Source organism: Streptomyces sp. Da 82-17 (assembly GCF_046098215.1).
In the GTDB taxonomy this organism is placed as follows: domain Bacteria; phylum Actinomycetota; class Actinomycetes; order Streptomycetales; family Streptomycetaceae; genus Streptomyces.
Genome location: NZ_JBJURH010000010.1, coordinates 62,191 through 113,768 on the forward strand (window position 1 = coordinate 62,191; position 51,578 = coordinate 113,768).

The 51,578-nt window shown below is 72.9% G+C and carries 41 protein-coding genes and 1 tRNA gene; 18 read left to right on the forward strand and 24 right to left on the reverse strand.

All coding sequences use genetic code 11. The features are described 5' to 3' along the window. A partial coding sequence (locus ACIDOF_RS19045) for an FHA domain-containing protein (protein ID WP_409007124.1) occupies window positions 1-1,097 on the forward strand: 1,097 nt, incomplete at its 5' end. Window positions 1,098-1,130: 33 nt separating this feature from the next. On the opposite strand, the gene ACIDOF_RS19050 is transcribed toward ACIDOF_RS19045, so the two are convergent. Further along, window positions 1,131-2,120 carry a methyltransferase domain-containing protein gene (locus ACIDOF_RS19050; protein ID WP_409007125.1) on the reverse strand — a complete coding sequence of 330 codons (990 nt, stop codon included), beginning with the start codon at window positions 2,118-2,120 and terminating at the stop codon, window positions 1,131-1,133. A gap of 109 nt (window positions 2,121-2,229) precedes the next feature. Here ACIDOF_RS19050 and ACIDOF_RS19055 point away from each other — a divergent pair, with 109 nt between their 5' ends. Then, window positions 2,230-2,634, forward strand: coding sequence for a globin (locus tag ACIDOF_RS19055; RefSeq protein ID WP_409007126.1), 405 nt, complete (start codon window positions 2,230-2,232; stop codon window positions 2,632-2,634). Window positions 2,635-2,753: 119 nt separating this feature from the next. Here the strand turns inward: ACIDOF_RS19055 and ACIDOF_RS19060 are convergent, their stop codons facing one another. The 8 genes from ACIDOF_RS19060 to ACIDOF_RS19095 form a co-directional block, all read right to left on the reverse strand. Next, entirely contained in the window at window positions 2,754-3,467 is a 714-nt protein-coding gene (locus tag ACIDOF_RS19060) for a hypothetical protein (RefSeq protein ID WP_409007127.1), read from the reverse strand. Continuing rightward, window positions 3,464-3,895: an acyl-CoA thioesterase gene (locus ACIDOF_RS19065; protein ID WP_409007128.1), complete on the reverse strand. Its 432-nt coding sequence runs from the start codon at window positions 3,893-3,895 to the stop codon at window positions 3,464-3,466. The genes ACIDOF_RS19060 and ACIDOF_RS19065 overlap by 4 nt, the downstream gene beginning before the upstream one ends. Before the next feature lie 10 nt (window positions 3,896-3,905). Then, window positions 3,906-5,570, reverse strand: coding sequence for an energy-dependent translational throttle protein EttA (gene ettA / locus ACIDOF_RS19070; protein WP_409007129.1), 1,665 nt, complete (start codon window positions 5,568-5,570; stop codon window positions 3,906-3,908). A 224-nt stretch (window positions 5,571-5,794) separates the two neighbouring features. Further along, entirely contained in the window at window positions 5,795-6,085 is a 291-nt protein-coding gene (locus ACIDOF_RS19075) for a hypothetical protein (protein WP_409007130.1), read from the reverse strand. Window positions 6,086-6,253: 168 nt separating this feature from the next. Beyond that, a complete protein-coding gene (locus tag ACIDOF_RS19080) occupies window positions 6,254-7,705 on the reverse strand; it encodes a Cys-Gln thioester bond-forming surface protein (RefSeq protein WP_409007131.1) in 1,452 nt (483 codons plus the stop codon). 177 nt (window positions 7,706-7,882) lie between these two features. Further along, on the reverse strand, window positions 7,883-8,410 hold the full coding sequence (locus tag ACIDOF_RS19085; RefSeq protein ID WP_409007132.1) for a single-stranded DNA-binding protein: 528 nt from the start codon (window positions 8,408-8,410) through the stop codon (window positions 7,883-7,885). A 169-nt stretch (window positions 8,411-8,579) separates the two neighbouring features. Next, entirely contained in the window at window positions 8,580-10,829 is a 2,250-nt protein-coding gene (locus ACIDOF_RS19090) for a GTPase (RefSeq protein WP_409007133.1), read from the reverse strand. 5 nt (window positions 10,830-10,834) lie between these two features. Beyond that, window positions 10,835-12,448 (reverse strand): dynamin family protein, encoded by a 1,614-nt coding sequence (locus tag ACIDOF_RS19095; RefSeq protein WP_409007134.1) that lies wholly within the window; start codon window positions 12,446-12,448, stop codon window positions 10,835-10,837. A 306-nt stretch (window positions 12,449-12,754) separates the two neighbouring features. On the opposite strand from ACIDOF_RS19095, the gene ACIDOF_RS19100 reads away from it, so the two are divergent. The 5 genes from ACIDOF_RS19100 to ACIDOF_RS19120 all read left to right on the forward strand — a co-directional run bounded on the left by ACIDOF_RS19100 (window position 12,755) and on the right by ACIDOF_RS19120 (window position 16,937). After that, a tRNA-Arg gene (locus ACIDOF_RS19100) sits at window positions 12,755-12,827 on the forward strand. Window positions 12,828-12,973: 146 nt separating this feature from the next. After that, window positions 12,974-14,755 (forward strand): protein kinase domain-containing protein, encoded by a 1,782-nt coding sequence (locus ACIDOF_RS19105; RefSeq protein WP_409007135.1) that lies wholly within the window; start codon window positions 12,974-12,976, stop codon window positions 14,753-14,755. A 126-nt stretch (window positions 14,756-14,881) separates the two neighbouring features. After that, complete coding sequence (locus ACIDOF_RS19110; RefSeq protein WP_409007136.1) at window positions 14,882-15,286, forward strand: VOC family protein; 405 nt, start codon at window positions 14,882-14,884, stop codon at window positions 15,284-15,286. A 214-nt stretch (window positions 15,287-15,500) separates the two neighbouring features. After that, a complete protein-coding gene (locus ACIDOF_RS19115; RefSeq protein WP_409007137.1) occupies window positions 15,501-16,034 on the forward strand; it encodes a hypothetical protein in 534 nt (177 codons plus the stop codon). 264 nt (window positions 16,035-16,298) lie between these two features. Next, the gene (locus ACIDOF_RS19120; RefSeq protein ID WP_409007138.1) at window positions 16,299-16,937 is read left to right on the forward strand and encodes a class F sortase; all 639 of its coding nucleotides are present in this window, start codon (window positions 16,299-16,301) and stop codon (window positions 16,935-16,937) included. Between the two features lie 3 nt (window positions 16,938-16,940). Here the strand turns inward: ACIDOF_RS19120 and ACIDOF_RS19125 are convergent, their stop codons facing one another. Beyond that, entirely contained in the window at window positions 16,941-18,734 is a 1,794-nt protein-coding gene (locus tag ACIDOF_RS19125; RefSeq protein ID WP_409007139.1) for a GMC oxidoreductase, read from the reverse strand. Continuing rightward, window positions 18,724-20,643: an AMP-dependent synthetase/ligase gene (locus ACIDOF_RS19130; protein WP_409007140.1), complete on the reverse strand. Its 1,920-nt coding sequence runs from the start codon at window positions 20,641-20,643 to the stop codon at window positions 18,724-18,726. Before ACIDOF_RS19130 ends, ACIDOF_RS19125 begins: the two co-directional genes overlap by 11 nt. 207 nt (window positions 20,644-20,850) lie before the next feature. On the opposite strand from ACIDOF_RS19130, the gene ACIDOF_RS19135 reads away from it, so the two are divergent. From ACIDOF_RS19135 to ACIDOF_RS19145, 3 genes are all read left to right on the forward strand, one after another. Next, window positions 20,851-21,318 carry an SCP2 sterol-binding domain-containing protein gene (locus ACIDOF_RS19135; protein ID WP_409007141.1) on the forward strand — a complete coding sequence of 156 codons (468 nt, stop codon included), beginning with the start codon at window positions 20,851-20,853 and terminating at the stop codon, window positions 21,316-21,318. A gap of 7 nt (window positions 21,319-21,325) precedes the next feature. Continuing rightward, a complete protein-coding gene (locus ACIDOF_RS19140) occupies window positions 21,326-22,543 on the forward strand; it encodes an acyl-CoA dehydrogenase family protein (RefSeq protein ID WP_409007142.1) in 1,218 nt (405 codons plus the stop codon). 152 nt (window positions 22,544-22,695) lie between these two features. Further along, window positions 22,696-24,378: a von Willebrand factor type A domain-containing protein gene (locus ACIDOF_RS19145; protein ID WP_409007143.1), complete on the forward strand. Its 1,683-nt coding sequence runs from the start codon at window positions 22,696-22,698 to the stop codon at window positions 24,376-24,378. 102 nt (window positions 24,379-24,480) lie between these two features. Here ACIDOF_RS19145 and ACIDOF_RS19150 read toward each other — a convergent pair whose 3' ends face one another. From ACIDOF_RS19150 to ACIDOF_RS19160, 3 genes are all read right to left on the reverse strand, one after another. Beyond that, window positions 24,481-26,175 carry a hypothetical protein gene (locus tag ACIDOF_RS19150; RefSeq protein ID WP_409007144.1) on the reverse strand — a complete coding sequence of 565 codons (1,695 nt, stop codon included), beginning with the start codon at window positions 26,173-26,175 and terminating at the stop codon, window positions 24,481-24,483. Between the two features lie 241 nt (window positions 26,176-26,416). Then, entirely contained in the window at window positions 26,417-27,337 is a 921-nt protein-coding gene (locus ACIDOF_RS19155; RefSeq protein ID WP_409007145.1) for an ABC transporter permease, read from the reverse strand. After that, the gene (locus ACIDOF_RS19160) at window positions 27,334-29,994 is read right to left on the reverse strand and encodes an alpha/beta fold hydrolase (RefSeq protein WP_409007146.1); all 2,661 of its coding nucleotides are present in this window, start codon (window positions 29,992-29,994) and stop codon (window positions 27,334-27,336) included. The genes ACIDOF_RS19155 and ACIDOF_RS19160 overlap by 4 nt, the downstream gene beginning before the upstream one ends. A 118-nt stretch (window positions 29,995-30,112) precedes the next feature. On the opposite strand from ACIDOF_RS19160, the gene ACIDOF_RS19165 reads away from it, so the two are divergent. Continuing rightward, window positions 30,113-30,547: a GNAT family N-acetyltransferase gene (locus ACIDOF_RS19165; RefSeq protein ID WP_409007147.1), complete on the forward strand. Its 435-nt coding sequence runs from the start codon at window positions 30,113-30,115 to the stop codon at window positions 30,545-30,547. A gap of 7 nt (window positions 30,548-30,554) precedes the next feature. Here ACIDOF_RS19165 and mmsA read toward each other — a convergent pair whose 3' ends face one another. From mmsA to iolC, 5 genes are all read right to left on the reverse strand, one after another. Then, window positions 30,555-32,057 (reverse strand): CoA-acylating methylmalonate-semialdehyde dehydrogenase, encoded by a 1,503-nt coding sequence (mmsA, locus tag ACIDOF_RS19170; RefSeq protein ID WP_409007148.1) that lies wholly within the window; start codon window positions 32,055-32,057, stop codon window positions 30,555-30,557. A 54-nt stretch (window positions 32,058-32,111) separates the two neighbouring features. Beyond that, entirely contained in the window at window positions 32,112-34,004 is a 1,893-nt protein-coding gene (gene iolD, locus ACIDOF_RS19175) for a 3D-(3,5/4)-trihydroxycyclohexane-1,2-dione acylhydrolase (decyclizing) (RefSeq protein WP_409007149.1), read from the reverse strand. Then, on the reverse strand, window positions 34,001-34,801 hold the full coding sequence (iolB, locus tag ACIDOF_RS19180; RefSeq protein ID WP_409007150.1) for a 5-deoxy-glucuronate isomerase: 801 nt from the start codon (window positions 34,799-34,801) through the stop codon (window positions 34,001-34,003). Before iolB ends, iolD begins: the two co-directional genes overlap by 4 nt. A gap of 73 nt (window positions 34,802-34,874) precedes the next feature. Next, window positions 34,875-35,780, reverse strand: a complete 906-nt coding sequence (locus tag ACIDOF_RS19185; RefSeq protein ID WP_409007151.1) for a deoxyribose-phosphate aldolase — start codon at window positions 35,778-35,780, stop codon at window positions 34,875-34,877. Beyond that, window positions 35,777-36,805 (reverse strand): 5-dehydro-2-deoxygluconokinase, encoded by a 1,029-nt coding sequence (gene iolC, locus ACIDOF_RS19190; RefSeq protein WP_409007152.1) that lies wholly within the window; start codon window positions 36,803-36,805, stop codon window positions 35,777-35,779. The genes ACIDOF_RS19185 and iolC overlap by 4 nt, the downstream gene beginning before the upstream one ends. A 132-nt stretch (window positions 36,806-36,937) precedes the next feature. On the opposite strand from iolC, the gene ACIDOF_RS19195 reads away from it, so the two are divergent. The 6 genes from ACIDOF_RS19195 to ACIDOF_RS19220 all read left to right on the forward strand — a co-directional run bounded on the left by ACIDOF_RS19195 (window position 36,938) and on the right by ACIDOF_RS19220 (window position 42,428). Further along, window positions 36,938-37,843 (forward strand): sugar phosphate isomerase/epimerase family protein, encoded by a 906-nt coding sequence (locus tag ACIDOF_RS19195; protein ID WP_409007153.1) that lies wholly within the window; start codon window positions 36,938-36,940, stop codon window positions 37,841-37,843. A gap of 435 nt (window positions 37,844-38,278) precedes the next feature. After that, window positions 38,279-38,476 (forward strand): helix-turn-helix transcriptional regulator, encoded by a 198-nt coding sequence (locus tag ACIDOF_RS19200; RefSeq protein WP_409007154.1) that lies wholly within the window; start codon window positions 38,279-38,281, stop codon window positions 38,474-38,476. 160 nt (window positions 38,477-38,636) lie between these two features. Continuing rightward, window positions 38,637-39,560 (forward strand): PrsW family intramembrane metalloprotease, encoded by a 924-nt coding sequence (locus ACIDOF_RS19205; RefSeq protein ID WP_409007155.1) that lies wholly within the window; start codon window positions 38,637-38,639, stop codon window positions 39,558-39,560. Between the two features lie 16 nt (window positions 39,561-39,576). Beyond that, on the forward strand, window positions 39,577-39,729 hold the full coding sequence (locus ACIDOF_RS19210) for a hypothetical protein (protein ID WP_409007156.1): 153 nt from the start codon (window positions 39,577-39,579) through the stop codon (window positions 39,727-39,729). A gap of 4 nt (window positions 39,730-39,733) precedes the next feature. Continuing rightward, window positions 39,734-40,045, forward strand: a complete 312-nt coding sequence (locus ACIDOF_RS19215) for a heavy-metal-associated domain-containing protein (RefSeq protein ID WP_409007157.1) — start codon at window positions 39,734-39,736, stop codon at window positions 40,043-40,045. Window positions 40,046-40,130: 85 nt separating this feature from the next. Then, window positions 40,131-42,428: a heavy metal translocating P-type ATPase gene (locus ACIDOF_RS19220; RefSeq protein ID WP_409007158.1), complete on the forward strand. Its 2,298-nt coding sequence runs from the start codon at window positions 40,131-40,133 to the stop codon at window positions 42,426-42,428. A gap of 597 nt (window positions 42,429-43,025) precedes the next feature. On the opposite strand, the gene ACIDOF_RS19225 is transcribed toward ACIDOF_RS19220, so the two are convergent. The 5 genes from ACIDOF_RS19225 to ACIDOF_RS19245 all read right to left on the reverse strand — a co-directional run bounded on the left by ACIDOF_RS19225 (window position 43,026) and on the right by ACIDOF_RS19245 (window position 49,993). Beyond that, window positions 43,026-44,315, reverse strand: coding sequence for a citrate synthase (locus ACIDOF_RS19225; protein WP_409007159.1), 1,290 nt, complete (start codon window positions 44,313-44,315; stop codon window positions 43,026-43,028). A gap of 220 nt (window positions 44,316-44,535) precedes the next feature. Then, a complete protein-coding gene (locus ACIDOF_RS19230; protein WP_409007160.1) occupies window positions 44,536-46,779 on the reverse strand; it encodes an ATP-dependent RecD-like DNA helicase in 2,244 nt (747 codons plus the stop codon). A gap of 66 nt (window positions 46,780-46,845) precedes the next feature. Further along, window positions 46,846-47,664 carry a sugar phosphate isomerase/epimerase family protein gene (locus ACIDOF_RS19235; RefSeq protein WP_409007289.1) on the reverse strand — a complete coding sequence of 273 codons (819 nt, stop codon included), beginning with the start codon at window positions 47,662-47,664 and terminating at the stop codon, window positions 46,846-46,848. Between the two features lie 8 nt (window positions 47,665-47,672). After that, window positions 47,673-48,845 carry a dihydrodipicolinate synthase family protein gene (locus ACIDOF_RS19240; protein ID WP_409007161.1) on the reverse strand — a complete coding sequence of 391 codons (1,173 nt, stop codon included), beginning with the start codon at window positions 48,843-48,845 and terminating at the stop codon, window positions 47,673-47,675. Next, window positions 48,842-49,993 (reverse strand): Gfo/Idh/MocA family protein, encoded by a 1,152-nt coding sequence (locus ACIDOF_RS19245; protein WP_409007162.1) that lies wholly within the window; start codon window positions 49,991-49,993, stop codon window positions 48,842-48,844. Before ACIDOF_RS19245 ends, ACIDOF_RS19240 begins: the two co-directional genes overlap by 4 nt. Window positions 49,994-50,310: 317 nt before the next feature. On the opposite strand from ACIDOF_RS19245, the gene ACIDOF_RS19250 reads away from it, so the two are divergent. Further along, window positions 50,311-51,351: a LacI family DNA-binding transcriptional regulator gene (locus ACIDOF_RS19250; protein WP_409007163.1), complete on the forward strand. Its 1,041-nt coding sequence runs from the start codon at window positions 50,311-50,313 to the stop codon at window positions 51,349-51,351. The last annotated feature ends 227 nt before the right edge of the window (window positions 51,352-51,578 follow it).

Genomic DNA, 51,578 nt, shown 5'->3' on the forward strand with positions numbered 1-51,578 from the left:
CGCAGGGTGGTCCGGGTGCGCCCGGATTCCCCGACGCCTCGGAGGGCGGCCCCGGCGCGCCCGGCGGTCCCGGCTCGCTCGGCGGCGGCCCGCAGCAGGGCCCGCCTCCCCCCGGTTTCCCGGACGCCTCGCAGGGCGGCCCGGGTGCGCCCGGTGGCCCCGGTGCTCCCGGCGGTCCCGGCTCGCTCGGGGGCGGCCCGCAGCAGGGCCCGCCCCCGCCCGGTTTCCCGGACGCGCCGCAGGGCGGTCCGCAGCAGGGCGGCTTCCAGGGTGGTCCGCAGTCGCCTGCCCCGCCCGGACCGTCCCTCGGCGGCAACGACGACTGGACGATCCCGCCGCCCGCCGGCCAGGCCCCGCCCTCCCCGCAGGAGTCCATGGCGCCCCCGGCGCCCGCCCCGGCTCCGCCGCAGCCCGGCTTCCCCGACCAGCAGGGCGGCCCGGGTGCACCCGGCGGTCCCGGCGGCATCGGCGCCCCGGGCGCTCCTGGTGGTCCCGGCGGTCCCGGCGTTCCGGGTCAGGGCTTCCCCGACGCGGGCCGGCCCGGCCAGCCCGGACCCGGTCAGCCCGGACCCGGCCAGGGCTTCCCGGAGCAGGGCATGCCCGGCCAGCCGGTTCCCGGTCAGCAGGGCCCCGGCCCGCAGGGTCAGCCCGGCGGTGGCTACGGCTACCCGCCGCAGGGCGGCCAGGGACCCGCGAACTGGACGGCGACCATCGGCCCGGACCGCGAGTACTTCATGGCGATGATGAACCGCAGCGGTCCCGAGGCCTCCAGCCTCAACCTGCCCGCGTACTCCCCGGAGCAGCAGCGCCAGCTCGTCGGCAACCAGATGACGATCGGCCGCCGCCGCCACTCCACCGGTGACACCCCGGACATCGACCTGTCCGTGCCGCCGGAGGACCCGGGTGTCTCGCACCAGCACGCGGTCCTGGTCCAGCAGCCCGACGGCAGCTGGGCGGTCGTCGACCAGAACTCCACCAACGGCACCACGGTCAACGGCGGCGAGGACCCGATCCAGCCGTTCGTCCCCGTCCCGCTCCAGGACGGCGACCGCGTGCACGTCGGAGCATGGACGACGATCACGATCCGCCGCGGCTGAGCCAAGGCACAAGCAGGAAGACGCTGTTCGGGGTCACGGCAGCGGCCACGCGTACGGGCCGGCTGGATCATCCAGCCACGCCCACACGTCGGCGCCGCTCACCGTGACCCCGAACCGTTCCCGCACCGGCTTCCCCTCGCGCTGCCAGAGCGCCAGCGCCTCGTGCGGGTCGAGCACGTCCTGAGTCAGCGTCAGCAGGAAGCGGAACAGCTCGCTCTGCAACGCCCGCCGCGGCAGCCCACCGGTCGCCGGCCCCCGCTCCTCCTCCCGTACGCCGCCCCGCAGCGGCACGAAGTACGCGGGCGTGTGCAGGAACCGCCCCTCCGCGTGCTCCTCGTCCCGTACGTCGAGCAGGATCAGCCCCGTCGCGAGCGGCGCCAGGACGCGCGCTCCCCGCCGGCACTGCGCGAGCCACTCCCGCGGCACCGTCTCCAGCGTGCAGGTCGCGACGATCCGGTCGTACGGCGCACGCTCCGCGCAGCCCCGCGCCCCGTCGCCCGTGACGACCGTCGGGAAGCGGCCCGCCACCGCGAGGTGCCGGCGCGCGGACTCGGTGATCTCCGGGTCCAGGTCGACCGTCGTGACCAGCTCGTCGCCCAGCCGGTGGGCGAGCAGCGCCGCGTTGTAGCCGGTCCCGGCGCCGATCTCCAGAACCTCGTCCCCGTCCCGTACGCGCAGCTCCGCCAGCATCATCGCCATCAGCGAGGGCTGACTGCTGGACGAGATCAACTCCCCGTCGCGCACCCGCGTGGCGAGCGGCTCGTCCGCGTACGCCCCGCGCAGCCAGCGCTCACGCCGCGCCGGATCGGGGTCCTCGCCCCACAGCCGCTCGTACCCGCGCTCCGTCTCGACGAAGTAGTACGGCACGAACAGATGTCGCGGCACCTCCAGGAACGCCTCCCGCCACTCCGGATCGGCCGCGAAGGCGCCGCTCTCCTCGATCTCCCGCACCAGCGCCACCCGCGCCGCGACCGCCCGCGCGGCGACGGGCACGGGGGGTTCCTGCGGCGGCTCGGCTCCCATACCCCCACTGTCCTGCGATCCGCCCCCGGACGCGAGGCCCCGGCGGTGGCTCGTCGGGGGAAGTCCTAGGCCCGGGGTCCTCGGTCTCCTCGTCTGAGACCATGGACGGGTGATGGAGATTCCGCGCGGCACGCTTCAGGAAGAGACGTTCTACGAGCAGGTCGGCGGCGAGGAGACCTTCCGGCGCCTGGTGCACCGCTTCTACCAGGGCGTCGCCGAAGACCCGCTGCTTCGGCCGATGTACCCGGAGGAGGACCTGGGCCCGGCGGAGGAGCGCCTCGCGCTCTTCCTGATGCAGTACTGGGGCGGGCCCCGTACGTACAGCGACAACCGCGGCCACCCCCGGCTGCGCATGCGGCACGCGCCGTTCACGGTCGACCAGGCCGCGCACGACGCGTGGCTGAAGCACATGCGCGTGGCCGTCGAGGAGCTCAACCTCTCCGAGGAACACGAGCACACGCTCTGGAACTACCTGACGTACGCGGCCGCCTCGATGGTCAACACGGCGAGCTGACCCCCGCCCTCCGCCGCCCCTCCCGGGCAGCGCACCGGCACACCGGCACACCGGCACACGAAAGGGCCCGCCCCGGCGAACGGGGCGGGCCCTTCGGTCGTGTCAGGCCGATGCGTGCCCTACGCGGGGCTGACGCTGAGCGACCCGACTCCCGCCTTGCGTACGGCGATCGAGCCGTACGGAGTGCGCAGCCGCAGCCACGCGCCCGACCCGAGCAACGCGAGCCCGCTCTGCGGACCGGCATGGCCCTGCGGACCGGCATGGCTCTGCGGGCCGGGCTCGGCGGCCGTGGGGCGGAGGAAGCCGAGCGCCTGCGCGGCGTGCGCGGCCCGCACCGGCAGCTCGGTGTCGCCGACCGGACGCGACCAGATCTCCCGGCCGATCCGGTCCAGCTCGGCCCGGGTGCGCTTCTCCGGGTCCAACTCCTCGGTACGCGCCCGGAATTCACCGACCGCGACGCCCACGGCCCGGCGCACCGCGTCGAGCCCGGGCAGCCCGGGAAGCTGCTGCCAGCCGCCGCGCGGGGGCAGCACCCCGGCCCACGGCGGCCCGGTGACGGCCGCTGGCACCGTCGCCGTACCCGCCGACTCGTCGATCCCCTCAAGCAGTTCACCTGCCGAGACGGTCACGTCGAGCTTCGCCGGCTCGGCGAGCCGGGCGGCGCGGATGGCGAGCACCTCGAAGGACGGCGGCCGCCCGAACACGGCGAGCGCCCCGCCCCCGGCCTGCAGCCGTACGGCCGCGGCCTTGTCGTAGTGGATGAGCCGGGCCAGGAAGGCGGCCAGGTCGGCCGCCTCCCCGGCGTCGGCGAAACGCAACGGCGCAGCCGTCATGCGGCAAGCGCCCCCGGACCCTCGTCGTCCATGTACTCGAGCAGGAAGGACTTCTCCTCCGCGCTGATCCGACGCGGCCGCTGCGCCTCCAGGTCGAACGGCACGACGACCGTGGACGCCCGGACGTAGACCTGGTCCGGGTCCTTGATCTCGTACGCGATCGTGAGCGAGGCCGCCCCGATCTTCGTCACCCACGACTCGATGGTCACCGGCTCGTGCCGGTGCACCAACGGCCGTACGTAGTCGATCTCGTGGCGGGCCACGACGGAGCCGCCGGAGAACGACGGCGAACCGTCGCCCGGCGCCAGTCGGAACATGAAGTCGATCCGCGCCTCTTCCAAATACCGCAGGAAGACGACGTTGTTGACGTGCCCGAAGGCGTCCATGTCCGACCAGCGCAGCGGGCAGGAGTAGATGTGCCTGGTCACGGAGTGAGCCTCAGCCTCGCGTCAGCTTCTTGTACGTGGCACGGTGCGGACGCGCCGCGTCCGGACCGAGCCGCTCGATCTTGTTCTTCTCGTACGACTCGAAGTTGCCCTCGAACCAGAACCACTTGGAGTCGCCCTCGTACGCCAGGATGTGCGTCGCCACTCGGTCCAGGAACCAGCGGTCGTGGGAGACGACCACGGCGCAGCCCGGGAAGTCGAGCAGCGCGTTCTCGAGGGAGGACAGGGTCTCGACGTCGAGGTCGTTGGTCGGCTCGTCGAGGAGCAGCAGGTTGCCGCCCTGCTTGAGGGTGAGCGCCAGGTTCAGACGGTTGCGCTCACCGCCGGAGAGCACACCGGCCGGCTTCTGCTGGTCCGGGCCCTTGAAGCCGAAGGCGCTCACATACGCGCGGGACGGCATCTCGACCTGGCCGACGTTGATGTAGTCCAGCTCGTCGGAGACGACGGCCCACAGCGTCTTCTTCGGGTCGATGTTCTCGCGCGACTGGTCGACGTACGAGATCTTGACCGTGTCGCCGACCTTGATCTGGCCCGAGTCCGGGGTCTCCAGGCCCTGGATCATCTTGAACAGCGTGGTCTTGCCGGCGCCGTTCGGGCCGATGACGCCGACGATGCCGTTGCGCGGCAGGGTGAAGCTCAGGTCGTCGATGAGGAGCTTCTCGCCGAAGCCCTTGGTGAGGTTGTTGACCTCGACGACGACGTTGCCCAGGCGCGGGCCCGGCGGGATCTGGATCTCCTCGAAGTCCAGCTTCCGCATCTTGTCGGCCTCGGCCGCCATCTCCTCGTAACGCGCAAGGCGCGCCTTGGACTTGGCCTGCCGCCCCTTGGCGTTGGACCGCACCCACTCGAGCTCTTCCTTGAGCCGCTTGGCGCGCTTGGCGTCCTTCTGGCCCTCGACCTTGAGACGGGTCTGCTTGGTCTCGAGGTACGTCGAGTAGTTGCCCTCGTAGCCGATGGCGCGGCCGCGGTCGAGCTCCAGGATCCAGCCCGCGACGTTGTCCAGGAAGTACCGGTCGTGGGTGATGGCGACGACGGTGCCGGCGTACTTGGCGAGGTGCGCCTCCAGCCACTGCACCGACTCGGCGTCCAGGTGGTTGGTGGGCTCGTCGAGCAGCAGCAGGTCGGGGGCCTCGAGCAGCAGCTTGCACAGGGCGACGCGGCGCTTCTCACCACCGGAGAGGTTGGTGACCGGCCAGTCGCCGGGCGGGCAGCCGAGGGCGTCCATGGCCTGCTCGAGCTGGGCGTCGAGGTCCCAGGCGTTGGCGTGGTCCAGCTCCTCCTGGAGCTTGCCCATCTCCTCCATCAGCTCGTCGGTGTAGTCGGTCGCCATCTGCTCGGCGATCTCGTTGAACCGGTCGAGCTTGCCCTTGGTCTCGGCGACGCCCTCCTGGACGTTCTCCAGGACCGTCTTCTCCTCGTTCAGCGGGGGCTCCTGCAGGAGGATGCCGACGCTGTAGCCGGGCGAGAGGAACGCGTCACCGTTGGACGGCTGCTCCAGACCGGCCATGATCTTCAGAACGGTCGACTTACCGGCGCCGTTCGGACCGACCACACCGATCTTCGCGCCGGGGAGGAAGCTCAGCGTGACGTCGTCAAGGATCACCTTGTCGCCGTGCGCCTTGCGCGTCTTGCGCATCGTGTAGATGTACTCAGCCAAGAGAAACCGTCCGGCAGAACTGGAAGTGGGCAGATACACCCCATCTTGCCGTACGGCCACCGCTAGAACGAAACCCGTTTGGCGGAGGGTCCCTGATCTGGCGGTTGCCGGGGGCCCGCAGAGCCGATCTGTCCCTGATTGTCGCTGTCGATCACCCGCGATTCGCCTCTCACGGCCCGGGCGCGGCCCAGCCCTCGCTGCTGGCGAGCCGTGCTCCGGCACCGCTACTCCGCGTCACTGCGCTCCAGCACCAGGCCGACGGACCCCTCGTCCAGTCCGTTGCTGTCTTCGAGGTGCAGATGGGCCCCATCGGGAACGCCGTCTCCGGCCAGCGCCAGCAGATGGCCGGCCAGCGTCCTGAGACCCGCCGCATTCGCCTCGACAACCACCTCGCCCCCGAGGTCTCGCACCTGGATCCGCGCGCCCTCGGCCCACGTGAAGACCAGCCCGGCACCATCCGCCGCAGCCGTGACGTGAGCGGCCCCCGTCGGGGAACCTCCAGATTCAGGATTCACGCCCACCATGATGGCCTCGACCGCCTGCAGCTCCGAAGAGCCCCGGGCTCGGAAACCGCCGCCGTGGCAGCCGTGGGGTGTCGGCCGGTCGATCGCTGGGCCGGAGACACAGATCGGCCCCGTGCTCGGGAGCGACGGGGCCGATGTGCTCGGAGAGTCACACAGGCACTACTCGCTCTCGCCCGCCTCGTCCTTCTTCTTTCGGAGCAGGAACACCGCCGCACCGCCGACCACGACCAGGGCGATGGCTATGCCCGCGATCATCGGGGTGGCGTTGGAGCTGCCGGTCTCGGCCAGGTCCGGGCCGTCGTTCGCCCCCGTGCCGCCCGCGGAGGCCGGGCTGGGCTGCGGGGCCGGGGAGGCGCTGTCGCCGCCCGAGCTGCCCGCGGTCTTGCAGTCGAGCACGCCCTTGAAGCGCTTCTCGTATCCGTTCGGCCCGGTGATCGTGAAGTCGTAGGCCTGGTCCTCCTGCAGCGGGATCGTGACCGTCTGGGCGTCACCGGCCGCGATGGTGTGCTTCGTGCCCATCAGCTCGAACGTGAACGGCTCGTCGCCCTTGTTCGCCGCCGTGATGTCCACGCCGCCCTTGGCGCAGTTCCGCTGTGCGGACAGGGCGGGTATCGCGCCCTTCTCCGCCCAGTGCGCCGTGGCCGTGGCCGACACGGTCGACTCGCTGGACCCGGCGAGGATCTGCGTCTGGCTCTTCGACTCGGACGCGAAGGCCCGGCCGACGGGCACGGTCGTCGAGGCCTGCAGGGTCAGCTCGGCGGTGCCGGCCTCGGCGTCCTCGGGCACGTCGAAGTACAGCTGGTGCCCGTTGGCCGCCGTGGTCCGGGGCTCGCCGTCCTTGCCGACGATCTTCACGCCGCTGGCGGCGGCGTTGGCCGGCGGGGCCACGGTCACGCTCTGCGCATTGGTGCGCACGGTCACGGGGCCGATCCGCTCACCGGACCTGCCGGACACGGCCGGCGGGTCCAGGCTCAGGGACGCCTTGGGCTCGGGCAGGTCGCGGGCGTTCTTCTCCAGGTAGTCCGCGAGCTTCTCGGCCTGCGGGTCGAGCGCCTCGACGTCGGCGCCGTCGGAGTACCGCCAGATGGCGACCTGGGTGCCGGACGCGGCGGCCTGCTCGGTCAGCTCCCGGGCGCCGGCCTTCTTGGCGAGCGCGGCCAGGTCGTTCACCTGCGGGTAGGAGTTCTGCAGGATCCAACGGATCTTTCCTGCCTGCGGGTTGGCGTTCAGCGAGGTCGCGCTCCAGGGGGTCTCCTGGTACTTCGCGTCCTTCTGGGTCGGGTTGTGGACGTCGATGCAGTACGTCTGCAGCATGCCGCCGTCGTCCACGGCCATCTCGAAGAGGCCCGCGGCTATGCGCTGCCGCTCGCCGCCGTCACGTATGACGGCCTGGCCGTAGGTCTTCAGTCCGCCCAGGGTCGCGCTCGCACCTCCCTGGTGCTGCGGGGCGTCGTCGGCGACCGCCGGGCTCGCGCCGATGGTCGCGCCGGCCGCGACCAGGCCGGACACGAGTGCGGCGACGGCGAGGCGGGCGGCGCCGCGCCGACGCACTGAGAACGAAGAAAACACTGATTTCCCCTCCGGGCGGGACCCGTTCGCATGGGGGGTCATGGGGGGGTCGGTCCCGCCAGCAGCATCAACTGCCCCGTGAGTTACGCCCGGCATCCTATGGAGGCGCGCGCACCGCACATCCCTGTCATGCCATCAGATAACCGTTCCGACTCGGAATCGTTATCGCTGGATACGACGGTGACCTGCCCGAATCGACAAATCACCCCCCAGACCGCCCTACGTGGCCGGTTCCGGCTGTCGTCCCGGGCTCGGCGCCGGAAGCTCGAACTGCGGCTCGTCGTCGGCCAGTTGGGAACCGGCCGCCATCCGGTCGAGCTGGTCCTGACGCCCCATCACGGCACCGTCGGCAACCTCCGCCTGCGAGGCCGCGGAGGGCTCCACGACGACCCGGCTCGTGCGCCGGAACGCCGACGTCCCGCGCGACAGGTCGTGCCCCACCGCGTACGCCTCGATGTCCGCCGACGTCCACGACTGCCCGCCGCGCTCCTCGCTGCGCACCTTCAACCGGCCGCGCACGAGCAGCGGTTCGCCGACCGAGACCGACGAGGCCACGTTCGCCGCGAGCCCGCGCCAGGCCCAGACGGTGAAGAAGTTGGTGTGCCCGTCCTTCCAGCCCTGGGCCGCACGGTCGAAGAACCTGGAGGTCATGGCGAGCCGGAAGCGCACCACCGGGCCGTTGGGCGTCTCGCGGAAGACCGGCTTCGTCGCCACGTTCCCCACGACCGTCAGCATCGTCTCGTTCATCTCGTCCCCTCCCCGGAGCCGCACCCCGAACGCGGCTCCCGACATGCCTGCGGGCCCGTCCCGCAGGTGGCGCGGAGATCGTCCGGCGATCTGCCGCGATCTCAGACTGCAACCTGCGGGCCGAGCCCGCTCCGGCCTGTGGACTACCGGCCGGTTGTGGACAACTCCGTCACCCGACCGTGAGCTTCCGCTCCCCAGCCGCCGTCCGACCGCCCCGCGAGCCACCCGAGCCGCCCAGGCCTCCGGAGCCGCCCGAACCGTCCGAGTCGCCCGCACCGCTCCCCCGACCGGCGCCGCCCGACCGCGCCGACCCAACGGTCCCGAGCGAGCCCATCGCCACCGACGGCCCCGCTCCGGCGGCCCCGGTGACCCGCACGTACTGCTCGCGCACCTCGCGGTAGCGCAGCAGCTCGGCCGCGACCGGGTCGAGCACCTGCGCGCGCCCGCACGCGGCGGCGGCCTCGCGGAGTTTCCGTTCCGCCTCGATCCCGTACCGTCTGGCCGGGCCGCGGGCGGCCATCCGGCAGGCCCACTCGACTCCCGGGCCGCCGACGATCCCGGCGATCATCAGCAGCACGGGCGAGCCGAGGTTGGGCGGGAAGACGCCGATGACCTGGCCCAACAGCCAGATGCCGCCGACCACTTGAAGCAGCGTCATCGAGGCCTGCGCGAACACCGCGAGCGGCCACCAGCCGGGCCGCGGCGGGCGCCGGGCCGGGTTGGCCGCCGTGGTCGCCAGCTCGTCGAGCGCCTCCGGCAAGCCCTGCGCGCCGCGCGCGGCGGCCTCCTTCACGGACTGCGCCCACGGTGCGGGCAGGCCGACCGCCGCCTCGTCGCCGACCGTGCGTACTGCCTGCTCCACGCGCTGGCGGGCGGTCGCCTCCTCGTCGGCGGGCGGGGCGGGCGTCGCCTTGGCGCGCAGCAGAAGGGGCGTGCGCTGTGTCTCGTACCAGCGCCAGAGGCGCAGCCACGGGGTGCCGCAGGCCTTGCCGGCGTTCCTGCGCCACGCGCGTTCCGCGGCCTGGCCCGCGGCGGCCGCGCCGACCGCGTCCGCGAGCCGGTCGGAGAACTCCTCGCGCGCCCGCTCGCTGAGCCCGACGCGCCGCCCCGCCGCGTAGACGGGGCGCAGCCGGGCCGCGGCGGCGTCCAGGTCGGCGTGGATGCGACGGGCCGCCGCGCGGCGCTCGCCGACGAACTGGCCGAGCACTTCCCGGAGTTCGCCGACGCCGTCACCGGTGAGGGCGGACAGGGACAGCACTGTGGCGCCCGGTTCGCCGTGCTCCCCCAGGGCGATGCCGTCCTCGTCGAGGAGGCGGCGCAGGTCGTCGAGGACCTGGTCGGCGGCGTCGCCGGGGAGCCGGTCGGTCTGGTTGAGGACGACGAAACTGACCTCCGCGTGGCCGGCCATGGGGCGCAGGTAGCGCTCGTGCAGGACGGCGTCGGCGTACTTCTCCGGGTCGACGACCCAGATCACCGCGTCCACCAGGGTGAGGATCCGGTCCACGTGCTCGCGGTGCTCGACGGCCGCCGAGTCGTGGTCCGGCAGGTCGACCAGGACGAGGCCGTCCAGCGCGGGCCCCTGGGTGGTGTGCTGGAGGGGGCGGCGGCGCAGTCGGCCCGGGATGGCGAGGCGGTCGAGCAGCCCGGCGGCGCCGTCCGTCCAGCTGCACGCGATGGGTGCGGCCGTGGTGGGGCGGCGCACTCCGGTGTCCGAAATGGCCACCCCCGCAAGGGCGTTGAACAGGGTCGACTTTCCGCTGCCGGTGGCGCCCGCGATGGCGACGACCGTGTGCCGGTCGGAGAGCCCGCGCCGCGCGGCGGCCTGGTCGAGCACCCGGCCCGCCTCGGCCAGCGTCTGCCCGTCGAGGCGGGTGCGGGACAGGCCGACGAGCTCCCGCAGCGCGTCGAGCCGCGCCCGCAGCTCCGGCTCGTACGTGGTGCTGTGCGGGGTGTTGTCGCTGTGCGGGTCCTGGCTGTGCTGGTCGAAGGCCTCCACGCGCGCGTGGGCGTGGTTTTCGTCGCGGCGCCGGGTGCTGTCCGGTGCGTCGCCGACGCGGCGGGCGATCAGGCCGTCGTCCCAGGAGCGTTCGTCGCCTTCCTCGCGGAGATCGGCTTCCTTATGGGTGCCGTTTTTGCCGGTGGCTTCCTTGCGTGCGCTTTCCTGTGCGGTTTTTTCGGCGGCGCGGCGGCCGGCGCGCGACCTGCGGAATCGCTTCTCCCCGTGCTCCGCGGCGGAACCGCCGTCCGCGTCGCCGGCCGAGGAGGCACCGGCCCGTGCCCGCGTACCGGTGCTCGAACTCCCGCCGCGCTGTTCCGCGTTGTCACCGCCGGAGTTCGCGACGGACCGCTCGCGGGAGGTGCCCGTTCCGGTCGGCTCGGCGGGCTCCTTGCCGCTGGTGTGATCAGTGACGGCAGTCACCGCGGTCACCTCTCCTTCTTCAGTACGGACAGCGCGGCGATGAGTTCGGCCTGCGGCTCCGGTTGGATGTCGAGGGCGTCGAGCGGGGCGAGCCTGCGCTCGCGTTCGGCGCGCAGCACCTTGTCGACGCATTCGGTGAGCAGCCGCCCGCCGCGGTCGCGCAGCTTGAGGGCGCCGTGCGCGCCGATCCGCTCGGCCAGCGTCTCCCCGGCCGAGCGGGCCCGCCGGCCGCCGAGCAGGGCGGTGGCGAGGAGCGCGGTGACGGCCTCGGGGTCGGGCGGGTTCTCCTGGCCGCGCACCTCCTCCTCGACGTACTCCTCGAGGACGCGGCGCCACCTGCGGGCCTCCAGGCCGATGCGGTGCTCGGCGCCCTCGCCGTCGGCCTCGCGCTCGGCGAGCTCACGCGCGGTGGCGGCGGGCTCGCGGGACCACTGCTCGTCGATGCGCTGCCCGGCGGCGGAGACCGAGCACAGCAGGAGCGCGGCCAGGCTCTCCACGATCGCGTCGAGGAGTTCGCCCGCGCTGCAGTCCAGGGGGTAGCTGCGCCACCGGCTGAGCGCGGTGCCCGCGAGGACGCCGCCCGCCTGCAGACGCCCCCGCACGCGCGCGTGCTCGCGCTCGTACGCCTCGTCGACGGCGGACGTGAGGCGCAGCGCGGCGGCGTACTGGGCGGAGACGGCGCCGGCGAGCTCGGGCATCCGGGAGTCGAGGGAGGCGAGGAGTCCGGCGGCGGTGCGGCTCATCGCGTGGGCGCGGGCGGTGGGGTCCTGGGCGCGGTGCGTGAGCCAGGCCCGCAGCGGCGCCACGGCGGTGGCCGGAAGGAGCCCGCCGCCGCCCGCCGACTCGGGCAGCTCCGGGATCGTGAACCGCGGCACCTCGCCGAGCCCGGCCTTGGTGAGCAGCGCGCCGTACTGCCGGGAGACGTCGGCGAGGACCTGGTGCGGTACGCGGTCGAGTACGGAGACGAGTGTCGCGTCGTACTCCTTGGCGGTGCGCAGCAGGTGCCAGGGGACGGCGTCGGCGTAGCGGGCGGCGGTCGTCACCATGACCCAGACGTCGGCGGCGCACATCAGCTCGGCGGCGAGTTCGCGGTTCCCGGCGATCAGGGAGTCGATGTCGGGGGCGTCGAGGAGGGCGAGGCCGCGCGGCAGGGTGGCCGCCGTCTCGATGCGCAGCACGCGCTCACCGGGCTTGGCGCCCGCGTGCGGCTCGTCACGGCCGCCGCGCTGCCCGTCCTCCTGCGGCATCCAGACGCGGGTGAACTCGGGCAGTACGCGCAGTCCCGCGAACCAGTGGTGGTCCTCCGGATTGCAGACCAGCACCGGTGTGCGGGTCGTGGGCCGCAGCACCCCCGCCTCGCTGACCTGCCGCCCCACGAGGGAGTTGACGAGCGTCGACTTCCCGGCGCCCGTCGAGCCGCCGATGACCGCGAGCAGCGGCGCTTCGGGCTGCCGCAGCCGGGGCACCAGATAGTCGTCGAGCTGCGCGAGAAGCTCGTCCCGGTTGGCACGCGCGCGTGGAGCACCCGCCAATGGGAGCGGAAAGCGTGCGGAGGCGACACGGTCGCGCAGGGCGGAGAGTGCTTCGAGCAGCTGAGGCCGAACGTCCAAGGTCACCACATGCGAAGAATGCCCAATTTTGGAGCTTTTCTGAAGGATATGAGCCCCTGCGCGCCGGTCGGACACTTGAGACAGACGGGACGAGAGGGCCCGCAGGCATAACGAGTGCACAACACCCGATGCGCGAGAGGCCAAAACCGCTGCAGAATTCGTACCTGCCTGCGATTATCGGGACCGCTTCACCGAACCTCCACATCGCGCCGCGGAGGCGAAGCAACCGGGACAAGGACACCGGAGCCCTATCCTTGTCCCCGGCGAGGTCACGGACACCCCCACATCCGGGCTCCAGGCCACGGCCGTCATTCGGCCCCCGTAGCTCAGTGGATAGAGCAGGCGCCTTCTAAGCGCTTGGCCGCAGGTTCGAGTCCTGCCGGGGGCGCTTCTTCCAGCCTCTCCTTCGGGAGGGGCTTTTTGCTGTTCGTAAGCGGTTCGGCGGGGCGCCGTCGGTGGTTCGGATCGGGCCGTCTCAGGTGTCAGTGGGCTGCGGTAGCCTCGCGAGGCAGGTGGGCCGAGGTGGGGGGTGTCATGCCGGGGGAGGACGTGGAGGCGGCGCTCGGGATGGCCGGGGCCGGGCGGCTGCGGAGCGGGGACCCGGTGCGGATCGGGGCGTATGTGCCGCTGGGGCTGCTCGGCAGCGGCGGCATGGGGCGGGTCTATCTCGCGCGGCCCACGAACGAGGGTGCGGAGCGGCTGGCCGCGGTCAAGGTGATCCGGCCCGAGTACGCGGAGAGCGCCGAGTTCCGCCGCCGGTTCGAGCGGGAGGCGGCCGTGCTCGCGCGGGTGCACAGTCCGCACGCGCCGCGGCTGCTCGACACCGGCTTCGACTCCGACCTGCTGTGGATGGCCACCGAGTACCTGCCGGGCCCCAACCTGTCGGAGGCCGTGCACGCATTCGGGCCGCTCCCGGCGAGCGGGGTGTGGCGGCTCGTCGGTGAACTGGGCCGGGCGCTGGACGAGTTGACCGAGGCGCAGGTCGTGCACCGCGATCTCAAGCCGTCCAACGTGATCCTGGGCGCGGACGGCGCGTACGTCATCGACTTCGGGATCTCGCAGGCCGCCGACGCGAGTTCGATCACCACCACCGGCAAAGCCGTCGGCACACCCGCGTACATGTCGCCGGAGCGGCTGCGGGACGGGCGGGCCGACGTCGTCTCGGACGTGTTCTCGCTGGCCTGCACGCTGGTCTTCGCGGCGACCGGCCGCGCCCCGTTCGGCGACGGCACCGGGGTGGACGTCATGCACCGCGTCGCCTTCGAGGAGCCGTACGCGGACGTCATAGGGGAGCTCGTCGGCGTCGACCCGGACCTGGCGGATCTGCTGTCCGCCTGCCTGGCGAAGGAGCCCGGACTGCGGCCCACCCCCGGGCAGTTGACCGAGGCCGCCGCAGCGCGCCCCTGGCCGGGGCGGTGGCACGAACCGCTGCACGCCCAGGTGACGGCGCGGCGGGAGGCGTACGACGTGCTGAGCCGGGTGCCGGTCGAGCGGACCGTGCAGTTGCGGCTGCCGGGCGCCGCCGGAGGCCCCGCCGCCGGACCCGCGCCCCGGTCCGCCTCCGCAACCCCGCCCGCGCTCACGCCCGCTCCCCCGCCCTGGTCCGTCTCCGCACCCCCGCCCGCACCCGCTCCCCCGGCCGGGCCCGCGCCCGGGAGCACCCTCCCGCGGGACACCGAGGTGCACGGCGGGCCCGGTCGGCGGGGCCGCAGGCGGCGGGCGTATCTCGCCGTCGTCGCCTCGCTCGCCGTGTGCGCCGTGGCCCTCACCGCGTTCCTGCTGACCCGGCAGGGCGAGCCCGAGACCGAGGCGGGGCCCGCGCCGGCCGGTTCGGTGAGTGCGCCCGAGTCCCCGGAACCGGCGGGCGAGTCCGGCCTGACCAGCCCCTCCGCGTCCGACACCGCGCGGGGCGGCGGCTCCCCGAGCGCCGACGGCGGCGGCCCGGACGCCTCGCCCGACGCCACCGCGTCGACCACGCGCCCCGCGAGCCCGACCCGTACGGCCTCCGGGAAGCCCAGCAGCCGGCCGCAGCCGAGCACCACGCCGAAGCCGACGAGAACGGCACCGCCCTGGATCACGCAGTGCACGTACTACGCGGGCACCGAGCTGACGCGCTTCGGCGACCGGGGGAAGCGCGTCGTGCAGGTGCAGTGCATGCTCAGCCGGCGTGGGTACAGCATCGGGGGCGCGGGCGTGGACGGGCAGTTCGGGGAGGACACCAGGACCGCGGTGAAACGGTTCCAACGCGCGCGTGGCCTCGACGTCGACGGCGTGGTCGGGCCCAACACCTGGCGGGCGCTGCGCAGCCGCACCTGACGGCCCGGCACAAAACCGGTGGACGGCCGAGGAGGCTCGGCCTAGCATCCGGCACACGGCATCGCGCGTTGGTCACCGGCTGGGTGAGCGTGGAGGTGCCCGTGAGTGCCTCTGGAGGCACCCAGCATGTCGGTCGAGTTCAACCACACCATCATTCACGCCCGTGACAACCGGGCTTCCGCCGAGTTCCTGGCGCACGTCCTCGGACTCGAGGTCGGTACGGAGTGGGGGCCGTTCGTCCCCGTCGCCACGAGCAACGGCGTCACCCTGGACTTCGCGTCCGTCCCCGCCGAGTCGATCACGCTCCAGCACTACGCCTTCCTCGTCACCGATGAGGAGTTCGACGGCGTCTTCGCGCGGATCCGGGAGGCCGGGATCGAGTTCTGGGCCGATCCGCACGGCAAGCAGCCCGGCGAGATCAACCACAACCACGGCGGCCGCGGCGTCTACTTCATGGACCCCGCGGGCCACGGCATGGAGGTCATCTCCGCGCCGTACGGCAGCCACACGAACGACGAGCCGGCCTCGTAACGCCCGCTCCCGGCCCGGCGTGCCGAGCGCGCCGGGCGCTCCGCTCCCGTAAGCCATCCGGCTGAGTGCGTCACCCGCACAGCCACCGCTCGGCGTCCCCCGCGTGCGCGAGGGGCGCCGAGCACTTTGGCTCGGTGACACGGAGCACGGGACCTCCCTGATCCGGCGGCACCTTGGGGGTGCCGCCTCCCGGGCTTCGGTGGAGGACATGCTCATGCGTACGAGTCGAATATCCCCGCGTTCCGGTCTGTTCGTCGCCGCCGCAGCCGCCCCGCTCGCCCTGCTCGCGAGTCCCGCCACCGCGGCGCCGACCGGGATCAATGTCAGCGCGACCGGTACGACGGTCCAGGTCACGACCACCTCCTGCCCGAGCGGCGGCAAGGCCTCGCTGATGGGCAACGGGAGCGCCAGCTTCGCCGGGGGCGAGCAGGTGGACCTCGCGGGCGGAGGCACCACCCAGAGCGCCTCGTGGCAGGGCGTCAGCCCCGGCACGTACACCGTGGCCGTGATCTGCACGGGCGGCGCGTCGGCCGGAGCCCAGCGGGTCACCGTCAGCTCCCCCACCTCGACCACCAGCCCCACGACCCGGCCCACCTCGCCCACCGGGCAGTTCCGCGGCGGTCTCGGCGGCAGCGCGCCGGAGGACGCCGGGATGCAGATCGCGGGAGGTGCGACGCTCGCGCTGGCCGCGGGCCTCGGCGGTGCGTGGCTGCTCCGTCGGCGCCGCAGGAGCGGCAGCCACAGCTGAACGGCGGCGTCCGCCGCCGACGCGTACCGGCCGCAGGAGTTCCGCGCAGCAGCGCCTCGCGCGCGGGCCCCGCGTTCCCGGCAGTGCAGAGCGGCGGGCACCGGCGTCCCTCCCCGTACGCCCTCCCCGCAGCCCGCCCCGACCGACCGGCCCCTACAACTGGTCCCCGCACGACCGGACCCCGTACGACCGGACCCCGTACGACTGCCTCCCCCTCGGCGCTCGAACTGCGCCCCCGAGAACGACAGTGACGGATGTGAGCCCGTGGCCTCCTCGTACAGCCCGTTGCCCCGGATCAAGGTTCCGATCGCGGGGATCGCGTCGCTCGGCGTGCTGGTCGGCGCCTGGTTCACGGCCGACGGTGTGCGGGCGCAGGCCGCGCCGCCCCGGCCGCCCGCCGCCACGGCGAAGGCGGACGCGGCGGGCCGCACGATCGATCCGCTGCCCGTGTCCCGGCCGGTGAACATCCGCATCCCGGCGATCCAGGTGGAGGCCCCGCTGATCGGCCTAGGGCTGCTCCCCGACGGCACCCTGGACGTGCCGCCGGGGAATCTGCCGCAGCTGGCGGGCTGGTTCCAGGAAGGCACCGCGCCGGGTTCCGCGGGCACGGCCGTCACCGCGGGCCACCTGGACTCGGCGACCGGGCCCGCCGTGTTCTACAACCTGGGCGCGCTGCGCACCGGCAACACCGTCGAGGTGGACCGTGAGGACGGCCGCACGGCGGTGTTCACCGTCGACCGGGTCGAGCTGGTGCCGGGCGACGCGTTCCCGGACGCCCGCGTGTACGGGCAGTCGGACCGGCCCGAGCTGCGCGTGATCACCTGCGGCGGCGCGTACTCCCGGACCACCGGCACGTACCAGGGCAACACCGTGGTCTACGCCCGCCTGACCGGCGTCAAGTAGCTCTCAAGTAGCATCCCCCGCCCCCGGGTTCGGCAGCCGCAGCGCTCCGAAAGCGCCCTCCGGTACGGCCGGTGCGTGCGGGAAAACCGGCTCCACGCGCGCGTACGGCGTGCCCTGCGGCGGGCGCGGGTCCGGCTCGCCCTTGTTCGGCCACAGCGACATGGCGCGCTCGGCCTGGGCCGTGATGGTCAGGGACGGGTTCACGCCGAGGTTCGCGGAGACCGCGGCGCCGTCGACGACGGAGATCCCGGGGTGCCCGTACAGGCGGTGGTACGGGTCGACGACGCCGTGCTCCGGGCTCGCGCCGATCGGGCAGCCGCCCAGGAAGTGCGCGGTCAGCGGGCGGCCCATCAGCTCGCCGAGGTTGGTGCCCGCGAAGCCGCCGATGCGTTCGGCGAGCAGCCCGGCCGCCTCCCAGCCCTCCGGGATGTGCACGGGGTTGGGCGTGCCGTGGCCCTGTTCTGCGGTGAGGAGGCCGCGCCGGTTCAGGCCCGTGGTCAGGGAGTTGTCGTGGGTCTGCATGACGAGGCCGATGATGGTGCGCTCCGACCAGCGGTACGTCGTGACGGTGCGGGCGACCAGGACCGGGTGCCGGGCGAAGGCGAGGGCGGCGGCGATCGGCTTCGGCAGGTGCTGCGCGTACTGCGGCACGCACAGCAGGGCCATCAGGTTGGAGCCCTTGCCGTAGCGGACGTTCTCGATGTGCGTGTCCGGGTTGGGGTGGACGGACGAGGTGATGGCGACGCCGCGCGTGAAGTCGGGCTCGGCGTTCGTGCCGCGGGCCTTGCGGTAACGGCGCGGGAACGTCAACGCCCCCACCAGCGCCTCGGAGTTGGTGCGGGTGAGGCGGCCGAGCCTGTCGGAGAGGCGGGGCAGCAGTCCGCGTTCGCGCATCGTGTGGAGCAGGGTCTGGGTGCCGTAGGTGCCGGCGGCGAGGACGACGCGGCGGGCGGTGAGGGTGCGCTCGCCCCGCTTCCCGAAGCGCCCGCGACGGCCGGTGGGGCGGGTGGTGACCTGGAAGCCCTCGGCGTGCTCCCGTACGGCGACGACCGTGGTCAGCGGGTGGACGGTGGCGCCCGCCCGTTCGGCGAGGTACAGGTAGTTCTCCGTGAGGGTGTTCTTCGCGCCGACGCGGCAGCCCGTCATGCAGGAGCCGCACTCCACGCACGCCACCCGCTCCGGTCCGGCCCCGCCGAAGTACGGGTCGGGGGCGGCGGTTCCGGGGGCGGCCTTCGCGTTTCCGTCGGCGTCCTTGCCGTCGCCGAAGAACACGCCGACCGGGGTGAGCCCGAAGGTGCCGCCCGCGCCCATCGCCTCGGCGGTGTCCCGGAGGAGCTCGTCGGCCTCGGTCAGCGTCGGATTGCGCCGCACCCCGAGCATGCGCCGCGCCTGGTCGTAGTACGGGGCCAACTCCCGCTGCCAGTCGGTGATGTCGCGCCACTGCGGATCGTCGAAGAACGCCGCGGGCGGTACGTAGAGGGTGTTGGCGTAGTTGAGGGAGCCGCCGCCGACGCCCGCGCCGGCGAGGACCATGACGTTGCGGAGCAGGTGGATGCGCTGGATGCCGTAGAGGCCGAGGCGGGGCGCCCACAGGTAGTCGCGCAGCTTCCACGAACTCGTGGGCAGGGTCTGCCGGTCGAAGCGCCGGCCGGCCTCCAGGACGCCGACCCGGTAACCCTTCTCGGTCAGGCGCAGCGCGGACACGCTGCCGCCGAACCCGGAGCCGACCACCAGGACGTCGTAGTCGTAGTCGGAGTCGTCGTGCCCGCTGCCCGCGGCCGAGGTCTCAGGACTCATAGAGCGCCCCGATCTGCTGCTCGTACGCGCGGGCGACCGCATGCCGTTTGATCTTCAGGGAGGGGGTGAGGAGGCCGTTGTCCTCGGTGAACTCGCCCTCGACGACGACGAATTTGCGGATGGACTCGGCGCGCGAGACGGCCTCGTTGGCGTAGTCGACGGCCTTCTGGACGTCGGCGAGCATCCGCGGGTCCTTGATCACCTCGGACATGGGGGTGTCCTTGGGGGCCTTGCGGACGGCGAGCCAGTGCTCGACGGCGTCGGGTTCGAGGGTGATGACCGCGCCGACGAAGGGCCGGTTGTCGCCGACGACGATGCACTGGCCGATGGGCGGGCGGCTGCGAAGCCGGTCCTCCAGGACGGCGGGTGAGACGTTCTTGCCGCCGCTGGTGACGAGGATGTCCTTCTTGCGGCCGGTGATCCGCAGATAGCCGTCGTCGTCGAACTCCCCGAGGTCCCCGGTCGCGAACCACCCGCCGTCCAGGACCTGTTCGGTCGCGTCGGGGTTGTTCCAGTACGAGCCGAACACGATCGGGCCCTTGATCAGCACCTCCCCGTCGTCCGCGATCCGCACCGACGTGCCGGGCACGGGCAGGCCGACGGTGCCCGGGCGGGGGCCGAGCGGCGGGATGATCGTGGCGGCGGCGGTGGTCTCGGTGAGGCCGTAGCCCTCGTACACGATGATTCCGGCGGCGTAGAAGAACAGGTTGAGGCGGCGGTCGAGGGGGGAGCCGCCGCTGATCGCGTAGCGCAGGCGGCCGCCGAGCTCCTTGCGGACGCGGCGGTAGACGAGCAGGTCGTACAGCGCCCAGGCGAGGTAGAGGCCGAGCGAGGGGCCCTTGCCCTGGTCGAGGAACTTGTCGAGGTAGGCCTCGCCGAAGCGGACGCCGATCCGGTCGGCGCGGTCGAAGGAGGCGCCGCGGCCGATCTTCTCTGCGGTGGCCCGGCCGGTGTCGTGGATCTTCTCGAAGAGATAGGGGACGCCGACGACGAACGTCGGCCGGAACGACCGCAGTTCGGGGCGGAGTTCGTCCGGTTTGATGCTCGGGCAGTGGCCGACCTCGATCCGCGCGAGCATGCAGGCGACCTGGATGACGCGGCCCAGGATGTGCGCGAGCGGCAGGAACAGCAGCGTGGTGGCGACCTGCCCGGTGACCTCCTTGAAGATCGGGTGCAGCAGGTCGACGGTGCTGGCGGCCTCGGCCTGCAGATTGCCGTGCGTGAGGACGCAGCCCTTGGGGCGTCCGGTGGTGCCGGAGGTGTAGCAGACGGTCGCGACGGTGTCGGGGGTGAGTGCGGCCCGGCGCTTCTCCGTCTCCTCGTCGGTGACGTCCCGGCCCAGGCGGGCGAGTTCGAGCACGGCCCCGCCGTCCAGCTCCCACAGCCGCGGCTGCTCGGGCATCCCGGCACAGGCGGCCCGTACGATACGGGAGTTCTCCTCGGTCTCCGTGATCACGAAGCGGGCGCCGGAGTCCTCGACGATCCAGGCGATCTGCTCGGCGGACGAGGTGGCGTAGACGGGCACGGTCTGGCCGCCCGCCGCCCAGATCGCGAAGTCGAGCACGGCCCACTCGTAGCGCGTGCGGGACATGAGGGCGACGCGGCCGCCCGGTTCGAGGCCCGCCGCGATCAACCCCTTGGCGGCGGCGGTGACTTCACGCGCGAACGCGGCCGCCGTCACGGGCCGCCAACTGCCCGCCTCCTTGCGGCGCAGGACCACCGCGTCGGGCGCCTCGGCGGCGTTGGTGAAGGGGATGTCGGCGGTCGTGCCGGGGGCGGGGGCCGCGGAGTCGAGGGCGGCGGTGCGCACCTCGCGGACGACGCCGCCCTCCCTGACCAGCTCCGTGTGCACGCGTGCCGCGAGGTCGGCGCGCTGCTTCGCCCGTTTCAGATCCTTGCGTACGCCCATGGGTCGGCTCCGTGGTCGGCGCTGTTCGGTTCCCGGTGGTGCTGCGGTGCAAGTTCTTTACGCGTACGTCAACTTACCGATGCGTAGGCAGAAAGCAATGGGGCTGACGAAGGTCTGACTTCTCAGTAAGCTTACTCGCGAGTAAGAATGCGGGCGGGAGCGCGACTCGACCCCGCCCGCGGACCATCGACGAGGCCGGAGGCTTCCATGGCGGACAGCGTGAACCTGGACAACCTGGCGGAGCTCGACTTCGCGGGCGTATCGCCCGAGGAGTTCGCGAAGATCGTGAAGGGCCTTTCGAGCAAGGAGATCAACGAGATCGCGCGGGACGAGCCGCTGCGCGCCCGCGTGCTCGCCGAGGTCTTCGGCCGCATGGGACGGCAGTTCAAGCCGGAGACCGCGGGCGGCCTGGAGGCACTGATCCGCTGGAAGGTGACCGGCGCGAGCGACGCCGTCTACGAGACCCGGATCGCCAACGGCGTCTGCACGGTCAGCGAGGGCCGCTCCGACGCCGAGCCGCGCGTCACGCTCGTCCTGGGCGACGCCGAGTTCCTCAAGCTGGTCTCCGGGAACGCCAACCCGGTCACGATGTTCATGACCCGCAAGCTCAAGATCGCGGGCGATGTGGCGCTCGCCGCCGGGCTCACCCGCTACTTCGACATCCCGAAGGCGTGAGGCCCCCATGGCCGGCTTCTCCCTCGAACTGACCGAGGAACAGCAGGACTTGAAGGACTGGGTGCACGGCTTCGCCACCGAGGTCGTCCGCCCGGCCGCCGCCGAGTGGGACGAGCGCGAGGAGACGCCCTGGCCCGTCATCCAGGAGGCCGCCAAGATCGGGCTCTACGGGTTCGAGTCGCTGGCCGATCTCTTCGGCGACCCCACCGGCATCTCCCTCCAGATCGCCAACGAGGAGCTGTTCTGGGGCGACGCGGGCATCGGCATGGCCCTGTTCGGCACGTCGCTCGCGGTCGCCGGGATCTTCTCCGCCGGTACGCCGGACCAGCTCGCCGAGTGGGTGCCGCAGTGCTTCGGGGACGAGGACGACCCGAAGGTCGCCGCGTTCTGCGTGTCCGAGCCGCAGGCCGGGTCCGACGTGTCGGCGATGCGGACCCGGGCGCGGTACGACGAGGCCAGGGACGAGTGGGTGCTCTCCGGGCAGAAGGCCTGGATCACCAACGGCGGCATCGCGAACGTGCACGTCGTCGTCGCCTCGGTCGACCCGGAACTCGGCGCCCGTGGCCAGGCCGCGTTCATCGTGCCGCCCGGCACCGCGGGCCTCGAAGGCGCCCGGAAGATACGGAAGTTGGGGCTCCGCGCCTCCCACACGGCCGACGTGTTCCTCGACGACGTCCGCGTTCCCGGCCACTGCCTGCTCGGCGGCAAGGAACGGCTCGACGCCCGGCTCGCCCGCGTACGCGAAGGCTCCACCGGCGGCAAGGGGCAGGCCGCGATGGCCACGTTCGAGGTCAGCCGGCCCACGGTCGGCGCGCAGGCGCTCGGCATCGCGCGTGCCGCGTACGAGTACGCCCTCGACTACGCCGGGGACCGCGAGGCGTTCGGCCGGCCGATCGTGGAGAACCAGTCCATCGCCTTCGCCCTCGCCGACCTGCGCACCGAGATCGAGGCCGTACGCCTGCTGATCTGGCAGGCCGCGTGGATGGCCCGCAACGGCAAGGCCTTCGACGCGGGGCAGGGCTCGATGTCCAAGCTGCGCGCGGGCGAACTGGCCGTCGCCGCGAGCGAGAAGGCCGTGCAGGTGCTCGGCGGGGCCGGGTACAGCAGGGAGCACCCGGTGGAGCGGATGTACCGGGACGCGAAGATCTACACGATCTTCGAGGGCACCAGCGAGATCCAACGGCTCGTCATCGCCCGGGCCATCACGGGGCGGCAGATCCGCTGAGCCGTACTCGTACGGGACCGCCACGCGAGCGGTCCCGTACGGACAATCCGGAGACAGAACCGTGATCCTTCCGCAATCGCCCATGCCGGTCCGATCCGGCCCCTCCCCCGTCACAGTCACAAGCACACAAGACGTGAAGGGGGCGGCCGGACATGGGTCGTGGGGACGGTTGGGTACGCAAGGGGGTGTGGGGGCTCGCCCTGTCGGGGGTGCTCCTCACCGGGTGTTCCGGGGGCGGTACGACCGAAACGGCCGCCGACTCCTCCCGGGGAGCGCCGCCTCCGGGCGGGGGCGCGGCCGCACCGGCGCCCGAGCACGACAAGGAGCGGGGCGACGAGCGGGAGGCGGCACCCGACCTCCTCTCCACATTCGCCCTCGACGTCGACACCGCCTCGTACGGCTACGCCCGGCGCACCCTTGAGGAGGGGCGGATGCCGGACCCGTCGACGGTGCGGCCCGAGGAGTTCGTCAACAGCTTCCGGCAGGACTACCCCCAGCCGAAGGGCGACGGCATCTCCGTCGACGTCGACGGCTCGAAGGCGCCGGGGGCCGAGGGCGGGAGCGGGGACTGGTCGCTGCTGCGGGTCGGGCTCGCCACCAAGTCCGCCGACCCGAAGAAGCGGCCGCCCGCCGCGCTCACGTTCGTCGTCGACGTCTCCGGTTCCATGGCCGAGCCCGGGCGGCTCGACCTGGTCAAGGAGTCGCTCGGCGTGATGACGGACCAGCTGCGCCCCGACGACTCCGTGGCGATCGTGGCGTTCAGCGACGAGGCCGAGACCATGGTGCCGATGACCCGGCTCGCCGAGGACGCCGACCGCGAGGCCGTGCACGACGCGATCGACGAGCTGGAGCCCACCAACTCCACCAACCTGGAGGCGGGCATCACCACCGGGTACGAGAACGCCGTCGAGGGCCGGACGAAGGGCGCCACCAACCGGGTCGTGCTGCTCTCCGACGCCCTCGCCAACACCGGTGAGACCAGCGCCGACGCGATCCTGGAGCAGATCTCCGAGGCCCGCCGCGAGCACGGCATCACGCTCTTCGGCGTCGGCGTCGGCAGCGACTACGGCGACGCCCTGATGGAACAGCTCGCGGACAAGGGCGACGGCCACACCACGTACGTCTCCGACCCGGCCGAGGCGCGCAAGGTGTTCACCGAGGACCTGCCCGCGCACATCGAGCTGCGGGCGCGGGACGCGAAGGCGCAGGTGGCGTTCGACCCGAAGACGGTGGAGCGGTTCCGGCTCATCGGGTACGACAACCGGCGGGTCGCCGACGAGGACTTCCGCGACGACCGCGTCGACGGCGGGGAGGTCGGCCCCGGGCACTCGGTGACGGCGCTGTACGCGGTACGGCTGAAGGAGGGCGCCGGCGCGGGCGGGCACGTGGCGACCGCTCGGGTGCGGTGGCTCGACCCCGAGACCCGTGAGCCGCACGAGAGTTCGCGCCGGGTCACGGCCGGGCAGCTCGACGGGGAGCTGTGGGACGAGGCGGACCGCGGGTTCCAGGTCAGCGCGGTCGCGGCGTACTTCGCGGACGCGTTGCGCGCGGCGGGGCCGGCGCCCCGGCCTTCGCGGTGCCCGTACGACGACCCGACGGCGTCGTGCCCCGAGCGGGGGGCGGAGGAGCTGGCGGGCTCGGGGTCGGACTCGGACTCCGGTTCGGGCTCGGGCTCGGGCTCGGGTGAGGAGCGGTTCACGCCGCTGCCGGGGCGGATGACGCTGCGGGAACTCTCCGAGCAGGCGGACCGGTTGGCCGAGGGCGCGGACGCGGACACGCGCCGCCTGGCCACGGCGGTACGACAGGCGGCAGAGCTCCGGGCGGAGGGGGTGTAGGGGGGTTTCCCCCCGACAGGGGCGCGGGGAACTGCGCGACCAGCCACCGCGGCGGCGCAGACGAACGACGACCGGGGGTTCCGGGGCGCAGCCCCGGAGGGGTCAGGGCGCGCACAGCACCCGTTCTGCCTCCCTCGGGTCGTTCGGGAAGCGGAGCATCGTGCGGGCCCACGCTCCTCGTACGTTCGCGGCGAACCGCCCCGGGCTCAGCGGGTCCCGGGCAGCCGCCCGCAGGTCGGCCAGGGGCGGGCAGGCGAGGGCGCGGCGGGCGGCCGCCACCCCGGACGGGTCGACGCCGGGCGGGAGTCGAGTCGCGCCGCGGTCGGCGAGGATCCACTCCACCGGCAGCCGCTTGTCGTGCCCGACCCGCCCGCCCCGCTGCTGCTCCGAGTGCGCGGCCAGCGGGTACGCGAGCCCGATCGGGTCGAGCGCCGCCCCGGGCAGCGGCACCGAAGTCCCGTTCATGCCGAGCACGTTGTGCACTCCCGTGACCTGCCCCGAGCCCACGGCGACCGCCCCTCCCGCCCCGCCGACCGACGGCCCGTCGAGCAGCAGCAGCCGCGGCGGCACGGCCCTGCGCACCGCCGCCGCGTACGCCGCATGCCCGGGGGCGCCGGCGAAGGTGTGGCGTACGGGGTTCGGGTGGGCGTTCTGGTGGACGTACACCCCGCGCTCGTCGGCGATCCCGCCGGGCCCGACCCGCCCCTCGTACGGCACGCGCAGGAACGCGGCGCACACCAGCGCCCAGACCGCCGTGGCCGCGGCGGCGAGGGTCCAGGGGCGGGTGGCGGGGACCAGGAAGACCGGGAGCAGCAGCAGGAACAGGCCGGGCAGCAGCATCCGCCCGTGCATGAAGTCACCGCCGACCTTGATCACGTACAGCCAGCAGAGCAGGCCCGCGACGGGCGGCGCCAGGGTGGGGATCAGCGGTGTGCGCGGGCCCTGCGCGCGGGCGGGGAGCAGAGCCGCGGCGAGGAACAGGGCGGGCAGCCACAGGACGTACGGGTTCGCCAGGTCGGCGAGGTAGCCGAGGCCGCGGCCCCACAGGCTCTGCGAGGCCTCCTTGGTGACGCCGGGCAGCGGCACGAGGTGTCCGTAGTAGCCCGCGCGGAACACCTCGTACGCGAGCGGCGTGGCGAGCGCGGCGCCGAGGGCGGCGAGGGTGCGGCGCCGGCCCGGCCGGGCGGTGAGCCACTGGGCGGCGAGGAACACGGCGGAGACCAGGCCGAGTTCGGGGCGTACGAGCGGGCCGAGGCCCAGGACGGCGCTGGTCCAGAGCCTGCCGGGCGCCGTCGTCAGGAGCAGCCAGGACGCCGCGAGCCAGCACGTGGCGAGCCCGGTCTCCAGACCGGAGGTGGCGAAGTCCCAGACGGGCGGCAGGGCGAGCAGCACGAGCGCGCCGAGCGGCAGTGCCCGGGACGTGCCGTACAGGCGCAGGCAGCCGAGGCCCGCGAGGACGAACCCGGCGGCGGTGAGCAGCAGTCCGCCGTACACGGCCACGGTGGCGACGTCCCAGCCGGGCAGGCCCGCGGCGGCGAGCAGCCACTGCCAGAGCGTGCCCGTGGACGCCTCGGCCCGCTCGCCCGCGTTGAACACCGGCCCGTTGCCGGCGAGGATCTGCCGGACCGTACGGACGTAGATGTGGCCGTCGTCCGACATCCAGCGGCGCCGGTGCCCGACGGCGAGGACCGCGAGGCCGACGAGCACGGGCAACGCCCCGTACGCCCACGGGGGTTGGCGCCGCCGGGCGGGCGGCGTGGGCCTGCGGGTGTCCACGAGGGGTGACGTCGTAGCCATCCCAGCACCCTGAACCCCGGCCCTCCCGCCCGACCCCGGACCACACCGGCACATCGGCCGAACGAGTACGCGCGTCCCGCCGCCGCTAGGCGCAGGATCGGACGTCACGCCTCCGACCAACGCACCCACTCCGGCCGACTGGACCGACGGCCCATCCCCGGCCACACCGGGAGCCTGAACCACCCGGCCCCGGACCACACCGGCACATCAGCCGAACGAGTGCGGGCCCCGGACCCGGCAGTCAGCTCACGATGTCCTTGCGGGTGAATCCGCGGAACGCGAGGGCGATCAGGATCACCGCGTATGTCACCGACACCGCCGTGCCCTGGATCATGCCGCCCCATTCCGGGGTGGGCTGGAGGGCGTCGATCCAGGCGAACTGCCAGTGCGCGGGCAGGACGTCCCGCCAGTCGCCGAGGGCGGTGACCGCGTCCAGGACATTGCCGACGATGGTCAGGCCGACCGCGCCGCCGACCGCCCCGAGCGGCGCGTCCGTCTTCGTGGAGAGCCAGAACGCGAGCCCGGCGGTGACCAGTTGGGACGCGAAGATGTACGCCACGACCACCAGGAGCCGCAGCGCCGAGTCGGCCGGGGCGAGGCCGCCGCCGGTGGGGAGCTCCAGCGGCCCCCAGCCGTACGCGACCGTGCCGACCGCCAGGGCGATCAGCGGCATCAACAGCATCGCGGCGGCGCTCAGGCCGAGGGCGACCGCGAGCTTGGACCACAGCAGGCGGGCGCGGGGCACGGGCGCGGCGAGGAGATAGCGCAGCGAGGACCAGCTGGCCTCGGAGGCGACCGTGTCCCCGCAGAACAGGGCGACGGGCACCACGAGCAGGAACCCGGCCGACACGAACAGGCAGGTCGCGGCGAAGTTCGCGCCGGACTCGGTGGCGACCTGCATGAGCGTCGCCCCGCGCCGCGCGTTGGCCTCCGGGGTGCCGCCGATCGCGAACGCGGCGACCAGGATCAGCGGCAGCACCGCGAGGACCGCGCCCATCACCAGCGTGCGGCGGCGGCCGAGCTGGCGGCGCAGCTCGACCCGCAGGGGCAGGGTCCGCCCGGCGCGGTAGCCGGGCGCGGCGGCGCCGTCCGGGCGCACGGCGGCGTCCGTACGGTCGCCCGCGGCGGTCGTCGTACCGCTCGTGCCGGTCGTGCCGCTCATGCCGGTCCTCCGATCAGGGTCAGGAAGGCGTCCTCCAGCCTTCGGTGCGGGCCGACGCTCGTGACCGGGACGTCGAGCCGGACGAGTTCGGCGAGGAGCTCCGGGACGGTCGCGCCGTCGAGCCGGACCAGCACGCCGCCGTCCGCTGCGACCGCGGACTGCACGCCCTCCAGCGCGTCGATCTTCTCGACGAGCACCGGCTCCAACTCCCGTTCCGTGCCGACGAGCAGGGTCTGCCCGGAGCCGACGATCTCGGCGACGGGACCGGCCTGCACGAGCTTGCCGCGGTCCATGACGACGAGGTGCGTGCAGGTCTGCTCGACCTCGGCGAGGAGATGGCTGGACACGATGACGGTGCGGCCCTGCTCCGCGTACCGGATCATGACCTCGCGCATCTCGCGGATCTGCGGCGGGTCGAGGCCGTTCGTCGGCTCGTCGAGGATCAGCAGGTCCGGCAGGCCGAGCATGGCCTGGGCGATGGCGAGGCGCTGCCGCATGCCCTGCGAGTACGTGCGCACCGCGCGAGCCAGGGCGTCGCCGAGCCCGGCGATCTCCAGGGCCTCGTCGATGTGCGCGTCCTCCTCGGGGCGTCCCGTCGCCGCCCAGTACAGGCGCAGGTTCTCGCGGCCGGAGAGGTGCGGCAGGAAGCCCGCGCCCTCGACGAACGCCCCGACGCGGGACAGCACGGGCGCGCCGGGCCGCACGGCGTGCCCGAAGAGCCGGATCTCGCCGTCGTCGGGGGCGATCAGGCCCATCAGCATCCGCAGGGTCGTGGTCTTGCCGGCGCCGTTGGGCCCGAGCAGCCCGAGGACCTGGCCCTTCTCGACGCGGAAGGACAGGTCACGTACGGAATAGCGGTCCGACTTGCCGTACTTCTTGCTCAAGTCCGTGATCTGCAGCGGCACTTCGGCGAGGGCCGGGTCCGGGGCCGGGGGTGTGGTGCGGCGCCGGGCGGTCAGGAGGAGTCCGGCGGCGAGGGCGGTCGCGCCGAGCGGCAGCCACCACACCCAGGCGGGCAGCGGCGTCGCGGCGGTGGTCAGCTCGGGCACCTCGGGCACGTGCAGGGCGGACTTCGGCGTCACCGTGTACGTCGCCGGGGCGGCCGGGGAGGCGTATCCGAGGTCGGTGGACGAGAGGACGAGGCGCAGGCGGTGCCCGGCGCGGACCTCGTGGTCGATGGCGGGCAACGTGACCTCGACGTCCTTGCCGCGCCCGGCGTCCTCGACCCGGATCGGGGCGACGAGCTGGGAGGGCAGCACCTTCTGGCGGCCGTCCGGGCCGACGTCGTAGACCTTGCCGAAGAGGACCGCGTCGCCCCGGTCGGAGGTGACGCGCAGGTCGATCGTGGGCGAGCCGGTGATGGTCAGGTCCCGCTCCAGCGGGGCCGAGTCGAAGGCGGCGAACTGGCCGGGGAAGTCGGTGGACAGGCCGCCGAGGCCGAGGGACGACAGCTGGGTGAAGTTGCCGGTCAGGCCGGGGACGTTGGAGATGGCGGGCGGGCTCGCGCCGGCCGGGTTCTCGAACGTGCGGGTGCCGCCGCGCAGCGCGATGGCGCGCCGGCCGCTGTCCAGGCCCGGGTACTCGCCGTCGGTGGCGCCGCGGAGCTGGGTGCGGCCGTCGGTGGAGTCGACGCCTCCGGAGCGGGTGACGCGGAACGGGCTGCCGGTGTCGGCGGACTTCTCGTCCTTCAGGTACCGGTCGAACCAGGCGGTCACGCGGGACTCGATCCGGCCGAGCTCCATGTCCCCGCCGTCGTGGCCGCCGGCGATCCAGTCGACGGCGACGGGCGCGCCGTTGTCCCCGATGGTGCGGGCCATGGCGTCGGCGTGGGCGAGCGGGAAGAGGGAGTCGGTCTGGCCCTGCATGATCAGGGCGGGCACGTCGATCTTGTCGCCGACGGCGGAGGGGCTGCGCTCCTCCAGGAGTGCGCGGGCCTTCGCGTCGGGCTCGCCGCTCTCGGCGACGCGGTTGTACATCGCGCACAGCTGCGGTTCGAAGCGGGCGCAGCCGCCGCCGGTGGACAGGAACATGCCGGCCCACAGCTTCTTGAAGACGCCGTTCGGGAACAGGGCGTCGGCCAGGTTCCAGTACGTGATCGCGGGGGCGATGGCGTCCACGCGGTCGTCGTGCCCGGCCGTGAGGAGGGAGACCGCGCCGCCGTAGGAGGCTCCGGTCATGCCGACCAGCGGGTCGCCGTCGGCCTGGAGCTGGACCTCGGGGCGCTTCGCCAGCCAGTCGATCAGCCGGGACGCGTCGGCGACCTCGGCCTTCGGGTCGTTGAGGCCGATCTTCCCGCCGGAGCCGCCGAAGCCGCGCGCGGACCAGGTCAGCACCGCGTATCCGTCGGCGGCGAGTTTCTCGGCCTGGGCTCGGACGTCGTTCTTGCTGCCGCCGAAGCCGTGCCCGATGAGCACGGCGGGCCGTTTCGTGTCCGGGTCGCCCGCTGTGAAGTACGAGGTGTCGACGCGCACTCCGCCGCCCATGGGCAGCGCCCGGTCCTCGCGGTGCACGGCCGGTGCGTCGTCCGCCGCGACGGCGGCCGCGGCGCCGCCCCCGGCGAGCACGGCGACGGCGGCCACCACGGAGACGAGTCCTCGCAGCCGCCGTCCGCGCAGCCGGGCGCGGAGCCGCCCGGGCCCTGACGTGTCTCGTTGCATGCGTTCCACCGTACGGCCGACCACCGACAGCCGAAGCAACCGGCAGGGGGAACCTCGCGACCTCCCCCGGTCGTAGACCGCGCATGCCGCGTACCGCAGTCGTGGTACGTATCACGGCATGCCGAAGACGACGCAGCACGACATCCGCCGGGCCACGACCGTCGACCAACTCCTCGCCGCCGGGCCGCTGTTCGACTCCCCCGCGCGGGCCGAGTGGGCGGAGCGGTTCCTGAAGGCGGCGGGACACCACCTGTTCCTCGCGTACGCGGACGGGCGGCCGGTGGGATTCGTCACGGGCATCGAGATGCTGCACCCGGACAAGGGCGTCGAGATGTGCCTGTACGAGCTGGCGGTGGACGAGGCGTACCGGCGGCGTGGCATCGCGAGCGCTCTGATCGCCGAGCTGACCGGCCTGTGCGAGGAGCTCGGCTGCTACGACATGTGGGTCGGCGTGGACCTGGACAACACCGGGGCGCTCGCCACGTACCGGTCGACGGGCGCGGTGGGCGCGGGCGGGTGCGCGGTCCTCACGTGGGAGTTCCGCGCACCCTGAACCCGTCTCAGTGGTTGCGGGGGAAGCCCAGGTCGACGCCGGCGGGGGCGTCGGCCGGGTCGGGCCAGCGGGTGGTGACGACCTTGCCGCGGGTGTAGAAGTGCGTGCCGTCGTTGCCGTAGATGTGGTGGTCGCCGAAGAGCGAGTCCTTCCAGCCGCCGAAGGAGTGGTAGCCGACGGGCACCGGGATCGGCACGTTCACGCCGACCATGCCGGCCTCGACCTCCAGCTGGAAGCGGCGGGCGGCGCCGCCGTCGCGGGTGAAGATCGCGGTGCCGTTGCCGAACGGCGAGTTGTTGATGAGGGCGAGGCCCTCCTCGTAGGTCTCGGCGCGCAGCACGCACAGGACGGGGCCGAAGATCTCGTCCTTGTACGCGTCGGCGGTGACGGGGACGCGGTCGAGCAGGGACAGGCCGATCCAGTGGCCGTTCTCGAAGCCCTCGACGGTGTAGCCGGTGCCGTCGAGGACGACCTCGCAGCCCTGCTCCTTCGCGCCGTGCACGTACGAGGCGACCTTGTCGCGGTGGGCGGCGGTGATCAGCGGGCCCATCTCGGACGTCGGGTCGTTGCCGGGGCCGATCTTGATCTTCTCGGCGCGCTCGCGGATCTTGGCGACCAGCTCGTCGGCGACGTCGCCGACCGCGACGACCGCGGAGATCGCCATGCAGCGCTCACCGGCCGAGCCGTACGCGGCGGAGACGGCGGCGTCGGCGGCCGCGTCCAGGTCGGCGTCGGGCAGCACCAGCATGTGGTTCTTGGCGCCGCCGAGGGCCTGCACGCGCTTGCCGTTGGCGGAGGCGGTGGTGTGGATGTAGCGGGCGATGGGGGTGGAGCCGACGAAGGAGACGGCGGCGACGTCCGGGTGCTCCAGGAGGCGGTCGACGGCGACCTTGTCGCCCTGCACGACGTTGAAGACGCCCTCCGGAAGGCCGGCCTCCGCGAGCAGTTCGGCGATCTTCAGGGACGGCGACGGGTCCTTCTCCGAGGGCTTCAGGACGAAGGTGTTGCCGCAGGCGATGGCGAGCGGGAACATCCACATCGGCACCATCGCCGGGAAGTTGAACGGCGTGATGCCCGCGACCACGCCAAGCGGCTGCCGGATCGAGGCGACGTCGACGCGGCTGGACACCGACGTGGACAGCTCGCCCTTGAGCTGCACGGTGATGCCGCAGGCCAGGTCGACGATCTCCAGGCCGCGCGCGACCTCGCCGAGCGCGTCCGAGTGCACCTTGCCGTGCTCGGCGGTGATCAGCTCGGCGATCGCGTCCCGGTTGGCGTCGAGCAGCGCGCGGAACTTGAACAGGACGGCGGTGCGCTGCGCGAGCGAGGACTGGCCCCAGTCCGCGTAGGCGGCCTTGGCGGCGGCGACCGCGGCGTCCACCTCGGCGACCGAGGCGAAGTCGACGCGGGTGGTCACCTCACCGGTCGCCGGATCGGTGACCGGGCCGGAGTGGCCCGACGTCCCCTCCACGGTCTTGCCGCCGATCCAGTGGTGAACGGTCTTCGTCATGGCGTACAGCTCCCTTGCGGTTCCTCACGGGTGGCGGCGGCGCGGGGCGCGCGCCTACAGGTGGCGGCGGCGTGACCGTGCCCGCTGCTCGTACTCCTCGCGGGCCCGGGCCGCCGCCGGGCGGCCCGCGGTCTCGGCCACGGGAACATCCCACCACGCCTGCGCGGGCGGCACGCCCGACACAGTGTCGGCCGTTTCCGTCTCTGTGTAGACACATGTGGGTACGTCGGAGTCCCTCGCGTCGGCGAGTGCTTCGCGCAGGTCACGCACGGTCTTGGCGCGCAGCACCCGCATCCCGAGCGAGGCCGCGTTCGCCGCGAGGTCCACCGGCAGCGGCTCCCCGGTGTACGTGCCGTCGGGCGCCCGGAACCGGTAGTCGGTGCCGAAGCGCTCGGCGCCGACGGACTCGGAGAGCCCGCCGATGGACGCGTACCCGTGGTTCTGCAGGATCACCACCTTGATGGGCAGATGTTCCTGGACGGCGGTGACGATCTCGGTCGGCATCATCAGGTACGTGCCGTCGCCGACGAGGGCCCACACGCGCAGGTCGGGGCCGGCGAGCTGCACGCCGAGGGAGGCGGGGATCTCGTAGCCCATGCAGGAGTAGCCGTACTCGACGTGGTACTGCTGCGCGGAGCGGGGCCGCCAGAGTTTGTGCAGGTCACCGGGGAGGGAGCCGGCGGCGTTGATCAGGACGTCGTCGCCGTCCACGAACGCGTCGAGGGCGCCGAGGACTTGGGCCTGGGTGGGGCGGGCGGCGGGGTCGGGGGCGGCGTAGGCGGCACAGACGCGGTCCTCCCAGGCGGCCTTGGCACGGTGGTACTCCGCCTCGTACGCGGGGTCGACGCGATGGCCCGCGAGGCCTTCCGTGAGGGCTTCGAGGCCGGTGCGGGCGTCGGCGATCAGGGTCCGGCCGGACATCTTGTGCCCGTCGAACGGCGCGACGTTGAGGTTCAGGAACCGCACGCCGGGCGCCTCGAAGAGGGTGTGCGATGCGGTGGTGAAGTCCGACCAGCGGGTGCCGACGCCGAGCACCAGGTCGGCGGTGCGGGCCAGCGCGTCGGCGGTGGCGGTGCCGGTGTGGCCGATGCCGCCGACGTCTGCGGGGTGATCGAAGCGGAGCGAGCCCTTCCCGGCCTGGGTGACGGCGACCGGGATGCCGGTGGCCTCGGCGAGGGCCCGCAGCGCGTCCTCGGCCCCGCTGTGCCGCACCCCGCCCCCGGCGACGATCAGCGGTCGGCGCGCGGCCCGCACCTCCCGTACGGCGGCGTCGAGTTCGCGCGGGTCGGGGGCCGGGCGGCGGACGGTCCAGGTCCGCTCGGCGAAGAACTCCTCGGGCCAGTCGTACGCCTCGGCCTGCACGTCCTGCGGCAGGGCGAGGGTGACGGCGCCGGTGTCGGCCGGGTCGGCGAGGACGCGCATCGCCTGCAGGGCGGCCGGGATCAGGGCCTCGGGGCGGGTGATCCGGTCGAACAAGCGGGAGACCGGGCGCAGGCAGTCGTTCACGGACACGTCGCCCGCGTACGGCACTTCGAGCTGCTGGAGGACCGGGTCGGCGGGCCGGGTCGCGAAGGTGTCGCCGGGCAGCAGCAGCACGGGGAGCCGGTTGATCGTGGCGAGCGCGGCCCCCGTGACGAGGTTGGTGGCGCCGGGCCCGATGGACGTGGTGACGGCGTGCGCGGAGAGGCGGCGCGACTGCCGCGCGTACCCGACGGCGGCGTGCACCATCGCCTGCTCGTTGCGGCCCTGGTGGTACGGCATGAGCGCGGCGTGCTCGACGAGGGCCTGGCCGATCCCGGCGACGTTGCCGTGCCCGAAGATGCCCCAGGTGGCGCCGATGAGCCGCTGCCGTACGCCGTCGCGTTCGGTGTGCTGGGCGGCGAGGAAGCGGACGAGGGCCTGGGCGACGGTGAGGCGAAGGGTGCCCGTCCGGTTCGGGGTGCTCATCGGTAGCCCTCCTGGTGGTCCGGGTGGAAGCAGATGTTCCACTCCCGTTCGGGGCCGGGGCCCGCCATCACGTTCAGGTAGTACATGGTGTGCCCCGGCTGGGCGATCGACGGGCCGTGCCAGCCGTCCGGCACCAACACCGCGTCCCCGCCCCGTACTTCGGCGAGCAGATCGGTGCCGCCCGGCCGGGACGGGGAGACCCGCTGGTAGCCGAGGCCGTGCTCGCCGTCGATCTCGAAGTAGTAGATCTCCTCCAGCTCGGACTCGACGCCGGGCCGGTGCTCGTCGTGCTTGTGCGGCGGGTACGAGGACCAGTTGCCGCCGGGCGTGAGCACCTCCACGGCGATCAGCCGGTCGCACTCGACCACCCCTGCCGCGGCGAAGTTCCGCACCCGGCGGGCGCAGCGGCCGCTGCCGCGCTCCTCGACGGGGACCTCCGGCGCGCGGCCGTGGCGGGCGGGGAGTCGACGCTCGCACTTCGCTCCTGCCAGGGCGAAGCGGCCTCCCGCGCCGGAGGCGATCTGGGCGTGGGCGTCGCGCGGCAGGTACCCGAAGTCGCTCGGACCGCCGAACACGCTTTCCCTGCCGGTGAGTTGGAACTCCTCACCGTCCGTCTGCACCGTACAGCCGCCGGTCAGCGGAAGCACCACCCACTCGCTGTCCCCGGTGCGGAAGGAGTGCGAGCCGCCGGGCCCGAGCTCCAGGATCCGCAGGGACACGTACGTCCATCCGGCCCGCTTCGGATCGATGTCCAGGGCGTACGGGCCGTTCGCCGTGCTGCCCGCCGGCAGGTGCATCGGTTCTCTCCCTCTCGGTCTGCGGTCCGGGTTTCCAGGGCTCCGGGTGTCCGGGTGTCCGGGTGTCCGGGTTTCACCGAAGCAGTGCGGCCGCGGTGTCGACGGCTGCCGCCACGTCGTCGTCCGCCGGGTAGAGCAACGACCGTCCCACGACGAGCCCCTGCACGGTGGGAAGTTCGAGCGCCTTGCGCCAGCGTTCGTACGTCTCCTCGGGCCGCTGCCCGTGCACGTCGCCGCCGAGCAGCACGGCGGGCAGCGTGGACGCCTCCAGGGCGCGGGCGGTGCCGTCCGGCTCGTCGGTGACGGGGACCTTCAGCCAGGTGTACGCGGAGCTGCCGGCGAGGCCCGAGGCGACGGCGACGGCGGTGGTGACGGCCTCGGTGGAGAGGTCGTTGCGCAGCCGCCCGTCGACCCGGCGGGACAGGAACGGCTCGACGAACACCGGGAGTTGCCGCTCGGCCATCGCGGCGACGGCGCGGGCGGCGGCGTCGAGGGTGGTGAGCGAGGCGGGGTCGTCGCGGTCGATACGGAGCAGCAGCTTGCCCGCGTCGAAGCGGCGGCGGCGCAGGTCGTCGGGGGTGTACCCGGTGAAACGGTCGTCCAGCTCGAACGCCGAACCGGCGAGTCCGCCGCGGTTCATGGAGCCCATGACGACCTTGCCGTCGAGGGCGCCGAGCAGCAGCAGGTCGTCGAGGACGTCGGCGCTGGCGAGCACGCCGTCGACGCCGGGGCGGGACAGCGCGAGGCAGAGCCGCATCAGGAGGTCGTGCCGGTTGGCCATGGCGAGCGGCCGCTCCCCCACGGCGAGCGCGCCGCGCGCGGGATGGTCGGCGGCGACGACGAGCAGCCGCCCGCGCTCGCCGAGCAGCGGCCCGCGCACCCGGCGCGCGGCGGCCTCGGCGACGGCCTCGGGGCGCCGGGCGCGGATCCGGGCGAGCTCGGCGGGGTCGACGGCGGGGCTGTGGGCCGCGGCTCTCATGGCGCACCGCCTTCCGGGACGGTCCCGTCGAGGACGGCCTCGACCTCGTGCGCGTACGGCATCGCGGGCGAGCAGGCGAGGCGGCCCGCGACGATGGCGCCCGCGGCGTTGGCGTACCGCAGCGTGCGCTCGGGCGGCCAGCCGGCCAGCAGGCCGTGGCAGAGCGCGCCGCCGAACGCGTCGCCCGCGCCGAGCCCGTTGACGACCTCGACGGGCACGGGCGGCACCTCGACGCGTGTGCCGGCGGCGTCCAGGGCGAGCACGCCCTTCGGGCCCTGCTTGACGACGGCCAGTTCGACCCCGGCGGCGAGCAGCGCGCGGGCGGCGGCCTCGGGGTCGCGTACGCCGGTGGCGACCTCGCACTCGTCGAGGTTGCCGACGGCGACGGTGGCGTGGGCGAGCGCCTGCGCGTAGTGCGGGCGGGCGGCTTCGGGGCCGTCGGCCCAGAACATGGGGCGCCAGTCGAGGTCGAGGACGGTGGCGGTGGTGGCTGTGCGTCCGGCCGCTGGGCGGTGGGCGAGGGCGGTGAGGGTCGCGGTGCGGCTCGGCTCCTCGCACAGGCCGGTCCCGGTCGCCCAGAAGATCCGGGCCCGGCCGATCGCGTCGAGCTCCAACTCGTCGGCGGCCAGGGCGAGATCGGGGGCCTTGGGCTGCCGGTAGAAGTAGAGCGGGAAGTCGTCGGGCGGGAAGATCTCGCAGAACGTGACGGGCGTCGGCAGCCCGTCGACGGGTGTGGCCCAGCGGTCGTCGACGCCGAACTCCCGCAGTTCGCGGCGCAGATACGTGCCGAACGGATCCCGCCCGGTGCGGGTCACGACGGCGGTGCGCCGGCCGAGCCGGGCCGCGGCGACGGCGACGTTGGCGGGCGAGCCGCCGAGGAACTTCCCGAACGACTCGACGTCGGCGAGCGGCACTCCGGTCTGCAGCGGATACAGATCGACGCCGATCCGCCCCATGGTGATCACGTCGTACGGCTCGTGCGGGTCGTACGGATCGGGCTGGCGCGCTTCGCTCGGACCGGTCACCCTCGATGCCCCTTCCGTCGATGTCCCAGGTCTAGCCCCGCCCCCCACCCCTGTCAACACTTTGTCCTTACATTCGGACCATCCGCGGCGACCGCCTTGACAGCGCTCTCCGGGCGCCTCGACGCTGACGGAATGACGTTGTCGCGCAAGTCGCGTATCCGCATCGGCTCGGCCCCCGACTCCTGGGGCGTCTGGTTCCCCGACGACCCCCGCCAGGTCCCCTGGCGGCGCTTCCTCGACGAGGTCTCCGAGTCCGGCTACGACTGGATCGAGCTGGGCCCGTACGGCTATCTGCCCACCGATCCCGACATGCTGCGCGCCGAGACGGAGCGGCGCGGCCTGCGGGTCTCCGCGGGCACCGTCTTCACCGGGCTGCACCGCGGGCCCGCGGTGTGGGACGAGACCTGGGAGCACGTCTCCCGGGTGGCCGAGCTGACGCGGGCGACGGGCGCCGGGCACCTGGTCGTGATCCCCGCCTTCTGGCGCGACGACAAGACCGGCGAGGTCCTGGAGGACCGCGAGCTGACGGCCGAGCAGTGGCGCCAACTCGCCGACGGCACCGAACGGTTGGGCCGCGAGATCCGGGACCGCTACGGCCTGCGGATCGTCGTGCACCCGCACGCCGACACCCATGTCGACACCGAGGAGAACGTCGCCCGCTTCCTCGACGCCACCGACCCCGACCTCGTCTCCCTGTGCCTGGACACCGGGCACTACGCGTACTGCGGCGGGGACAACGTCAAGCTGATCGAGACGTACGGCGCACGCATCGGCTACCTGCACCTCAAGCAGGTCGACCCCGAGATCCTCGCGGCGGTCCACGCGGAGGACCTGCCGTTCGGGCCGGCCGTGGCGCGCGGGGTGATGTGCGAGCCGCCCTCCGGCGTGCCGGCGCTCGAACCGGTCCTCGACGCGGCGCAGGGGCTCGGCGTCGAGCTCTTCGCCATCGTGGAGCAGGACATGTACCCCTGCCCTCCCGACCGGCCCCTCCCCATCGCCCGCCGCACCCGCGCGTACCTCCGCACCTGCGGCGCCTGAGACGCGGGAGACGCCGGAGACGCCTCAGGGTGCCCCCACCTCACCCCTCGTACGTACACCCGTACCCAACTCCGTACGCGCGTACGGGAATTGACGACCTGCGGCCCCCGTTCGGCTCCGCGTGCGCATCCGGCACGGCGGGCGGGGGCGCAACTGCGCGCCACCACGCGCCGGGGGCGCGCGCCCTGACCACATGTGCGCCGTTTGCACACCCTCGCCCCGCCCGCCCAATGCATCACTCGCGTAACCAAAGTCCGCCTTCCGTCACACATGTCTCAGTAACGCGGGTTTCCCGTCACACCCGATCAACAGGACCCGCTCGCCGGTCACTCAGCGTCGTTCGCCGGGCACAGGCTGACTGCATGCCGGTTCGCGCTCAGCTCCCCCGACGGCTCCCCCGGGCCGCCACTGCGCGCGGACAGGGAGGTACCACTGATGACCGACCGCAAGCTCTGGTCGTACAAGGACATCGCCGCACACATCCGCGTCCAGCCGGACACGGTGCGGTCCTACCGGAAGCACGGACTGCTGCCGGCGCCCGACCACGTCGAGGGCGGAAAGCCCTACTGGTACGCGGACACGATCCGCGCCTGGGTGGCGAGCAGGCCCAGCAACCGGGGGCGCAGACCATGAGCCGCTCCGGATAGACCGTCCGCCCCGGCCCCCGCACGACGCCCGCGCGGGGGCCTCCGCACTCCCGCCGAGCCCCGCCGATCTCCGCGCGCGCACCCGCACTCCCCTGCCTAGACTCCTCGGGAAGTCCCGATTCCTCCGGTTCCAGAGGGGTTTGTACGTGAGTCAGTACCCGTCGGCGCCCCCGCATCCGCCCCGCACGACCACCCCCGCCACCCCCAGGCTGTGGAAGCGCTGCCTGTGGACGGGACTGCTGCTGTGGGCGCTGACCGCGATGGTCACGTACGCGACCGAGAACACGACGCTGCTGCCGACCCTGATCCTGCTCGGCAGCTTCCTCGTCCCGTCCGTGTTCGCGCTCTGGGCGTACGAGCGGCACGGCTCCGACCTCGGCGTCGGGACGCTGCTCGGCTGCTTCCTGACCGGCGGGATCCTGGGCGTCCTCGGCGCCTCGGTCATGGAGTACTACCTGCTCCACCCCTCCCTGTGGATGTTCCTCGGCGTCGGCCTGATCGAGGAGGCGGTGAAGCTCGGCGCCCTGATGCTGCTCGTCCGCCGCCGTCCGGAGCTGCGCGGGGTGCGGGCCGGTCTGGTGCTCGGCGCGTCCACCGGCTTCGGCTTCGCGGCCTTCGAGAGCGCCGGGTACGCCTTCAACGCGGCGCTCTCCACCCAGGGCATCGACCTCCAGGCGCTGATCGAGACGGAGATCCTGCGCGGGGTGCTCGCGCCGTTCGGGCACGGCCTGTGGACGGCGATCGCGGGCGCGGTGCTGCTCGCACACCGGCGGCCCGACGGTCGGTTCCGGTTCGCCGGCCCGGTGATCGGCACGTATCTGGGCGTGGCCCTGCTGCACGCGCTGTGGGACTCGATGCACGGCATCGCCCTGTGGCTGGTGGTCGTGCTCACCACGACCCACGCCGACCGCACCCTGTTCGCCCAGGGCTATCTGCCGCGGCCGACGGACGAGCAGCAGCACCTGTTCACGCTGTTCTCGGTCGGCGGCCTCGTCGTCGTCACGCTGCTCGCCCTCGGCTGGGCGCGTTCGCTCTCCCGTCGCGATCCCACTTGGAGAAGTACCCCCTAGGGGTATACAGTCGTGAGTGTCAGGAGGGGCCGCCAGGCACCACGGCACCCGCCTCTCCTGTGCCGCGACCCCGCGCTGCACCGCGCGCCGAAGCCGTACGTCGAAGCCGTACGCCGACGCCGCGCCGCCCGAGGCCGCGGGCCGACCCGACGCCCTCGACGAGGAGTAACGACATGAGCGCCCAGACCGAGACCGAGACCCAGACGACCGGCTCCTGCTGCTCCCCCTCCGGCTCGTGCCACAGCGACGGCGCGGCCGCGACCCCGCAGGGCGCCGTCACCACCGTCTACCAGGTGACGGGCATGACCTGCGGTCACTGCGAGGGCGCCGTCTCCGCCGAGATCTCCGAGCTGCCCGGCGTGACCTCCGTCAAGGCCGTCGCCGCGACCGGCCAGGTCACCGTCGTCTCGGACGCCGAGCTCGACGAGGCCGCGGTGCGCGCCGCCGTCGACGAGGCCGGGTACGAGCTGACCGGCCGCGCCTGACCCACACGGGACCCGGGCCCGGCGCCGGGCCCGGGTCCCGTACCCTCCCTGCGTACCGGACGACGAAGAGAACGCGTGACCTGCCATGACTGAGACGGCGACCGAGCAGCCCGGGACCTCGACGGGAGGCTCCGAGGTCGAGCTCGCCATCGGCGGAATGACCTGCGCCTCCTGCTCGTCCCGGATCGAGCGCAAGCTCAACCGCCTGGACGGCGTGACCGCCACCGTGAACCTCGCCACCGAGAAGGCGAAGGTGTCGTACGCGGACGGGGTCGAGGTGAGCGCCCTGATCGCGACGGTCGAGAAGCTGGGCTACAGCGCCGAGGAGATCGTTCCGGAGGCCCCGGACGTCCCGGCGGAACCCGAACCTCACCTTCCTGACGGCTCGTCCGCCGCCACCGGAGAGGAGAACGGCGAGGCCGACGCGCTGCGCCGGCGGCTGCTCGTCAGCGCCGTGCTCGCGCTGCCCGTCGTCCTGATGGCGATGGTCCCGGCCCTGCAGTTCGACCACTGGCAGTGGCTCTCGCTGACCCTCGCCGCGCCCGTCGTGGTCTGGGGCGGGCTGCCCTTCCACCGCGCCGCCTGGACCAACGCCCGGCACGGCGCGGCCACCATGGACACCCTCGTCTCCGTCGGCACCCTCGCCGCCTTCGGCTGGTCGCTGTGGGCGCTGTTCTTCGGCACGGCCGGGGCGCCCGGCATGCGGCACGGCTTCGACCTGACCGTGGGCCGCACCGACGGCTCCGGCGCCATCTACCTCGAAGTCGCCGCAGGAGTCGTCACGTTCATCCTGCTCGGCCGCTATCTGGAGGCCCGCGCCAAGCGGAAGGCGGGCGCCGCCCTGCGCGCCCTCCTCGAACTCGGCGCCAAGGACGCCACCGTGCTGCGCGCCGGGCGCGAAGTCCGCGTCCCCGCAGGGCAGTTGCGCGTCGGCGACCGCTTCGTCGTACGCCCCGGCGAGAAGGTCGCCACCGACGGCACCGTCGTCGAGGGCGCCTCCGCCGTGGACGCGTCCATGCTCACCGGCGAGTCCGTGCCGGTCGACGTGGCCGTGGGCGACACCGTGACCGGCGCGACCGTGAACACCTCGGGCCGGCTGGTCGTCGAGGCGACCCGGGTCGGCGCCGACACCCAACTCGCCCGCATGGCCCGGCTCGTGGAGGACGCACAGAGCGGCAAGGCCGCCGTGCAGCGCCTCGCCGACCGGATCGCCGCCGTCTTCGTCCCCGTCGTCCTGCTGATCGCCGCCGCCACCCTCGGCGCCTGGCTCGGCAACACGGGCGACGCGGCCGCCGCGTTCACCGCCGCCGTCGCCGTACTGATCATCGCCTGCCCCTGCGCCCTCGGCCTGGCCACGCCCACGGCCCTGCTCGTCGGCACGGGGCGCGGCGCCCAGCTCGGCATCCTCATCAAGGGCCCCGAGGTCCTGGAGTCCACCCGCCGCATCGACACGGTCGTCCTCGACAAGACCGGCACCGTCACCACGGGCCGCATGGAACTCCACGACGTGCACGCGGCCGAGGGCACCGACGAGAAGGAACTCCTGCGGTACGCGGGCGCGCTGGAGCACGCCTCCGAGCACCCCGTCGCCCGCGCGATCGCCCGGGGCGCCGAGGCCGCGGCCGGCGCGCCGCTGCCCGCCCCGGCGGACTTCGCCAACGTGCCGGGCCTCGGCGTGCGCGGCACCGTCGAGGGCCGCGCCGTCCTGGTCGGCCGCGAGCGGCTGCTCGCCGACGCCGGGGTCGAACTGCCCGCGGAGCTGTCGGCGACGCTCGCCGAGGCGCAGGCCAGGGGCCGTACCGCCGTGGCCGTCGCCTGGGACGGAGTGGCACGCGGTGTCCTCGCCGTCGCCGACGCGATCAAGGACACCAGCGCCGAGGCCGTACGCGACCTGCGCGCCCTCGGCCTGACGCCGGTGCTGCTCACCGGGGACCACCGGGCCGTCGCCCGGTCGGTCGCGGCCGAGGTCGGCATCGACGAGGTCCGCGCCGAGGTCCTTCCGCAGGACAAGGTGGCCGCCGTCCGCGAGCTGCAGGCGGCCGGCCGCACGGTCGCCATGGTGGGCGACGGGGTCAACGACGCGGCCGCCCTGGCCGCCGCCGACCTGGGCCTGGCCATGGGCACGGGCACGGACGCGGCGATCGAGGCGGGCGACCTGACGCTGGTCCGCGGCGACCTGCGGGTGGCCGCCGACGCGATCCGGCTCTCCCGCCGCACCCTCGCCACGATCAAGGGCAACCTCTTCTGGGCCTTCGGCTACAACGTGGCGGCGCTTCCGCTCGCCGCGGCCGGGCTCCTGAACCCGATGATCGCGGGCGCCGCGATGGCGTTCTCGTCGGTCTTCGTGGTCACGAACAGCCTGCGGCTCAAGTCGTTCCGGTGACCCGGCGCCGGTGACCTCGCACCGGCCGCCTCGTTTCACTGAAGGGACGGTTCCGTCTCGGGGTGCGAGAAGGAACGCCGAAGACCTTCACGTACTCCCCACAATCCCCTTACTCTGGGGCCCCGATCACCTAATCGGGGCCCTTGTGTATGTAGCTGGACATATGCAGGAGACGTAGATCACAGAGATTCGCACGTAACCATTTGGGGGACTCGCAGGTCTAAGAGTGCGATGGCTGGAACGTCTTGGGGGGCGTTCCTGTCCATCTGGGGATGTCTTGGGGGACGTCTCCAGCAGAGGTATCCCCGCGCTCCAGGGCGCTGGGGAGAGCGTTGGCCGGGGCACGTGCACCGGGGAGCTTTGAGCGGCCCTCCCGTACGTACGCGTCCCGGCGGACCGCGACGTGTGCTCGGCGCAGCACTCTTGGACGCCCGGCCGGATCCCGTGGGGGGAATCCGAACCGGGGACAAAGGGAAGCGCCCCGCAGGCCGGCCCGTGGGGGGACCGGTCGCGGGGCGCTTCTCTGCACCTGGGTCCGCGTTTGTGCGGAACGCGGACCTTAAGGGGTCAGGTGCCGGTACGGCGGCCGAGCGGGGCTCAGCGGGACTCGACCGGGACGAAGTCGCGCTCGACGACGCCCGTGTAGATCTGGCGCGGACGGCCGATGCGGGAACCCGGCTCCTTGATCATCTCGTGCCACTGGGCGATCCAGCCCGGGAGGCGGCCGAGCGCGAAGAGCACGGTGAACATCTCGGTCGGGAAGCCCATCGCGCGGTAGATGAGGCCCGTGTAGAAGTCCACGTTCGGGTAGAGGTTGCGCGAGACGAAGTAGTCGTCGGAGAGCGCGTGCTCCTCCAGCTTGAGCGCGATGTCGAGCAGCTCGTCGGACTTGCCGAGGGCCGACAGGACGTCGTGCGCGGCAGCCTTGATGATCTTCGCGCGCGGGTCGAAGGACTTGTACACCCGGTGGCCGAAGCCCATCAGGCGGACGCCGTCCTCCTTGTTCTTCACCTTGTTGATGAAGGAGTCGACGTTGCCGCCGTCGGCCTGGATCTGCTCCAGCATCTCCAGGACGGACTGGTTGGCGCCGCCGTGCAGCGGGCCCCAGAGGGCGGAGATGCCGGCGGAGATCGAGGCGAACATGTTCGCCTGCGAGGAGCCGACCAGGCGCACGGTGGACGTCGAACAGTTCTGCTCGTGGTCCGCGTGCAGGATGAGGAGCTTGTCGAGCGCGGAGACGACGACCGGGTCCAGGTCGTACTCGGCGGCGGGCACCGAGAACGTCATGCGCAGGAAGTTCTCGACGTAGCCCAGGTCGTTGCGCGGGTAGACCACCGGGTGGCCGACCGACTTCTTGTACGCGTACGCCGCGATCGTCGGGAGCTTGGCGAGCAGGCGGATCGTCGAGAGGTGACGCTGCTTCTCGTCGAACGGGTTGTGGCTGTCCTGGTAGAACGTGGACAGCGCGGAGACCACCGAGGACAGCATGGCCATCGGGTGCGCGTCCCGCGGGAAGCCGTCGTAGAACCGCTTGACGTCCTCGTGCAGCAGCGTGTGCGAGGTGATCTCGTCGCGGAAGGTGGAGAGCTGGTCGACGGTGGGGAGCTCGCCGTTGATCAGCAGGTAGGCCACCTCGAGGAAGGTGGAGCGCTCGGCCAGCTGCTCGATCGGGTAGCCGCGGTACCGCAGGATGCCCTGCTCGCCGTCGAGATAGGTGATGCCGGATTTATAGGCGGCGGTGTTGCCGTACCCACTGTCCAGGGTCACCAGACCGGTCTGGGCGCGGAGCTTCCCGATGTCGAAGCCCTTGTCGCCGACGGTGCTGTCGATCACCGGGTAGGTGTACTCGCCATCGCCGTACCGCAGTACTACAGAGTTGTCGCTCACGTCATCCCTCACCGACGTAGTGCCTCTTCTTCGAGGTGCCCTGACTGTCTCTACCATCCCCCATTTGGCCCTGGAGAGTGCACTCGGGGTCGACCATTGGGCCTATTGACGGCACTCAGTGCCGTCAGCCTGCACATCCTGCCCCCTTCGCCCCGGTTCCGGAACCCCCTCGTGACCTTTGCCACCGAAATGATCGATCAACCAGGGCCAACGCGAATCGTCATTTCCCACGAAGCCGGTGGTCAAGCGCCGTGCACCGGCGTCCAGCGGACACGGTGCGCACCGCCTGGCCCAGCGCCTTGCGCGAACCGACCAGGACCACCAGCTTCTTGGCCCTGGTCACAGCCGTGTAGAGCAGGTTCCGCTGGAGCATCATCCAGGCCCCGGTGGTGACCGGAATCACCACCGCGGGGTACTCGCTGCCCTGCGAGCGATGGATGGTCACCGCGTACGCATGCGCCAGTTCGTCCAGTTCGTCGAATTCGTACGGCACTTCCTCGTCCTCGTCCGTCAGGACCGTGAGGCGCTGCTCGTCCTGGTCGAGGGCCGTGACGACGCCGACCGTGCCGTTGAAGACGCCGTTCCTGCCCTTCTCGTAGTTGTTGCGGATCTGCGTGACCTTGTCGCCCACGCGGAACGTGCGGCCGCCGAATCTCTTCTCCGGGAGGTCGGGGCGCGCGGGCGTCACCGCCTGCTGGAGCAGGCCGTTGAGCACTCCGGCGCCGGCCGGGCCGCGGTGCATCGGCGCGAGCACCTGGACGTCCCGGCGCGGGTCGAGGCCGAACTTCGCCGGGATGCGCCGGGCGGCGACGTCCACGGTGAGCCGGCCCGCCTCCTCGGTCTCCTCGGCGACGAAGAGGAAGAAGTCCTTCAGGCCCTGAGTCAGGGGCGGGGCGCCGGAGTTGATGCGGTGGGCGTTGGTGACGACGCCGGACTGCTGCGCCTGCCGGAAGATTCGGGTGAGGCGCACCGCCGGGACCGGGCCCGACTCGTCGAGCAGGTCTCTGAGCACCTCGCCCGCACCGACGCTCGGCAGCTGGTCGACATCGCCCACGAACAGCAGGTGGGCGCCCGGGGGCACGGCCTTCACCAGCTTGTTGGCGAGCAGCAGGTCGAGCATCGACGCCTCGTCCACCACCACCAGGTCCGCGTCCAGGGGGCGGTCCCTGTCGTACGCCGCGTCCCCGCCCGGCTTCAGCTCCAACAGGCGGTGCACCGTGGACGCTTCGGCTCCGGTGAGCTCGGCGAGGCGTTTGGCGGCGCGGCCGGTGGGGGCGGCGAGGACGACCTTGGCCTGCTTGGCGCGGGCCAGCTCGACGACCGAGCGGACCGTGAACGACTTGCCGCAGCCGGGGCCGCCGGTGAGGACGGCGACCTTGCGGGTGAGGGCCAGCTTCACCGCCTCCTCCTGCTCCGGGGCGAGCTCGGCGCCCGTGCGCCGCCCGAGCCAGGCCAGGGCCTTGTCCCAGTCGACGTCCTGGAAGGCGGGCATCCGGTCCTCCTCGGCCCGCAGCAGCCGCAGCACCTGGGCGGACAGGGAGAGTTCGGCCCGGTGGAACGGCACCAGATAGACGGCCGTGACGGTTTCGCCGTCGGCCGGGCCCGGCACCTGCTCGCGGACCACGCCCTCCTCCTCGCCGGCGAGTTCCGCGAGGCAGTCGATGACCAGGCCCGTGTCCACCTGGAGGAGCTTCACCGCGTCCCCGATGAGCTGCTCCTCGGGCAGGAAGCAGTGGCCCTGGTCGGTGGACTGCGACAGCGCGTACTGCAGGCCGGCCTTGACGCGCTCCGGGCTGTCGTGCGGGATGCCGACGGCCTGGGCGATGCGGTCCGCGGTGAGGAAGCCGATGCCCCACACGTCGGCCGCCAGGCGGTACGGCTGGTTCTTCACCACGGAGATGGAGGCGTCGCCGTACTTCTTGTAGATCCGCACGGCGATGGACGTGGAGACCTGCACGCCCTGCAGGAAGACCATGACCTCCTTGATGGCCTTCTGCTCCTCCCAGGCCGCGGCGATCTTCTCCGTGCGCTTCGGGCCGAGGCCGGGGACCTCGATGAGGCGCTTCGGCTCCTGCTCGATGACGTCGAGGGTGTCCAGGCCGAAGTGCTGCGTGATGCGGTCGGCGAAGACCGGGCCGATGCCCTTGACCAGGCCCGAGCCGAGATAGCGGCGGATGCCCTGGATCGTGGCGGGCAGCACCGTCGTGTAGTTCTCCACCGTGAACTGCTTGCCGTACTGCGGGTGGGAGGCCCAGCGGCCCTCCATCCGCAGGGACTCGCCGACCTGGGCGCCGAGGAGCGCGCCGACGACCGTGAGCAGATCTCCGCCGCCGCGGCCCGTGTCGACTCTCGCGACCGTGTAACCGCTCTCCTCGTTGGCGTACGTGATGCGTTCCAGGACGCCCTCGACCGCCGTCAGACCCGTTGCCGCGCCCGCTGCCGGGCTCCCCGCCGCTTTCGACATGCCACGACGCTACCGCCGGGCTCGGACAGTCCGCCGAGCCTGTGGACAACTTCCGAGCCGACCCCTCTACCCGACCGATCTGAACCGTTCGAGGGTCTCCGCGAGGACCTCGTGGCCGTCCCTGGCCCACAACTCCGCGTTGAACAGCTCCACCTCGACCGGGCCCGTGTACCCGGCCTCCGCCATCCGCGTATGCCACTCGGTGAAGTCGACCGCGCCGTCGCCGAGTTGGCCGCGGCCGTTGAGCACCCCGGCGGGCAGCGGGGTCGTCCAGTCGGCGAGCTGGTACGCGTACAGCCGGCCGCCCGCGCCCGCGCGCGCGACCTCCGCGGGCGCCCGGTCGTCCCACCACAGGTGGTACGTGTCCACGCAGACGCCCACCTGGTCGGCGGGGAAGCGCTCCGCCAGGTCGAGGGCCTGCGTGAGGGTGGACACCACGCAGCGGTCGGCCGCGTACATCGGGTGCAGCGGCTCCACGGCGAGACGCACGCCGCGCGCGTGCGCGTACGGGCCGAGTTCGGCGAGGGCGTCGGCGATGCGTTCGCGGGCGCCGTGCAGGTCGCGGCTGCCGGGCGGGAGGCCGCCGGAGACCAGGACCAGGGTGTCGGTGCCGAGGGCGGCGGCCTCGTCGACGGCGCGGCGGTTGTCGTCGAGCGCCCGCACGCGCGCGTGCGGGTCGATCGCCGTGAGGAAGCCGCCGCGGCACAGTGTCGTGACCGTCAGTCCGGAGTCGCGCATCAGCTTCGCGGCGGCTTCGAGGCCGTACTCCGCGACGGGCTCGCGCCACAGGCCCACCCCGGTGACCCCCAACGCGCCGCAGGACTCGGCAAGTTCGGGCAGCGACAGCTGCTTCACCGTCATCTGGTTGATGCTGAAGCGGGTCATGTCGAGGGTCACCGGGCGACTCCGTACATGTCCAGGAGCGACCTCATCCGGGCTGCGGCGAGGTCCGGGTCGGGGAACAGGCCGAGGCCGTCGGCGAGTTCGTACGCCCTGGCCAGGTGCGGCAGGGAGCGGGCGGACTGGAGGCCGCCGACCATCGTGAAGTGGCGCTGGTGGCCCGCGAGCCAGGCGAGGAACACCACGCCCGTCTTGTAGTAGCGGGTGGGCGCCTCGAAGAGGTGGCGGGACAACTCGACGGTCGGGTCGAGGAGTTCGCGGAATCCGGCCGTGTCCCCGGTGTCGAGCCTGCGCACCGCGTCCGCCGCCAGCGGGCCGAGCGGGTCGAAGATGCCGAGCAGGGCGTGGCTGAAACCGTGCGCGTCGCCCGCGATCAGCTCGGGGTAGTGGAAGTCGTCGCCGGTGTAGCAGCGCACGCCCTGCGGGAGAAGGCGGCGCAGGGCGACCTCGCGGTCCGCGTCGAGCAGCGAGATCTTCACGCCGTCGACCTTGTCCGGGTGCGCGGCGATGACCTGGAGGAACGTGTCGGTGGCCGCGTCCAGGTCGGTCGAGCCCCAGTAGCCGGTGAGCGCCGGGTCGAACATGGGGCCCAGCCAGTGCAGGATCACCGGCTCGGCGGCCTGGCGGAGCAGGCGCCCGTAGACCGTCAGGTAGTCCTCGGGGCCGCGGGCGGTCGCGGCGAGGGCCCTGGACGCCATGAGGATCGCCTGCGCGCCCGTCCCCTCCACGAGCGCGAGCTGTTCCTCGTAGGCGCCCAGGACCTCGCCCGGACCGGCCCCCGCCAAGTGGCCCTTGTCGCCGGTCAGTTGGTCGGTGCCGACGCCGCAGGCGATGCGGCCGCCGACCGCCTTCGCCTCGGCCGCCGAGCGCCGGATCAGCTCGGCCGCGCCCGCCCAGTCCAGGCCCATGCCGCGCTGTGCGGTGTCCATCGCCTCGGCCACGCCCAGGCCGTGCGACCACAGGTGGCGGCGGAAGGCGAGCGTCGCGTCCCAGTCGACGGCGGCCGGGCCGTCCGGGGAGGTGTCGGCGTACGGGTCGGCCACCACATGGGCCGCCGAGAACACGGTGCGGGACACGAGCGGCGCCGAGCCCGCGGGGCGGAACGGCTCGCTCCGCGGGGTGTACGCGCGCGTGCCGCCGGTTTTCGTGGGGAGCTGGAGGGTCACAGGGTCAGCTCCGGTACGTCGTAACGGCGGCCCTCGGCCGAGGACTTGAGGCCGAGCTCGGCCAGCTGCACGCCGCGCGCGCCCGCGAGCAGGTCCCAGTGGTACGGCTCGTCGAGCACCACATGGCGCAGGAACAGCTCCCACTGCACCTTGAAGCCGTTGTCGAACGTGCCGTTGTCCGGCACCTCCTGCCACTGGTCGCGGAACCGCTCGGTCGCCGGGACGTCCGGGTTCCACACCGGCTTGGGGGTCGCGGAGCGGTGCTGGGCGCGGCAGTTGCGCAGGCCCGCGACGGCGGAGCCCTCGGTTCCGTCGACCTGGAACTCGACCAGCTCGTCCCGGTTGACCCGTACCGCCCAGGAGGAGTTGATCTGCGCGACCGCGCCGCCCTCCAGCTCGAAGATCCCGTACGCGGCGTCGTCGGCCGTGGCCGCGTAGGGCTTGCGCTGCTCGTCCCAGCGCTGCGGCACGTGCGTGGCTGCGAGGGCCTGCACGGACTTCACGCGGCCGAACAGCTCGTGCAGCACGTACTCCCAGTGCGGGAACATGTCGACGACGATGCCGCCGCCGTCCTCCGCGCGGTAGTTCCAGGAGGGGCGCTGGGCGTCCTGCCAGTCACCCTCGAAGACCCAGTAGCCGAACTCGCCGCGTACGGACAGGATGCGGCCGAAGAAGCCGCCGTCGATCAGGCGCTTCAGCTTCAGCAGGCCCGGCAGGAAGATCTTGTCCTGGACGACGCCGTGCTTGACGCCCGCGGCGTTCGCGAGGCGGGCCAGTTCGAGGGCGCCCTCCAGAGTGGTGGCGCTCGGCTTCTCGATGTAGAGGTGCTTTCCGGCGGCGACGGCCTTCCTGACGGCCTCCTCGCGGGCCGAGGTGACCTGTGCGTCGAAGTAGACGTCGACGCTGTCGTCGGCGAGCGCCGCGTCCAGGTCCGTCGTCCAGTGCTCCAGGCCGTGCTCGTCGGCGAGCGCCTTCAGGGCGTGCGCGCGGCGGCCGACGAGGACCGGTTCGGGCCACAGCACGGTGCCGTCGCCCAGGTCGAGGCCGCCCTCCTCGCGCAGCGCGAGGATCGAGCGGACCAGGTGCTGGCGGTGACCCATCCGCCCGGTCACGCCGTTCATGGCGATGCGCACCGTCTTACGTGTCACGAAGTCCTCCGTACGCCGTTCCCCGTGGAAGCGAGCCGATGGAAGGCGCGGTGCCCGGCGCAGGGGTACGCGGTGCACGGCGCCGTGAAAGCGCAGCGGAAAGAGCAGCGGAGAGCCGTATAGCAAGCGCTTTCTATCCGGGGAAAAGCTAGCCTGCCTGACAAGCCCCGTACAAGAGGGCCGGGCCAAGTGCCCCACAGGGGGAGCGCCGGAGAGTCACCGGAGCGGGCGGCACGCGCGCGTGGTGACGGTTTTCCCCGGCCGCCGGCGGGAGCCGTCCGGCGGTGGAACCGAAGAGAGCCCACGGAGGCGTGCAGATGACCGTGACCCTGGCGGACGTGGCGGCCCGCGCCCAGGTCTCCCCCGCCACCGTCTCCCGCGTCCTGAACGGCAACTACCCGGTGGCGGCTGCCACCAGGGAGCGGGTGCTGCGCGCGGTGGACGAGCTGGACTACGTTCTGAACGGGCCCGCGAGTTCGCTCGCCGCGGCCACCTCCGACCTGGTCGGCATCCTCGTCAACGACATCGCCGACCCGTTCTTCGGGATCATGGCCGGCGCCGTGCAGTCCGAGATCGGCGGTCCCGGCGGGCGCGCGGGCGGGGAGCGGCTCGCGGTGGTGTGCAACACCGGCGGCTCCCCGGAGCGCGAACTGACGTATCTGACGCTGCTGCAGCGCCAGCGCGCCGCCGCCGTCGTCATCACCGGCGGCGCCGTCGAGGACCCCGAGCACGCGGCGGCGCTCACCACGAAGCTGCAGCGGCTCACGGACGCCGGTACGCGCGTGGTGCTGTGCGGCCGGCCGCCCGCGCCCGAGACGGGCACCGTGGCGCTCACCTTCGACAACCGCGGCGGCGGCCGTGCCCTCACCGAGCACCTGCTGCTGCTCGGCCACCGCAGGATCGGGTACATCGCGGGCCCCGAGGAGCGCACGACGACCCGTGACCGCCTGGAGGGCCACCGTGACGCCCTCGCGGGGGCGGGCCTGCCGCGCGGCGACGAGCTGACCCTGCACGGCCCGTACGACCGCGCCACGGGCCACACGGCGACGGTCGAACTCCTGCGCCGCGAGCCCGCGTTGACGGCGATCGTCGCGGCCAACGACACGGTGGCGCTCGGGGCCTGCGCGGCGCTGCGCGAGGCGGGGCGGCGCATACCGGACGACGTCTCCGTGGCCGGTTTCGACGACCTGCCGTTCAGCGTGGACGCGGTGCCCGCCCTGACGACCGTACGACTCCCCCTCGCGGAGGCAGCGGCCCGCGCGGGCCGCATCGCCATGGGCCGCGAGAAACAGCCCCCCGGCGGAGTGGCCACGATCCCCGGCGAGCTGGTCGTACGGGGGTCCACGGGGGCGGTGTGAGGCCGTGCCGGTCTGGTGCACCCGGATTCGGCCGATCTGAAGGGCCGCAGGCCGGAGGCGTTCGCTCCGGACGGCACGACGGGAAACACGACGGGTAACAGGGCCGGACGACCTCGGGGCGGGCCCGGTCGGGCGACCTCGGGGCGGGCCCGGCCAGGCGGCCCGGGTTCGGCGTGGACCGGCTGGGCGTGGGCCAGCTGGGCGAGGACCGGCTGGGCGAGGACCGG

Coding starts and splice junctions, on each gene's coding strand:
- ACIDOF_RS19050 (WP_409007125.1), bottom strand. CDS start 2,120: ATGGGAGCCGAGCCGCCGCAGGAACCCCCCGTGCCCGTCGCCGCGCGG.
- ACIDOF_RS19060 (WP_409007127.1), bottom strand. CDS start 3,467: ATGACGGCTGCGCCGTTGCGTTTCGCCGACGCCGGGGAGGCGGCCGAC.
- ACIDOF_RS19080 (WP_409007131.1), bottom strand. CDS start 7,705: ATGACCCCCCATGCGAACGGGTCCCGCCCGGAGGGGAAATCAGTGTTT.
- ACIDOF_RS19085 (WP_409007132.1), bottom strand. CDS start 8,410: ATGAACGAGACGATGCTGACGGTCGTGGGGAACGTGGCGACGAAGCCG.
- ACIDOF_RS19105 (WP_409007135.1), top strand. CDS start 12,974: ATGCCGGGGGAGGACGTGGAGGCGGCGCTCGGGATGGCCGGGGCCGGG.
- ACIDOF_RS19110 (WP_409007136.1), top strand. CDS start 14,882: ATGTCGGTCGAGTTCAACCACACCATCATTCACGCCCGTGACAACCGG.
- ACIDOF_RS19115 (WP_409007137.1), top strand. CDS start 15,501: ATGCGTACGAGTCGAATATCCCCGCGTTCCGGTCTGTTCGTCGCCGCC.
- ACIDOF_RS19125 (WP_409007139.1), bottom strand. CDS start 18,734: ATGAGTCCTGAGACCTCGGCCGCGGGCAGCGGGCACGACGACTCCGAC.
- ACIDOF_RS19130 (WP_409007140.1), bottom strand. CDS start 20,643: ATGGGCGTACGCAAGGATCTGAAACGGGCGAAGCAGCGCGCCGACCTC.
- ACIDOF_RS19135 (WP_409007141.1), top strand. CDS start 20,851: ATGGCGGACAGCGTGAACCTGGACAACCTGGCGGAGCTCGACTTCGCG.
- ACIDOF_RS19140 (WP_409007142.1), top strand. CDS start 21,326: ATGGCCGGCTTCTCCCTCGAACTGACCGAGGAACAGCAGGACTTGAAG.
- ACIDOF_RS19145 (WP_409007143.1), top strand. CDS start 22,696: ATGGGTCGTGGGGACGGTTGGGTACGCAAGGGGGTGTGGGGGCTCGCC.
- ACIDOF_RS19150 (WP_409007144.1), bottom strand. CDS start 26,175: ATGGCTACGACGTCACCCCTCGTGGACACCCGCAGGCCCACGCCGCCC.
- ACIDOF_RS19155 (WP_409007145.1), bottom strand. CDS start 27,337: ATGAGCGGCACGACCGGCACGAGCGGTACGACGACCGCCGCGGGCGAC.
- ACIDOF_RS19160 (WP_409007146.1), bottom strand. CDS start 29,994: ATGCAACGAGACACGTCAGGGCCCGGGCGGCTCCGCGCCCGGCTGCGC.
- ACIDOF_RS19165 (WP_409007147.1), top strand. CDS start 30,113: ATGCCGAAGACGACGCAGCACGACATCCGCCGGGCCACGACCGTCGAC.
- mmsA (WP_409007148.1), bottom strand. CDS start 32,057: ATGACGAAGACCGTTCACCACTGGATCGGCGGCAAGACCGTGGAGGGG.
- iolD (WP_409007149.1), bottom strand. CDS start 34,004: ATGAGCACCCCGAACCGGACGGGCACCCTTCGCCTCACCGTCGCCCAG.
- iolB (WP_409007150.1), bottom strand. CDS start 34,801: ATGCACCTGCCGGCGGGCAGCACGGCGAACGGCCCGTACGCCCTGGAC.
- ACIDOF_RS19185 (WP_409007151.1), bottom strand. CDS start 35,780: ATGAGAGCCGCGGCCCACAGCCCCGCCGTCGACCCCGCCGAGCTCGCC.
- ACIDOF_RS19195 (WP_409007153.1), top strand. CDS start 36,938: ATGACGTTGTCGCGCAAGTCGCGTATCCGCATCGGCTCGGCCCCCGAC.
- ACIDOF_RS19200 (WP_409007154.1), top strand. CDS start 38,279: ATGACCGACCGCAAGCTCTGGTCGTACAAGGACATCGCCGCACACATC.
- ACIDOF_RS19215 (WP_409007157.1), top strand. CDS start 39,734: ATGAGCGCCCAGACCGAGACCGAGACCCAGACGACCGGCTCCTGCTGC.
- ACIDOF_RS19220 (WP_409007158.1), top strand. CDS start 40,131: ATGACTGAGACGGCGACCGAGCAGCCCGGGACCTCGACGGGAGGCTCC.
- ACIDOF_RS19230 (WP_409007160.1), bottom strand. CDS start 46,779: ATGTCGAAAGCGGCGGGGAGCCCGGCAGCGGGCGCGGCAACGGGTCTG.
- ACIDOF_RS19235 (WP_409007289.1), bottom strand. CDS start 47,664: ATGACCCGCTTCAGCATCAACCAGATGACGGTGAAGCAGCTGTCGCTG.
- ACIDOF_RS19250 (WP_409007163.1), top strand. CDS start 50,311: ATGACCGTGACCCTGGCGGACGTGGCGGCCCGCGCCCAGGTCTCCCCC.